The organism is Streptomyces sp. NPDC005878, assembly GCF_040629815.1.
In the GTDB taxonomy this organism is placed as follows: domain Bacteria; phylum Actinomycetota; class Actinomycetes; order Streptomycetales; family Streptomycetaceae; genus Streptomyces.
The window spans coordinates 1-43,243 of sequence record NZ_JBEXWK010000035.1 but is presented as its reverse complement, the minus strand read 5'-3'; the positions used below and the strand labels follow the sequence as shown (position 1 = coordinate 43,243).

Below are 43,243 nucleotides of genomic sequence, written 5' to 3'. Positions count from 1 at the left end.
CACTCCGGGCCGATCAGGGGCGCGGGGAACTGCGCGACCAGCCACCCACCACCCGCAGGCGAACCCCCGGCCACCCCCCCCGCGTCCCCCGAACGCCACAACCGTCGCGACCCCCAGCCCCACCCATGTGACGCTGACCGTACCGCTGCCGTCGTCGAGGTCGATCCGGGAGGCTGTCATGGCAGATCTGCAGGACGAGGCCGACACCGCCACCGCCGGGATAGGCGCACCCGACGCCGCCAAGGACGGGACCCGCGAGCCCGACCACCCCACACCCGCAACACCCGCCCCGCACCACCCGGCCCCCACCGAACGGCACCCGGACGCCGAGGCGGCCCCCGGTGACACCGACACCCTCGACCCCGAGCTGCGCGCCCGTATCCACGCGCTCCTGCGCGCCCACCCCGTCGCCGACGGGTACAACACCCTCGCCCAGGTGCTCGTGCACACCCCGTGGCACGACGTCGAGCTCGGGGAGAGTTCGCTCGACACCGACATCCCGCGGCTCCGGCACGGCGGCGTCGGAGCGCAGCTGTGGTCGCTGATGGTCCCGGCCGACTGCCCGGACCCGGTCAGCGCCACGCTGGAACGCGTCGACCGCATCCGTACGCTCGTCGACGCCTGCCCGGAGGGGCTGCGCACGGCGCACGCCGTGGGGGACCTGGCCGACGCCCGCAACCACGGCCGTATCGCCTCCCTCTTCGGGCCGGTCGCCGCCCACGCGCTGGGCGACTCGCTGGGTACGGTCCGGGCGTACCACGCGCTCGGCGTCCGCGCGGTCACCCTGACCGCCACGGCCGCCTGGGCCCGCGCGGGCCTGACCCGCTTCGGCCAGGAGGTCGTACGGGAGCTCAACCGGCTCGGCATGGTCATCGACCTGTCCGGCGCGGCCCCCGAGACCGTCCGCCACACCTACAGCGCGGCCAAGGCCCCGGTGATCTTCACCCGGTCGGCCGCCCGCGCTCTCACCGACCACCCGCTCAACGTCACCGACGAACTCGTCGCGGAGCTCCCCGAGAACGGCGGGGTGTGTCTGGTGAGCTTCGCCCCGGCGCAGGTCGCCCGCGCCGGACGGCCCGCGTCCGTCCAGGACGTCGCCGACCACATCGAGCATCTGCGCGAGGCCGCGGGACCGGAGCACATCGGCCTCTCGGGCGGGTACGGCCTGCCGGAGGACGCCCCGCGCACCATCGGCCTGGAGGACGCCTCCTGCTACCCGGTCCTGCTCGCGGAGCTGATCGACCGGGGCTGGGACGACACCGAGCTGGCCGCGCTGACCTGGGGAAACTTCGCACGGGTCATCCGTGACGTGGACTTCGCGGCCCGCGCCGCCCAGCCCCGCCGCGGACCTTCCACCGCCACCATCGAGGAACTCGACCCACCGCGCCAGGGCTGACGGCGGGACGGCAGCGGGCAGGACCGATACGGGCAGGACCGTAGCGACCAGGACCGGCGCCACCCGGACCGATACGGGCAGGACCGATACGGGCAGGACCGTAGCGACCAGGACCGGCGCCACCAGGACCGGCGCCCCCAGGGCCGAAGGCTCGCCCCTACGCGCGCGGGCGCCCCATCGCCCGGAACGTCCAGCCCGCCTCACGCCACTTCACCGCGTCCAGCGCGTTCCGCCCGTCCAGCACGATCCGGGCGTCGGCCACCTCGCCCAGCGCCGCCGGGTCCAGCTCGCGGAACTCGCGCCACTCGGTGAGGTGGAGCACCACGTCCGCGCCGCGCACCGCGTCCAGCGCCGTGTCCGCGTATCCGAGCGTGGGGAAGAGGCGGCGGGCGTTGTCCATGCCCTTGGGGTCGTAGACGGTGACCTGGCCGCCCTGGAGGTGGATCTGCCCGGCCACGTTCAGGGCGGGCGAGTCGCGTACGTCGTCGGAGTCCGGCTTGAAGGTCGCGCCCAGCACGGCGACCCGCTTGCCCAGGAAGGACCCGCCGCCCAGCGCCTCGCGCGCCATCTCCACCATCTGGCCGCGCCGGCGCATGTTGATGGAGTCGATCTCGCGCAGGAAGGTGAGCGCCTGGTCGGCGCCGAGCTCACCGGCCCGGGCCATGAACGCGCGGATGTCCTTGGGCAGACAGCCACCGCCGAAGCCGATCCCGGCCCGCAGGAACTTCGAGCCGATGCGCTCGTCGTGCCCGATGGCCTCGGCCAGCTTCACCACGTCGCCGTCGGCGGCCTCGCACACCTCGGCCATGGCGTTGATGAAGGAGATCTTGGTGGCGAGGAAGGAGTTCGCGGAGGTCTTCACCAGCTCGGCGGTGGGGAAGTCGGTCACCACGAAGGGGGAGCCCTCGGCGACCGGCGTGCCGTACACCTCGCGCAGCAGCTTCTCGGCGCGCTCGCTCTCCACGCCGACCACGATCCGGTCGGGGTGCAGGGTGTCGTTCACGGCGAAGCCCTCGCGCAGGAACTCCGGGTTCCAGGCCAGCTCCACGCCCTCGGGCAGCGTCGCGGCCAGCCGGGCGGCGGACCCGACCGGCACGGTCGACTTGCCCACCACCAGCGCGCCCTCGCGCAGGTGCGGGGCGAGCGAGGCGAAGGCGGAGTCGACGTAGGACATGTCGCACGCGTACTCGCCGTGCTTCTGCGGGGTGTTCACGCAGACGAAGTGCACATCGCCGAAGGCGCCGGCCTCCTCCCAGGAGGTGGTGAAGCGCAGCCGCCCGCTGGAGCCCTCGATCCCGGCGACGTGCCGGGCGAGCAGCTCCTCCAGGCCCGGCTCGTACATCGGCACGCGCCCCTGCGCCAGCAGCGCGATCTTTTCCGGGACCACGTCCAGGCCCAGCACCTCGAACCCCAGCTCCGCCATGGCCGCGGCGTGGGTGGCCCCGAGGTATCCGGTGCCGATCACAGTGATCTTGAGGGCCATGCGGTACTCCTGGAAGGTACGGGCTTGAGGGCGCTGCCCGAGCATAGTCGGGCCCCTGCGCGGCCTGCGATCCGCCTTGATCACGGCCTCCGTCCGCCTGTCGTCAAACTCACGTATGCCGCAGGCCGTACACCCCACTAAAATTGAGGTTACTTAACGGTAGTTAGCGCCCTTGGGGAGTGAGTCACCTTGGCCGGAACGGCTGATTTCGACCTGTACCGCCCGTCCGAAGAACACGACATGCTCCGCGACGCGATCCGCTCGCTCTCCGAGGCGAAGATCGCGCCGTTCGCGGCCGAGGTCGACGAGGAGGCCCGCTTCCCGCAGGAGGCGCTGGACGCCCTGGTCGCCAACGACCTGCACGCCGTGCACGTCCCCGAGGAGTACGGCGGCGCCGGCGCCGACGCGCTCGCCACCGTCATCGTGATCGAGGAGGTGGCCCGCGTCTGCGCCTCCTCCTCCCTCATCCCGGCCGTGAACAAGCTCGGCTCGCTCCCGGTGATCCTCTCCGGCTCCGAGGAGCTGAAGAAGAAGTACCTGGGCCCGCTGGCCAAGGGCGACGCGATGTTCTCGTACTGCCTCTCGGAGCCGGACGCGGGCTCGGACGCCGCGGGCATGAAGACCCGCGCGGTGCGCGACGGGGACTTCTGGGTGCTCAACGGCGTGAAGCGCTGGATCACCAACGCGGGCGTCTCGGACTACTACACGGTGATGGCCGTCACCGACCCGGAGAAGCGCTCGAAGGGCATCTCCGCCTTCGTGGTCGAGAAGTCCGACCCGGGCGTCTCCTTCGGCGCCCCGGAGAAGAAGCTCGGCATCAAGGGCTCCCCGACGCGCGAGGTCTACCTCGACAACGTCCGCATCCCCGCCGACCGCATGATCGGCGCGGAGGGCACCGGCTTCGCCACCGCGATGAAGACCCTGGACCACACCCGCATCACCATCGCGGCCCAGGCTCTCGGCATCGCGCAGGGCGCCCTCGACTACGCCAAGGGCTACGTCCAGGAGCGCAAGCAGTTCGGCAAGCCGATCGCCGAGTTCCAGGGCATCCAGTTCATGCTCGCCGACATGGCGATGAAGATCTCGGCCGCCCGCGCCCTGACCTACCAGGCCGCCGCGGCGTCCGAGCGCGGCGACGCGGACCTGACGTACCTGGGCGCGGCGGCGAAGTGCTTCGCCTCCGACGTCGCCATGGAAGCCACCACGGACGCGGTCCAGCTCCTCGGCGGCTACGGCTACACCCGCGACTACCCGGTGGAGCGCATGATGCGCGACGCCAAGATCACCCAGATCTACGAGGGCACCAACCAGGTCCAGCGCATCGTGATGGCGCGCAACCTGCCGTAGTGGTCGAGCGCCTCGGGCCCGTATCCGTGCGTCACGGATACGGGCCCGAGGCGTGCTCCGGGAGGGGGGCTCAGCCCTCGGTGCGGCGGCGGCGCGTGGTGAGGACCGTGGCCGCGCCTGCCAGTACCGCCGCCCCGCCCGCGAGCGCGAGCTTCGGGGTGGCGGAGGAGGAGCCGGTGGCGGCGAGCCGGCCGGTGGTGGCGGTGGTCAGCGGGGTGGTCGAGGTGCCGCCCAGCGGCTTGGTGTCCGAGGTCTTCTTCTTCTCCGTGTCGGCCTTGGTGCCGGCCGCGAGGATCTCGAAGGGGTACTGGGTCATCGGCGGCTCCGTGCCGTCGCAGGACTTCTCCGCCTTGAGGGCCGACACGAAGGCGAAGCCCTGACCCGCCGGGGTCTTCGCGTCCAGGGTGAGCCGGAGCTTCATGTCGGCGTGTGCGCCGGCCGCCAGGTTCTCGAACGTACCCGCGCGGTTCCGGCTGTCGACGTCCTTCCAGCCCCGGGACGTGGCGGTGGACCACTGGAGGCGCAGCAGGTCGCGTGAGACCTTGTGGTGGCTCTTGTCGGCGGCCCAGGAGTAGGTGAACGCCCGGAGCCTGTCGAGGGTCTTGTCCGTACCGTTGGTGATCCGCAGCGAGAAGTCGGTGCTGGTTCCCGCGGTGATCCGGGACGGCAGGCCCGTGAGGGCGGCGGTGACGAGCAGGTTGCCGGGGTCGCAGACCGGGTCCTCGGCCGCCTTCTCGGCGTCGGCGAGCGCCTTCTCCGCGGCCTCCTTCGCCGCCAGGGCCTTCGCGACCTCCATCTGCGCCGCGTAGAGCCGCTGCCCCGCCCGGACCCGCGCGTCGCTCCAGGCGTCGGCGGCCTTCTCGGCCAGGGCGTCGGCCGCGGCCTTGTCGGCGGTGGCCTTCTCGACGTCCTTCCTGGCCTCGTCGATCTTCTTCTGTACGGCGTCCCGCTCGTCCTTGGACGCCCCGGCGGGCAGCGTCTGCAGCTCGAACTCGGCGTCGGAGAGCGCCTTGTCGGCGATCTGCTTGCGGGCGGTCGCGTCGCCGGCCTTCTTCTGCGTCTCGATGCGCGCCGCGTTGAGCGGATCGGTGGGCGTGCCCAGCGCGTCCAGGGCCGCCCTGGCCGCCTTCTCGGCGGCGACCGCGTCCTCGTACACCTTCTTCGCCGCCGCGACGGCCTTCTCCAGCTCCGCGAGCGTCGGCTTCTTCTGCGTCTGCGGCTGCGGCTGGGTCTGCGCGGCCGGCTCGGCGTCGGCGAGCGCGGGGCCCGCCGACAGGATCACCACGGGCGCGGTCACAGCGGCGGCGACGGCCGTCGCCAGAGCACGGCGAATGTTCACTACAGCCCTTCGGAGTACGGGAGAATCCACGAACGCCGGTGATCGTATGACCGGAACAAGGGCCGCAGTAGAGGTTTCTTTACGCCAAAAGCCCCGCCCGGCCCGCCAGTTGGACGGGCAAAGCGGGGCAAGGGCGGGCAGTTGTGCACTGCCCTGTGGTTTCTCTGTGAGTCTTGTCGCCCCGGCGGTTTCCGTTGACCCTGATGGTGCGTCAGCGGAACGTCTTCAGCGAGGCGTCGTCACCGCGACGCCGTCACCGCGACGCCGTCACCGTGACCTTCTGGTCGTTGCTCAGCTCGTTCACCAGCTGCTTGACCTTCCCGCTGTCCCACAGCAGGGACGACTGCGGGCCGTTGCCGGAGATCGGCATGTTCATCGAGGTGCCACCGCCCCCGGTGACGCCCTTCATCGCCCAGAACATGTCCGCCAGGTCGAACAGGCTCATGTCCTTGTCGACGATCAGCGTGTCCAGGCCCGCCCCCATCACCGGGTACAGCTTGAACGGGTTGAGCACGGTCGACGGGGTCGCCGTCTGGCTCGCAAGCGCCGACAGGAAGCGCTGCTGGTTCTTGGTGCGCTCCAGGTCGCCCGCCGCGTAGCCGTGGCGGTTGCGGACGAACGCCAGGGCCTGCTGGCCGTCGAGGGTCTGCTTGCCCTTCTTGAAGTCGGCGCCCGAGTCCCGGTCCTTGATGTCCTGCGGGATGTCGATCTCCACGCCGCCGACCGCGTCCACGATGTCCGCGAAGCCGGCGAAGCCGATCTCGGCGTAGTGGTCGATGTGCAGCCCGGTGTTGGCCTCGATGGTGCGCACCAGCAGCTCGGGGCCGTCCATCGCGTACGCCGCGTTCAGCTTGTTGTGGCCCTTGGCCGGGAACAGCTTGCCGGACTGGGAGCCCTTGAAGCTGGGGATCCGCACCCAGGAGTCGCGCGGCAGCGAGATCATGGTGTTCCCGTTGTCACCGGTGTGCAGGATCATCATCGAGTCGGTCCGCTTGCCCTCGGCGGAACCGGTGTGCAGCTTCTTCTTCTCGTCCTTGGACAGTCCGTCGCGGGAGTCCGAGCCGACGATGAGGTAGTTGGTGCCCTTGCCGCCGCCGGGGCGCTCGATGACCTTGGAGAGGTCCACCTCGCGGCGCACCTTGCCGTCGGCCCAGAAGTACGTGCCGACGCCGACGCCGACCACGGTCACCACCAGGACCAGCGAGCCGACCATGATCCGGCGCCGCCAGTTCGGCCGCGGGCGCGCGGGCGAGCTCGCCGCGCCCGGTCCGCCGCCGGGACCCCGGCCGCCGGGCCCGCCCGGGCCGCGGCCGGACGGGGAGCCGTAGACCTGGCCGTCGCTGTAGCCGCTGTCGTACGAACCGGGTGCGGGCACACCGTTGCCGTACTGCTGCTGTCCGTAGCCGTCGCCGTCGTCGTACGAGGGCTGCTGCGGCGGGACCGGGCGCTGCGGGCGCGCGGGCGCGGAGCCCGCGGGGCGCTGCACATGGCGCATCACGCGCGGGCCCTCCGGCTGCGCGGCGGAGCTGCCGCGGCCGTAGCGCTCGCCGCGGTCGTCGTCGGACCATCCGTCGTTCATGCCGTCAAGCATGCACGGGTCCCCCGCGTGTCTGACAGGGTGGGTGGGGATCTGGGCCCGGGCTGTTGCACAGCTGATGCAATGTCCGTGCGAGGAGCGCACACCCGGGCGCGCCTAAGCTGGGCGGTATGACTGATCTTCCGGGCAAGCCGACCTCGGCGTCCCGTACCACCCTGAGCCACATCATGACCGCCCATGACACCAACCTCCTGGGCACGGTCCACGGCGGTGTGATCATGAAACTGGTGGACGACGCGGCGGGTGCGGTGGCCGGTCGCCACTCCGGCGGCCCGGCGGTCACGGCGTCGATGGACGAGATGGCGTTCCTGCTGCCGGTGCGGGTCGGCGACCTGGTGCATGTGAAGGCGCAGGTCAACTGGACCGGCCGGTCCTCCATGGAGGTCGGGGTACGGGTGCTGGCCGAGCGGTGGAACGAGTCCACCCCCGCCCAGCAGGTCGGCTCGGCGTATCTGGTGTTCGCCGCGGTCGACTCGGACGGGAAGCCGCGGGCGGTGCCGCCGGTCCTGCCGGAGACGGAGCGGGACGAGCGCCGCTACCAGGAGGCGCAGATCCGCCGCACCCACCGGCTGGCGCGGCGCCGCGCGATCCTGGAGCTCCGGGAGAAGCGGGCGGCGGAGGGCCTGGACGACTGAGCGCGGGAGGCGGTGGCCCCCGGCCGCCGCGTGCCGCGCCGCGTCATGGGCACACCGCCTGGTCGCCCGTCACCGTGTCGAACTCTCCCGCGCCCGTCGCCTCCGCCCGCACCGGGCGTACCGCCGTGAAGTCCGTGCCCGCCGTCACCTGAAGGGTGGCGCCGAGGCCCTTGACCGGGCGCAGCTCGCTGCCGGGCAGGGCCGCCGCAAGGGACCGCGCCGAGCGGTCCCAGCGCGGGTCGTACTCGACGATCGTGCGGTGGACCTCGCCCGCGCCGGCCGCCAGCGGCTTCCCGGTGGTGCGGAAGCCCGTCGCGCGCAGGGCGTCGTCGACGCGGCGGCCGAGGCCGTCGGTGCGGGTGCCGTTGTAGACCTGGACGTGGATCCGGTCCGGCGCCACCTCGACCGTCGTCCCGGGCGGCCGGCCCTTGGCGTCCTGGGTGCGTGGCACGGGCCGTGCCAGCGGCCGGTCCTCGCGCAGCTCGGCGAAGAGTTTGCGGGACTTCACCGGATCCCATTTCACCGTGGAGCCGATTCCCTTCACGGGGAAGCTCATCTGCCCGATCGGCACGGTCGTGAACTCCGACGACGCGGGGGAGAAGTCCCGCATCGTCCGCCCCAGCGAGAGGATCTCCTCCGCGCCGAAGCCCTGGTCGGCCCGGACCGAGGACAGCAGCGTCGAGGCGACCTGCCGGAAGCGCACCGGGTTCATCAGTACGCCCGACCCCGTCGCCTCGTGGATCAGCGCCGCCATGAACTTCTGCTGGCGCTGCATCCGGCCCAGGTCGGCCGAGCCGTCGGTGTGCCGGGAGCGTACGTACTGGAGCGCCTGGCCGCCGTCGAGGCGGTGGGTGCCCGCGGGCAGGTCGAGTCCGGAGTAGGAGTCCTTCAGCGGCCTCGCCGCGCAGATCCGCACCCCGCCGAGCACGTCCACCGTCTTCATGAAGCTGGTGAAGTCGACCTCCAGATAGTGGTCCATCTTGAGGCCGGTCATGTGCTCCACCGTGCGCACCGTCAGCGCGGGCCCGCCCTCCGCGTACGCCGCGTTGATCTTCACGGGGTGCTGGTTGTGGTGTTGGCCGGTGTTCTGGTCGGTGTGCTCGGGGACCTCCGCGTAGCTGTCGCGCGGGATGCTCACCACGCTCGCCCGGTTACGGTCCGAGGAGACGTGCACGATCATCATCGTGTCGGTGCAGTGGCAGGGCGCACCGCCCAGGCGGTACTTCTCCTTCTCCTCCGGCGTGACCTTGTCCCGGCCGTCCGTGCCCACCAGCAGGATGTTGGTGCCGTGCCCCGCCTGCGGCCGGTTCTTCATGTCCTTGAACGGGTCGACCCGCCCGATCCCGCCGTCGAGCCCCGTCACCACGGCATGGCCCACCCCGCCCGCGCCCAGCACGAGGACCGAGAGCGTCGTCGCCATCCGCATGCCCCAGCGAGGCCGCTCGTCCTGCTGTCTGGCGCGGGGCGGGTCGGTACGGGGGGAGCGGGAGCGGGGCGGCGTGGGCACGGGGACCTCCGCGGGCGAAAAGGGGACAGGTGGCACGGTAGGCCCATACGATCTGCGACATCGGGCGCCGCCCCGGCCGCGCGCAACGGTGTCCCCCGTTCGCGGTAACGTGACCCACGATGAACGCCACGCACCCCGCTGTTTCCGTGATCATGCCGGTCCTCAATGAGGAGCGGCATCTGCGCAACTCGGTCCGCCACATCCTGGAACAGGAGTACGACGGCGAGCTGGAGGTGGTGATCGCCCTCGGCCCGTCCACGGACCGCACGGACGAGATCGCCGCCGAGCTGGTCCGGGAGACCGCCTCCGACGGACGAGCCCGCGTCCACACCGTCCCCAATCCCACCGGCCGTACCCCGGCGGCACTGAACGCCGCCATCAAGGCCTCCCGCCACCCGATCGTGGTGCGCGTCGACGGCCACGGCATGCTCTCCCCGAACTACATCGCCACCGCCGTCCGCCTCCTGGAGGAGACCGGCGCGCAGAACGTCGGCGGCATCATGCACGCCGAGGGCGAGAACGCCTGGGAGGACGCGGTCGCGGCCGCCATGACCTCGAAGATCGGCGTCGGCAACGCGGCCTTCCACACCGGTGGCGCCGCGGGCCCGGCCGAGACGGTCTACCTGGGCGTCTTCCGGCGCGAGGCCCTGGAGCAACAGGGCGGCTACAACGAGGAGTTCATCCGCGCCCAGGACTGGGAGCTGAACTTCCGCATCCGCGAGGCGGGCGGCCTCATCTGGTTCTCGCCCGAGCTGAAGGTGCAGTACCGCCCGCGCCCGAGCGTGCGCGCCCTGGCCAAGCAGTACAAGGACTACGGCCGCTGGCGCCATGTCGTCGCCCGCTACCACGAGGGCTCCATCAACCTGCGCTACCTCGCCCCGCCGACCGCCGTCTGCGCGATCGCGGCGGGCCTCGTGGTGGGCGCGGTGCTCACCCCGGTGGGCTTCGTGATCCCGGCCGGCTACCTCGCCGCGATCACGGCGGGCTCCCTCCCGGCGGGCAGGGGGCTGTCCCTCAAGGCCCGCCTCCAGATCCCCGTCGCGCTCGCCACCATGCACATGTCCTGGGGCTACGGCTTCCTGACCAGCCCCAAGGCGCTGGCGAGGAAGGTCATCGCCAGCCGCCGCCCGGCCGTCAGGGTCTGACGCCGGCCGTACGCGACAAGAGAAGGGGGCGCCCGGTGCCGTGAAGCACCGGGCGCCCCCTTCCGCGTACGCGCGGCTAGAAGCGGTAGGGCCAGTAGATGTCCATGCAGTCCGTCTTGTTGGCGCCGTTGACGTTCTCCGTGCCCTTCAGCGGGTCACTGTCCTCGGCGGCCTTCTTCGGGTACGTGGCGCCGGTGCGCCAGTCGGCGCCGACCGTCAGGGTCAGCGTGGAGACGTCGGTGGCCACCTTCACCGCACTGGACGGCAGCTCCATCGCGGCCGCCACCGACAGCGCGTCGGCCTTGCCCTGGGCGCCCGCGCTCTTGGGGTAGGTCAGCGTGGTGGTCGCGGCCGAGCCGCGGACGTCGGAGGCCTTCGCCTTGAAGAAGCCCTTGTTCTTCAGGGTGTCGGTGACCGTGCCCGCCCGCTTCTGGGTGGGCGGGGCGCCGTTGACACCGGTGCCGTTGACGACCGAGACCGCGAGCGAGCCCGCCGGGGTGGCCGCCGGGCCCTTGCTCTCCGGCTTGGCCGGGCCGTCGTCCTTCTTGTCGAGCGGCTTGTCCTCGCGGAGCATCGACCACAGCGTCTCGGCCGCGCCGGGCGCCGGCAGCACGTGCTCCTTGTTCTTGGGGTCCTGGATACGGGGCATGGTCAGCATGTTCATCCGCTCCATCGGCACGCTCTTGAGCTCCATGCCGAGGTCGTAGAGCTTCTTGACCGTGCCGAGCTCACGCGAGACCTGGAGCGACTTGGTGGCCGTCTCCGCCAGGTTCATGATCCGCCCGGTGTCGGTGAAAGCATTCTGCTTCTTCAGCTCGCGCATCACCGAGTTCAGGTACATGTGCTGGGCCTTGGAGCGGCCCAGGTCGCTCTCGAAGGCGTGCCGGGTGCGCAGCCACTGGAGGGCCTGCTCGCCCTTGACCTTGTGGGTGCCCGCGGTGAGCCGCAGGTGCGAACCGCCGGACACCCTGGGCTTGGGCCCGTCGTACACGTTCTGCTTGACGCACACGTCGGCGCCGCCGACCGCGTCGGCCATCGCCACCACGCCCGCGAAGTCGACCATCATCCAGTGGTCGATGTAGACACCGGTGAGCTTCTCCCAGGTGTCCAGGACACAGCCCGCGCCGCCCCGGGCCAGCGCCATGTTGATGAGGTTGTTGGTGGCCGGGACCGTCTTCTTGGTCTTCGGGTCCACGCACGCCGGGATGTCGACCCGGGTGTCGCGCGGGATGGAGACCACCGAGGCGCTCTTGCGGTCCGCGGAGACGTGCATCAGCATCTGTACGTCGGCCAGCGGGGGGCTGCCGACGCTGGCCCGGTGGCCGCCGAGCTTGAGGTTGGCGGCGGAGTTGCGGTCGTCGGAGCCGATCAGCAGGACGTTGAGCGGGGTCTGGCCGTCGGCGTTGGCCGCGGTCTTCTTGGCGTTGGAGCCGCCCGCGCTGCGGTCGCCCTTGCGGATGTTGCCGTTGAGGTGCTCGTAGTACAGGTAACCGGCGCCGGCCGTGCCGAGTATGAGCAGGGCGAGCGTCGAGGCCACCCAGCGCAGTACGCGTCTCTTGCCCTTCTTCTTCACCCGCTTGCGCGGACCGCCGCGCCGGTGCCCGCTGCCGTCGGCGGCAGCGCCCTTCTCGGGTGCGCCCGTGCCGTCGTCCGCGCCGTCGCCCGTGCCGTCGCCGGACGAGCGTGGAGCCGGCGGCCGGTCGCCGCCCCCCTCCTCGCCGTACAGCGACTCGTCCCAGCCGAGCTGATCGGCGTTCCGCTCACGACGCGGCCGTGTTCCCTCCCCGCGCACGCTGTTCTGCCCCACCCCACTACCCCCTGTCTCAGGTGGTCTCCGCACCCGATCGGGGCCGAAAACCTTTCATTACTTGGCACACGCCGGTCGCGTACGCATCAGTTGCGTACGCGTGTGTCACTTGGCGCACACCGACTTGTCCGCTTCGACCTTCTGGATGCCTTCGGGCGCCTTGGCCGGAGCGACGATCGGCACACCGGCGCCCTTGAAGTCCGCGCCGAGGGTGAGCACCATCGGCGTCTTCCCGACCGCGTCCTGGGTCCCGGGCTTCAGCGCGGTCGCGGGCAGACCCATCAGATCAGCGAGCTTACGTGCCTGGTCGGCCTGGTTGGGCGCGTAGGCCAGCGTGGTGGTCGCGAGCTTCGCCGGGGCGTTGCCGCCGTTGTCCGACTTCAGCACGCCCTTGCTGTTCTGGAGCCACAGCAGCGTCTGGGAGGCGGAGCCCGCCACCGCGCCGCCGTTGAGCACCCGCACCCGCACGGCGGACGCCTGGGCCCGGGCGCCCTTGAGGAGCGCCGCCTGGGCGTCCTTGGCCTCGCTCTCCTTCTTCTTCACCTCGGTGAAGGACACGTCCGCGCGCATCATGCTGAACACCTGCGGCGCCTTGACCGGGTCGATGACCACCGTCTTGTGCACCTTGCCGTCAGCCGGATTGTCGACGACCGGAACGGTCGTGAAGGTGACGTTCTTGAGATCGACCTTGCTGAGGTCCTGCGCGAGGCTGGTCAGCTTCTTGATCGACCCTATTCCCGAGTCGACCGTGAGCGCCTTGGTCGCCGCGTTCGCCAGCCCGTACATCTTGGTCGGACTGCTCAGCGTCGAGTCGGACTTCATCTGCCGCATCATCGAACTGAGGAACTGCTGCTGCTGCTTGATCCGGTCCAGGTCGCTCTCGTTGCCGAAACTGTGCCGCGTCCGGACGAACGCGAGGGCCTGCTCGCCCTGGATCTTGGAGACACCGGCGGGCAGCTTCAGATGCGACTTGGGGTCGTTCACCGGCTTGGTCAGGCACACCTTCACCCCGCCGACCGCCGTCGACAGCTGCTTGACCGCGTTGAAGTCGGCCATCATGAAGTGGTCGACGCTCAGCCCGGTGAGCTCCTTGACCGTCCGCATGGTGCAGCCCGGGTCGCGGCCCTCCTGGCCGAGGCTGGTGTTGAAGCGCACCATCGACTCGGCCCGGACCGTCTTGGTGGAGCCGTCCTTCTGCTTGGTCGGGCACTCGGGGATGTTGGTGACCAGGTCGCGCGGGATGGACAGCGCGGTCGCGTTCGTCCGGTCCTTGGAGACGTGGAAGAGGATGTTGGTGTCGGCGTGGCCCTCGCTGCCCTTGTCGCCGTACCCCTCGTTGCCCTTGCCGGTGCGCTTGTCCGTACCGATGATCAGGATGTTCACCGGTCCGTCGGAGGTGGCGTGCTTGCTGCCCGCGTCACCGACGTCCACGGTGTTCAGGTTGTTGTTGAAGTGCTGGTAGAGCAGGTACGCGCCGGTCGAGCCCGCGACGAGGACGAACCCCAGCACGCCGCCCGTCCACACCAGCACCTTCTTCTTGCGGGAGGCCTTGGGCTTGCGCTTGCGCCGGCCCGCGGCGGCCGCGGGCGCGTCCTGGGCGCCCGGGGCGCGGCGGTTGTCGCGCTGGCCGGGGACCTCGCGGCGGCGGGGGCCGCCTCTGCCGGGGGCGGTGGTCCTGCGCGCGGGAGCGTCTGCCGAGGGGGACGACTGCGGTCCGGAGGGAGTCAGTCGCAATTCGTAATTGCCCGTCTCCGGGTTGAGCACCCACTGGTCTGCCGGGTCGACTTCCTCTGCCCGCCCACGGCTCTGCGCATCCACGGTTGCCTTAGTCCTCCGTCGGTGCCACTCGAGTCACTTCCCCCAAAGCGCTCAGTCATTCGATCCTGCGGTGTCCGGCCCCGGGGGCCACAAGCACCGGGTCGCGTCACACTATCTGCCCAGTTGAGCGAAGAGCGACGGCCGTGACAAATTCCACGCCCCTTACAACCGGGCAATCCACCCAATCCGCATCGCGGCTTCTTATCCGTTGGCACACGCTTTACTCGCACATGCCCACCGCGGCATTCGAACCCGAGTACGTCGGGGTCGGCGTGGGGGAAGCCGGGTCGTCGGGCTTGTCGTCCGAGCCCCGGCCGTCGGCCCCCTCGGGCGATCCCGTCCGCCCATTCCCGTCCTCCTTCTCCTTCTCCGCGGAGCCCGCGGGCGCCACATGGAGCGGCTGGTCGTCCCTGAGCTGCTGGAACAGCAGCCGCGCGTCCGGCTGGACCAGCTCGTCGCGGTTGATGTCGTTCACGTACGGCCGTCGCGGCACGGTGAGGAACTGCACCTTGTCGGTCGGGATGCCGCGCATCCCGCGCACCAGGTCGTACAGGTCCCGCAGCGAATTCAGCCCCGGGTCGGTGGTCAGCGACTTCGTCATCGCGTCCAGGACCGGATAGAGCCGGGTCGGATTGAGCAGGACGCCGTTGCTCTGCGCCTTGCGCACCAGCGAGCCGAGGAACTGCTGCTGGCGGTCCATGCGCTCGGTGTCGCTGCCGTCACCGAAGCCGTGCCGGGCGCGGACGAACCCCAGCGCCTGCTCGCCGTGGAGCGTCTGGCGGCCCGCGGGGAGCCGCAGGTGCGCCTGCCGGTCGTCGACGGGCTCCTTGAGGCAGACCTCGACGCCGTCGACCGCGTCCACCATGTCCTTGAAGCCGCTGAAGTCGACGATCATGTGGTGGTCGACGCGGATCCCGGTGAGCTTCTCCACGGTACGGATGGTGCAGGCGGCGCCGCCGAACTCGAAGGCCCAGTTGAACTGCGCCAGTTGGGGCCGGGAGCGGGTGCCGTCCTGCTTGAGGCAGTCGGGTACGTCCGTCATCAGGTCGCGCGGCAGCGAGACGGCGGTCGCGGACTTCCGGTCCGCCGCCAGGTGCAGCAGGATCGTGGTGTCCGAGCGCTGGCTCCCGCCGTCGTCACGGCCGTACGCGCTGTTGCTGCCCGCGCGCGAGTCCGACCCGATGAGCAGCAGGTTCTGCGCGTTGCCGGTCCCGGGCGGGGGGCGCTCCTTCTCGTAGCGCTCCAGCTCGGCGGCGGCCGTGGTGTCGGTGCGGATGTTGTGGTCGAGCTTGTTGTAGATCCACCACCCGGCACCGGCGGCGGCCAGCACGATGAACGAGACGCCGAGAGCGGTCCAACGCAGCCAGTGGTGACGGGGGTTGGGGGCGGTGGGGGTGGTGGGGGTCTCGGGTGCGTCGGGTGTTCCGGGTTCGCCGGGTGCGCCGGGTGCGTCGGGTGTTCCGGGTTCGCCGGGTGCGGCGGGTGCGTCGGGTGTTCCGGATACGCCGGTTGCGCCGGGGGGCGTTTCCGGTCCGGCCGGTTCGGCGCTCTGTGCCGCCTCCGCCTGCTCGGTCGGGTCGCCCTGTCCGGCCGCGTCGGGCGCGGCGGCCTTCTCCGCGCCGGGCGCCTTCTCCGCGTCGGTCGGCTGTTCCGCGGCGGTGGACTTCTCCGCGCGGGTCGGCTGTTCCGCGTCCGTCGACTTCTCCGCGCCGGTCGGCGTCTCTGCGCCGGTCGGCTTCTGCCCTTCGGCCGGGGCCTGCGGGGACGCGGGGGGTCCGGCCGGCTCCGGGGGTGTCGGCGTGTCCGGTCGTGGCTCGTCCTCGGCCCGGTTGTCGGGCTCGCGGGGCGGGCTGTCGGTCACGTCGGCGTCCATCCTTCACGGGGTCGGCGGCGTACGAAAAGCCGCCGGGGCACCCCGGTAGACGGTCGTCGCGCGCGCTTGGTTGTGTGGCGTACCGCCGATCATCCACCGGAGTTGAGCCCGGGACCCCGGGGACTCGGCCCGCTGTGGGCCACAAGGGTGGCGCCGGGGCGATGGTCGTACCGGGTGCGCGCGACGAAGATGCGACAGGTGTCCGAGGGCCGTTCTGGCGGTCGCGGGCGAGCCGGGGGCGGTCGTACCGCCGCCCCGGGCGCCCGTCGTACGGGCGGCCCGCGAGCCCGTCGCGCGGTCGAGCGCACCGTCGGGTGGTGCCGCCGAAGGGCACCACTCGGTCACGCGTCCGGTCAGGCCGACCGGTAACACCGCCCGGCCGACCGGTCGCACCGCCTGGTCGTACCGGCCGGCCACACCACCCGGTCAGACCGGCCGGTCGCACGGCCCGGTCGTGCCGATCGACCACATCACCCGGTCGTACCGACCGGTCTCACCACCCCGTCACACCATCCCGTCCCACCTCCCCGTCACACCGCCCGGTGCGTGACCCGCTCGCTCTCCACGCGCTTCTCCAGCCCGCCGTCGGCCAGTTGGTCCAGGTTGCGGCAGAGCACCACCGACGCGCCGGAGGCCAGCGGGGCGTACAGCCCGCGTGCCAGACCCTCCCAGCTGTCGTACGGGAGAGCCGAAAGGAGCCGCGAACCGGGCTCCAGGCCCAGGGTCCCGGCCTCCGCGCGGGCGCGCTCGACCAGCTCGGCCGCGCTCAGCTCGACGCCGTCCACGGCGAGCGCGGGGCCCGCCGGGTCGACCGGCGCGTACGGCGCGAACCGGTCACCCTGGCTCGGCACCTCGACCGCGTAGTCCTGGAACCCGGCGGGGACCTGCGGGAAGCGGCCGCCGAGCGGGCGCAGCGCGAGCGCCACCCGCTCCCCGGAACAGGCGCGGGCCGCGTCCAGCGCGTCCGGCCCCGCCACCACGAGGTCCGCGCCCGCCGGGTCGCCGCCGACCTCGGCGACCACGCCGACCGAGTGACAGGCGAGCAGCCAGACGGCGCTCTGCCAGTGCGCGGGCAGCAGCAGCGCGAGGCGGTCGCCGGGCGCGGCGGCGAGATCGCCCTGGAGCAGATTGGCGGTCTTGGCCACCCAATTGGCGAAGGTGGCCACCGAGAGTTCCACGCGTTCGCCGGTGGCGTCGTCGTAGAAGGTGACCAGGGGGCGGGCCGGGTCCGCGGCGAGCGCGGATCGCAGCAGGTCGGCGGGGGTGCGGTCGCTGGCGTTCACGCGGCAAGCGTACGGGTGGGGGCAGGGGGCGCGCCCGGGGAGAGGACCGTCCGCGTCCACCGGTCGGCCGACGGTCCGTCAGTTCCAGGCGGTTTCCCGGATGGACAGACTTGTACCCTTATGTCCACGATCGTCAGCATGCGTGCACTCCTTGCATCCTCGATCTCGGTCGCGTGCGCCACCGCGCTCGCCCTGCCGCTCGCCGCGTCCGCCGACGCGGCGGCCCGACCGACGACCACCGCCGTGTCCTCGCCCGCCGCGTCCACGTCTGCCGCTTCCGTGTCCACGTCTGCCGCTTCCGCGTCTGCGTCTGCCGCTTCCACGCTTGCCGTCTCCACGTCTGCCGCTTCCCCGACTCGCCCCTCTTCGGCGTCCGCCTCCTCGTCCTCCGCCGCGGAACCGGCCGGCTCCACCCAGTCGCTGCCGCTCGCCCCGCTGGGCACGACCGACCGGACGCTGGGCGCCGCCCGCGCCCAGGGGCTGCCCGAGCGCGGCACCGGACCCTTCTCGCTGCTCGGCGTGGTCTGGGACGACGCCAGGGACGAACTCCACGGCACCGTCCAGGTACGCACCCGGGCCGCGGGCTCCCGTACCTGGTCCGGCTGGCAGGACCTCGACACCCACAACCAGGAGCACGCCCCCGACCCCGGCAGCCCCGAGGACGACGCCGCGCGCGTCCACGGCTCCACGGCGCCGCTGTGGGTGGGCCATTCGGACGGAGTGCAGGTGCGCGTACGGCCGGAGGCGTCCGGGGCGGGCCGGACGACGCCGGGCAGGCTGCCCCGCGGCCTCCACGTCGACCTCATCGACCCCGGCGAGGACCCGGACGGGGTGGGCGCGGCGGACGAGGCGGGGCAGGAGGACGGCCCCGGGCGCGAGCGCGCGCTGGCCCCGGCCGCCGGGGCGCCGGAGGCGGCGGCCCGCCCGTACATCGGGCCGCGCCCGCGCATCGTCACCCGCCGGGGCTGGGGCGCCGACGAGAGCCTGCGCGAGCGCGGCTACGTCTACACCGGCAAGGTCAAGGCCGCCTTCGTGCACCACACGGCCTCCGGGAACAACTACCGCTGCTCGCAGGCGCCGTCCGTGCTGCGGAGCATCTACCGCTACCACGTGCTCAGCAGCGGCTGGCGCGACATCGGCTACAACTTCGCCGTCGACAAGTGCGGCAACATCTACGAGGGCCGGGCCGGAGGCGTGGCCAAGCCCGTCCTCGGGGCGCACACGCTCGGCTTCAACACCAACTCCATGGGCGTCGCGGTCATCGGGACGTACACCTCCACCAACCCGACCGCCGACGCCCTCGACGCGATCGCCCGTCTGACGGCCTGGAAGCTCGGTCTGTACGGGGTGAATCCCACCGGCACCACGCATCTCACGTCGGGCGGCGGGAACCTCTACCGCAAGGGACGAAGCGTCAGGCTCAACGCCATCTCCGGGCACCGGGACGGCTTCGCCACGGAGTGCCCCGGGGCGCGCCTGTACAAGAAGCTCGGCAAGGCCCGGACGTCGTCGGCCCGGCTCCAGGGCCGGCGCTGACCGCGGCGCGGCCGGGCGGGGGCGTACCGCCGGCCGCGATCCGTCTGCATAAACTGGCCGGCCGTAGTTCGAACGAACGATTCCGCCCGGCCCCAGCAGGAAGCAGAGACGACAGGTGACTGAAGCGATCCTCCTGGTCGGCGGCAAGGGCACCAGGCTGCGCCCGCTCACAGTGCACACGCCCAAGCCGATGATCCCGGCGGCGGGCGTTCCGTTCCTCACCCACCAGCTCGCCCGGGCGCGGGCGGCGGGCGTGGAGCACATCGTGCTGGCGACGTCCTATCTGGCCGAGGTCTTCGAGCCGTACTTCGGCGACGGCTCCGCGCTGGGGCTGCACCTGGAGTACGTGACCGAGGTGGAGCCGCTGGGCACCGGCGGCGCCATCAGGAACGTGGCGTCGCGGCTGCGCTCGGGGCCGGACGAGCCGGTGCTGATCTTCAACGGCGACATCCTCACCGGTCTGGACATCGGGGCCCTGGTCGAGACGCACTCCTCGTCCGGGGCGGACGTCTCCCTCCATCTGACGCGGGTGGCCGACCCCCGGGCGTTCGGTCTCGTCCCCACGGACGCGGACGGGCGGGTCCAGGCGTTCCTGGAGAAGCCGCAGACGCCGGAGGAGATCGTCACCGACCAGATCAACGCGGGGGCGTACGTCTTCCGCCGCTCGGTGATCGACGCGATCCCGGCGGGCCGGCCGGTCTCGGTGGAGCGCGAGACGTTCCCCGGCCTGCTGGCGGCGGGAGCGCACCTCCAGGGCATGGTCGACTCCACCTACTGGCTGGACCTGGGCACCCCGCAGGCTTTCATCCGCGGCTCCGCCGACCTGGTCCTGGGCCGCGCGCCGTCCCCCGCGGTGCCGGGCCGCTGCGGCGACCGCCTCGTCCTGCCCGGCGCCTCGGTGGCCCCGGACGCGAAGCTCACCGGCGGGACGGTGGTCGGCGAGCGCGCGGTGATCGGCGCGGGCGCCCGCGTCACCGGCAGCACGATCCTGGCGGACGCGGTGGTCGAGCCGGGCGCGGTGCTCAAGGACTCCCTGGTGGGAGCGGGGGCGGTGGTGGGCGAGCGCTGCGTACTGACGGACACGGTGATCGGCGACGGCGCCCACGTGGGCCCCGACAACGAACTCCGGGACGGAGTACGGGTGTGGTGCGGGGCGAGGATCCCCGGGGCGGCACTCCGGTTCTCCTCGGACGAGTAGGACGCGGGGGGCCGGGGGCCTGGCCCGGAGTTTGCTGTGCGCCCGGGCTGCCGTGCGCCCGGGCTGCCGTGTGGCCGGGCTGCCGTGTGGCCGGGCTGCCGTGTGGCCGGGCGGGCCCGCGGCCCGGTCCCCGGCGGGGCCTTGCGGTCGAGTCACCGTGCGGCCCGGTGGAGCCTGGTCGCGCAGTTCCCCGCGCCCCTAACGGGGCCTGCGGCCGCCTGGCCCCGGGGCGGGTTCTTGCGGTCGAGTTGCTGTGCGGCCTGGTGGGGGCCGGTCGCGCAGTTCCCCGCGCCCCTGAGGGGGCCTGCGGCCGCCTGGCCCCCGGGCGGGTTCTTGCGGTCGAGTTGCTGTGCGGCCTGGTGGGGGCTGCTCGCGCAGTTCCCCGCGCCCCTGAAGGGGCCTGCGGCCCCTCGGGTGAGGGCTGAGCCCGACCGAACCACCGCCGCCCGAGCGCCACAAAACCCAGCACCCACAGCTGCCTGAAGGGGCGCGGGGAACTGCGCGAGCAACCACGACGGACCCGCAGACGAAGTCCGGGCTTGAGAGGGGCGCGGGGAACTGCGCGAGCAACCGACCACGGCCTGCGGACGAAGTCCGGTCCCTGAAGGGGCGCGGGGAACTGCGCGACCAGTCGTCCAGCATCCGCAGACGAACGGCGTCCAGTGGCGAACCCCTAAGGCGCCCCACCCGGCCGCCCGCCCAGGGCTTACGGGAAGGGGCGGGGTGGGGAAAAGAACCCAGTAGTCTCAGAAGCGTGGCAGGCCGCTTCACCCCCCGTACCCCCACCCGCACCACCGTGCGAGGCGGCCACATCCCCCTACCCGCCACCAGCACCACCAGCACCCCCACAGCCCCCCGCCCCAACCCCCACCGCCACTACACTCCCCCAGCCCCCCTGGACCTCTCCCTGGTCCTCGGCCCCCTCCGAAGAGGCCCGGCCGACCCCACCTTCCGCGCCACCCCCGACGGCTCCGTCTGGCGCACCTCCCGTACCCCGGAAGGCCCCGGCACCCTCCGCGTCGCGCTGCGCGCCGGCCGCGCCGAGGCCGAGGCGTGGGGCCCGGGCGCCGAGTGGCTGCTCGACAACCTCCCCGCGCTCCTCGGCGACGCGGACGACCCCACCGGTTTCGCCCCCCGGCACCGCCTCCTCGCCGAGTCCGCCCGCCGCCGCCCGGGCCTGCGCCTGACCCGGACCGGGCTGGTCCTGGAGTCGCTGATCCCGTCGATCCTGGAGCAGAAGGTCACCACGGACGAGGCCTACCGCGCCTGGCGGCTGCTGGTGTGCAAGTTCGGCGAGCCCGCCCCCGGCCCGGCCCCCGGCCGGATGTACGTGATGCCCGACGCCAGGACCTGGGCCCTCATCCCGTCCTGGGAGTGGCACCGCGCGGGCGTGGACGCCAAGCGCTCATCGACGGTCCTGCGGGCCGTACGCGTGGCCCGCCGACTGGAGGAGGCGCTCGCCCTGGACCAGGAGGCGGCCGCGGCGCGGCTCCACCTCGTCCCGGGCATCGGCCCCTGGACCAGCGCCGAGACCCTTCAGCGCGCGATGGGCGCCACCGACCTGGTCAGCGTCGGTGACTACCACCTGCCGAGCATCGTCGGCTACGCCCTGGCGGGCGACCGCACCGCCGACGACGCCGCGATGCTGGAGCTCCTCGCCCCGTACGCCGGCCAGCGCCACCGCGCCACCCGCCTGATCCTCCTCAGCGGCCGCACCCCGCCGCGCCGCGCGCCCCGGATGACCCCGGGCAACATCGGCGCCCTGTAGGCGTCAGCTGGACGCAAGCCCCGATCCACGGGGGGGGGACTCCACGGGGCAAAGCACTCGTCGAGCCCAGCGCTCGACAAGGCCGAGCGCTCACCAGCTCCACGTGCTCCCCGCACCTCAAAGCACCTCAACGCACCTCAACAAACCCCTCCGCCCCCCGCCCCGCCCGCTCCTTCGGCGCCTCGGCCGCCCGTCCGACCGCCACCGCGCCCATCGGGTCCCAGTGCGCGGGCAGGTCGAGGACCTCCCGTACGACCTCGCGGCAGAACATCGTGGACGACACCCACGCCGAGCCCAGCCGCTCGGCCGCCAGCGCCACCAGGAAGTTCTGTACGCCCGCGCCCATGGCGACCACGAACATCTCGCGCTCGGCCGCGTCCCGCCGCGCGTCGCCGTACGTGTGCGAGCCGTCCATCACCAGGCACGGCACCACCAGGTACGGCGTGTCCCGCAGCACCTGCCCGCGGCGCACCCGCCGGGCGATGAACTCCTCGGACTTGCCGTCGCCCCGCAGGTCCGCGATCCACGCGTCCCGCATCGCGTCCAGCAGCCGGGTGCGCGACCGCTCGGACTCCAGCAGCACGAACCGCCAGGGCGTGGTGTGGTGCGGCGCGGGCGCCGTGACGGCCGCGGCCACCGCGCGGCGCACCGCGCCGGGGTCCACGGGCTCGTCGGTGAACGACCGGACCGTACGCCGCTGGGTCACCGCCGTCCGTATCGCCTCCGAGGTGCCGAGGCGGAACATGTCGTCGGCCGGGTCCCGCACCAGCGCCCGGGCGCCGACCACGCCGCCCGTCCCGTTCGCGTCGCCCCCGTCGCCCGCACCGCTCGCGTTGTCGCCCCGTACGACCAGGTGCGCGAGGCCGCTGACCACCGCGACCGGGAACCCGGACGCCTTGCCCTTGACCAGGTCGCCCGCGCCGGCCAGCTCGTCGGCGCTGGCCACCACGGTCGCGCTCAGCTCGTTGCCGTATGTGTCCGTGCCCCCGCGCAGGTCGTCGAGGACGCGCACGCCCGCCGCGCCGATCGCCACATCGGTGAGCCCCGCGCGCCACGGTCGCCCGAAGGTGTCCGTCACCAGGACGCCCACCTCGACGCCGAGCGCCGCCCGTATCCCGGACCGGATCGCCTCGGCCGAGGCGTCGGGGTCCTCGGGCAGCAGCAGCACGGTCCCGGCGGGGGTGTTGGAGGCGTCGACCCCGGCCGCGGCCATGACGAGGCCCTGCCGGTTCTCCACGATGCGCAGGGCGCCGCGCCGGGCCACCACCCGTACCGTCTCGGCGTCGATCGCCGCCTCCCGGTCCGCCGCCTCGACGATCCGGCCCTCCGCCTTGGAGACGATCTTCGACGTGACCAGCAGGACGTCCCCGTCCACGAGGTCGGGCGCCGCGGCCGCGATGAGCCGCGCGAGATCGTCACCGGCCCGCACCTCCGGTATCCCGCCCACGGCCCGTACGCGGTACGAGGGCGGCGCGGCGGCCGCCTCGGGAGCGGCGGGGGCGGCGGCCTCGGCCGTCATGCGCGCACCTCCTCCGCCAGCGTCAGCGCCTCGCGCGCCATCGCGGCCGTCGCCTCCAGGTCCGTCATCATCAGCGGGACCGCGCGGCAGCGGATGCCCGCCGCCTCGACCCGCTCCACGGCAGCGGCGTCGGCGGTGTCGACCAGCCAGCCGTCGAGCAGCCCCGACCCGTAGTGCTCGGCGACCGCCTCGGCCGTCGACTCCACGCCGACGGCGGCCAGCACCTTGTCCGCCATGCCCCGCACCGGCGCGCCCCCGACGATCGGAGAGAGCCCGACCACCGGAACACCCGCCTCCGCGATCGCCTCGCGGATGCCGGGCACGGCCAGGATGGTGCCGACGCTGACGACCGGGTTGGACGGCGGGAAGAGGATCAGGTCGGCGGCGGCGATGGCCTCCAGGACGCCCGGCGCGGGCTTGGCCTGCTCCGCCCCGACCGGCACCACCGCGGTGGCGTCGAGGGACGCCCGCAGCTTCACCCAGTACTCCTGGAAGTGGATGACCTTCCGCTCCCCGTCGCTCTCGACGGCCACATGCGTCTCGACGCGGTCGTCGGACATCGGGATCAGCCGCACGCCCGGCTGCCAGCGCGCGCAGAGCGCCTCCGTCACCGCGCTCAGCGGATAACCCGCGCCGAGCATCTGCGTACGGACGATGTGGGTGGCGAAGTCGCGGTCGCCCAGGCCGAACCACTCGGGCCCCACCCCGTACGCCGCGAGCTCCTCCTTGACGTGGAAGGACTCGTCGGTCCTGCCCCAGCCCTGCTCCTCGTTGATGCCACCGCCCAGGGTGTACATCACCGTGTCGAGGTCGGGGCAGACCTTCAGGCCGAACAGATGGATGTCGTCACCGGTGTTGCCGATCACCGTGATGTCCGCGTCCGGCGCGGCCTGCTTGAGGCCGCGAAGGAAACGGGCACCGCCGATGCCGCCGGCCAGAACCACAATGCGCATGGACAGCAGTCTGTCAGGCGGTCACGACATCGTGGGCGGCGGCTGTGGACAGAGCGGACTGGCTCGCGTGCATCGGCATGTCGGTCAGGCCCGGGTAGTACACGTGCAGGCTCACGGCCGGTTCCAGCGAGTCGTTGACGACCTCGTGGACATAGCCGGGCGCGAACACGCGCTGCGCGCCGGCGGCGAGCCTGCGGGTGCCGCGCTCGGTGCGCTCGCTCAACTCGCCCTGGAGCACGGTCAGGACGCCCGAGGACGCGCCGTGGTCGTGCAGTCCGCTGCGCTGCCCGGGCACCCAGGACAGCAGCCACACCTCGTAACCGGGCCCGGTGCGCAGCCGGCGGTACCAGCGGCTGGTGGCGTCGTACTGGACGAGCGGGGCCCACTGGGCGCGGTCGGCGGCGATCGAGCGGGCCAGACCGACGAAGTCGGCGACGGTCGCGGGGTGCTCACGGGCGGGCTGGAGGAGGTGCAGGACCTCGAAGAGGTCGCCGGCGATCTGGAGGTCGCTGTCGCTGTTCATGGGTGCGGTGGTTCCTCGGCAGGGACTCGGTGACGAGTGCGGGGTGTCGCGAAGGCGTGGGCGCGCGGATGCGCGAGGGCCCGGAGGGCCGGAGAGAACGCGGAGAGGGCTGGAGCGCTACGGCATCAACAGCTGGAACAGCAACAGCGCGCCTGGACAGCGCTGCGGAACCCACGGAGGTGGGTCGCGAAGAGCGCTGTGGTCGCTGGCATGCGTCCAAGGTGACCAAGAAGAGCGGAGCTGTCAACTCAATACCCGATTTGGCCGCAATGTTTCACCTCATCCGGTTACGGCGCCCGGAGAAAGGTTTGTGCACGGGCACGGCCGGAGATGTGGCGCTGCAACCGCATCGGCAAACACCGCGGCGCCTTCGTGACCGGACTGTGATCCCAATCGCTTCCGTCGTTCGGACGCAACAAGATCGATTTTGGACTCGTCTTCTCTGGGCAGGTGAGGGGAGTGCGATTGGGCCAATGGCATGTGTCATGGTTTTTGCCGATTTGAACACTTTCCGTATAGGCTTGGTTCCGCAGAGTGAATACGGGGCCCAATAGCAGATCTCGGCTTGACTGGCCCGGATCCACACACTTGTAATTTCACTCGTGTCGTTCGGCCGAAATCGGTAACGGCAGCATCACGGGGCAGCAAAGACAGACGAGGGGTGCACATGACCGAGGTGTTCCAGGAGCTGCTGGTCGACGATGTGGACGAGGAACTCGGCTGGCAGGAGCGCGCGCTGTGCGCCCAGACCGACCCCGAGTCCTTCTTCCCCGAGAAGGGCGGCTCCACCAGAGAGGCGAAGAAGGTCTGCCTCGCCTGCGAAGTCCGCTCCGAGTGCCTCGAATACGCCCTCGCGAACGACGAACGGTTCGGCATCTGGGGCGGACTGTCCGAGCGGGAACGCCGCCGCCTGAAGAAGGCGGCGGTCTAGTTTTTTCGGGGCCTTTGCCCCCTCAGGTCCCCGTCCGGGACCCCTCCGGCTCCACCCGGCCTCCGCAGGCGGCGGACTGCCGTGTTCCCCAGCCATTAGTGTGGGGCGCTGCCAGTCAGCACAGCAGCCTCCGGGGCCCCCAACCCCCGGACCCCGGCCGGAGGGGCCCGTACCTCGATGTCCGTGCACAGCCAGTCGACGGCCCCGTACTCCGAGGCCGCGGCATCACCGCTCGTTTCCGCCCACGCACCCGAGTTCCCGCGACACGTCGTCACCGCAGTGCTCGTCTCGCACGACGGCGCGCGCTGGTTGCCCGACGCCCTCGCCGGACTGCTCGGCCAGGAACGCCCCGTACAGAGCGCGTACGCGGCCGACACCGGCAGCGCCGACGACTCCGCCCGTCTGGTCACCGAGGCGCTGGGCGACGAACGCGTCCTGCACCTCGCGCGCCGCACCGGCTTCGGCGCCGCCGTCGACGAGGCCGTCCGCACCGCCCCGGTGCTCGGCCCCGACGAACTCCCGTACCTGAAGCGGCCCAGCGGCTGGGACCCCGTCTCGCGCAGCTGGCGCGACGACAGCTACGACCTGCCCGAACTGCCGCACGGCGAGCCCGTGCAGTGGCTCTGGCTGCTGCACGACGACTGCGCCCCCGCGCCCGACGCCCTCGCCGAACTGCTGCGCGTCGCCGACTCCGACGCCCACGCCGCGATCGTCGGCCCCAAGCTCCGCGGCTGGTACGACCGCAAGCAACTGCTCGAAGTGGGCGTCTCCATCGCCCGCAGCGGCCGCCGCTGGACCGGTCTTGACCGGCGCGAACAGGACCAGGGCCAGCACGACCAGGTCCGCCCGGTGCTGTCCGTCTCCTCCGCCGGCATGCTGATTCGCCGTGACGTGTGGGAGGAGCTCGGCGGCTTCGACCGCCGGCTGCCGCTGATGCGCGACGACGTCGACCTGTGCTGGCGCGCGCACGCCGCCGGCCACTCCGTCCTCGTCGCCCCCGAAGCCGTCGTCCGGCACGCCGAGGCCGCGGCCCGCGAGCGCCGCACCGTCGACTGCGCGGGCCGCTCCGCCGTCGACCCGCACCGGGTCGACAAGGCGGGCGCCGTCTACACGATGCTCGTCAACTCCCGCCCCGCCGCGCTGCCCTACGTCTTCCTGCGCATCGTCGTCGGCACCGTCCTGCGCACCGTCGCCTATCTGCTCGGCAAGGCGCCCGGCCAGGCCGTCGACGAGATCATGGGCCTGTCCGCGACCCTGCTGCGGCCCGGCCGCATCCTCGCCGGGCGCAAGAGACGCGGCAAGGCCGCGGTGGAGGCGAGCGAACTGCGCCCGCTCTTCCCGCCGCCCGGCGCCACCGTCCGCGCCACCGTCGAGCAGGTCGCCACCAGCTTCGGCGCGGGCACCGAGGACACCGGCGGCTCCCGGCACGGCGCCGTCGAGTCCGGCCCCGGCGGCGACGACGCCGACTTCCTGGAGATCGAGCAGTTCGCGCGGCTGAAGAAGATCGCCCGCAAGCCCGCGCCCGTCCTGTTCGCCCTGCTCCTGCTGATCTCGCTGGTCGCCTGCCGCGAACTGCTCGGCGGCGGCGCCCTCTCCGGCGGCGCCCTGCTGCCCTCGCCCTCGGGCGTCGGCGACCTGTGGGGCCGCTACGCGGACGCCTGGCACCCCGTCGGCACCGGCGGCACCCAGACCGCCCCGCCCTACCTCGCGGCCATCGCCGCCCTCGCCGCCCTCTGCTTCGGCTCCACCGGTTTCGCCCTGACCCTGCTGCTGGTCTGCTCGGTCCCGCTGGCCGGCCTCACCGCCTACTTCGCCTCCCGCCCGCTCACCGAGTCGCGCCTGCTGCGCGCCTGGGCGGCCGTCGCCTACGCCCTCCTGCCTGCCGCCACCGGCGCCCTCGCCACCGGCCGACTCGGCACCGCCGTCCTCGCCGTCCTCCTGCCGCCGGTCGCGCGCGCGGGCGTCACCGCCGCCGGACTGCGCGCCGAGGGCCGCGGCTCCTGGCGGGCCACCTGGACGTACGCGCTGCTGCTCACCGCCGCCATGGCGTTCACCCCCGTCGTCTGGCCGCTCGCCGTGCTGCTCGACCTCGCGGTCCTGGCGCTGCGCCGCGACGACCTCACCGCCTACGGCCTGCGCTTCCTCGCCGCCGTCGGCACCCCCCTGCTGATCCTCGCCCCCTGGTCGCTGACCCTGCTCACCGGCCCGTCCGGCTTCCTGCGCGAGGCCGGCCTGGAGTACGGCAAGGGCGCGGCTTCCGCGCTCGACCTGCTCGGTGCGAGCCCCGGCGGCCCCAAGACGGTCGGCGGCCTCCTCCTCGTCGGCTTCGTGCTCGCCGCGCTCGCCGCACTGCTGCGCGGGGAGCGGGAGTTCGCGATCCGCACCGCCTGGGCCGTCGCCCTCACCGGCTTCCTCTTCGCGGCGCTCTCCAACAACGACGGCTGGGCGGGCCCGGCCGCCCTCGTCTACGGCCTGGCCCTGATCGCCGCCGCCGTGCTCGGGGCCGAGGGCGCCAAGGAGCGTGTCGCCGCCCACGGCTTCGGCTGGCGCCAGCCGGTCGCCGCGCTGATCGCCCTGGCCGCCGCCCTCGCCCCGCTGATCGCCGCGGGCGGCTGGATGCTGCGCGGCGCCGACGGACCGCTGGAGCGCCGCGACCCGGTGCAGGTGCCCGCCTTCGTCGCGGAGGAGAGCGGCACCCGCGACCAGGCCCGCACCCTCGTCCTCGGCGGCGCCTCGCCCGCCAAGGTCTCCTACACCCTGGTCCGCGGCTCCGGCGGCCGCCTCGGCGACGCCGAACTCGCCGCCTCCGGCGGCAGCGACCCGCGCCTGGACAAGGTCGTCGCCAACCTGGTCGCGGGATCAGGCGCCGACCAGTCCTCCCAGCTCAGCGGCTTCGCCGTGCGCTATGTGCTGGTACGCGACGGAGCCCCCCGCGCCTTCGGGCGGGTCCTGGACACCACCCCCGGCCTCAGCCGGCTCAGCCAGCTCGACGGCAGCGCCCTGTGGCGGGTCGACCGGCAGGTCGCCCGCGCGGTCATCATGCCGCCCGCCGCCACCGCCACCACCGCCGCGGGTTCGGCGCAGCCGGGCACCGCCGAGCCGGTGGCCGTCGCCGCCGACCCGGTCGACGTCCACACCAAAATCCCGGCCGGCGCCGACGGCCGCGTCCTGCGCATCGCCGACCGGGCCGCACCCGGCTGGACGGCGACCCTCGACGGCAAGCCGCTGAAGAAGACCACCGTCGACGGCTGGGCCCAGGGCTTCCAGCTGCCCGCCTCCGGCGGCCGCCTGGACATCACCTACGACGCCCCCTTCACCCACACCGCGTGGATCTGGGCCCAGTCGCTGCTCTCCCTGGTGCTCGTCGTCCTCGCCCTGCCGGGCCGGCGCCGCCGGATCGACGACGACCTGCCGGAGGAGGAGCAGCCGGTGCTGCCCCCCGCGCGCGACGGCGAGGGGCGCCGCGCCCGCCGCCTGCGCGCCCAGGCGGAGGCCGAGGCGACCGGTGCCGACCCGACGGCCGAGGCCGACGGCCCGGCCGGCCAGGACTTCCCGCCCCCGCCCACCTCGGCGCCCACGGCCCCCGGGACCGACCCGTACGCGAGCACCCCCTACGCCGAGGTGCCGCAGCAGCAGTCCTACGGGCAGTGGGACGAGCCGGCGTACACCAACGCCGAGTACCCGCAGCAGCAGTACGACCCGTACCAGCAGCAGTACCAGCAGTACGACCCGTACCAGCAGCAGCAGTACCCGCCGCAGGAGCCCGCGTACGACCCCTACGGCTATGGCTACGGCGGGGAGCAGGCCCCGGGCCAGGGGCAGGGCGAGGGCGGCCGCATCCCCGGCCAGAGCCCTGACGGCCAGGGCCACGACACCGAGCAGCCGCACCGCCCCGACGGGAGCAACCAGTGAACCGCAGCACCCTCTCCCTGATCGCGGCCGCCGTCGCCCTCGCCGCCGTCACCGGCTTCGCGGCCGTCACCGCGCCGGGCGGCGACGCGGCCACGGCGGACGCGAAGGGCCCGGCCCGGTTGCCCGTGGAGCGCTCCAGCCTGCTCTGCCCGGCGCCCAGCCTCTCCGACCTGGCGGAGACCACGTACACCACGTACACCCCCAAGGGCGGCGAGGCGGGCGCCAAGGCGGGCACGGCCGGCGGCGCCGTGCTGAAGCCCGCCGTCACGCCCCTCACCGACGGCACGCCCGCCAAGGCCCCCGTCAAGGCGGACAAGGACAAGAAGGGCAAGAAGGGGAAGACCCCGGAGAAGCCCGACCCCAGCAAGGCGGTCGTCACCCTCAAGGAGCCCGGCAAGCCCGCGTCGGCCACCGCGGACGGCGCGGACGCACCCGCGCTCGCCGGGTCCGCCGACGGCCCGCTCGCGCCGGGGTGGGCGGCGCAGCAGACCACGGTGGTTTCGGCGGGCGACGCGCGCGCGGTGCTCGGCACCCGCTGCACCGAGCCCGACACCGACTTCTGGTTCCCCGGTGCCTCCACCGCCAAGACCCGTCAGGACTACGTCCATCTGACCAACCCGGACGACGGCGCGGCGGTCGCCGACATCGAGCTGTTCGGCAAGGACGGCCCCATCAAGTCGGAGGTGGGGGAGGGGATCACGGTCCCCGCGAAATCCAGCGTCCCTGTTCTGTTGTCAACGTTGACCTCGGCGGCGGCCGATGACCTGACCGTTCATGTCACGACCCGCTCCGGGCGGGTGGGCGCGGTCGTGCAGGCATCGGACGCGAAGGCGGGCGCGGACTGGCTGCCCGCGTCGGCCGACCCGGCGGCGAGCCAGGTCCTCCCGGGCATCCCGGGCGACGCCACCGACGTACGCCTGGTGGTGTACGCCAAGGGCGCCGACGACGCCGATCTCAAGGTGAGGCTGGCCGGTGCGAGCGGCAGCTTCTCCCCTGCTGGTCTGGACACCGTCCACGTGAAGTCGGGGATGACGGCGTCCTTCGATCTGAAGAACGTCACGAGGGGCGAGGTGGGTTCCCTGTTCCTCACCCCGTCTTCGGATGGCGCGAAAACGCCCATCGCGGCGGCGCTGCGGGTCGTACGCGGCACGGGCGACAAGCAGGAGACCGCATACATTCCGGCCACCGCGCCGGTCGGCGACCGGTCCACGGTCACCGACAACCGGGCCAAGGGCTCGACGCTGGCCCTCACCGCGCCGACCGCCGCCGCCACCGTCAAGGTCACCGCGTCGCCCGGCACCGAGGGCGGCGAGCCGCAGACCAAGACGTACACCGTGAAACCCGGCACCACGCTGGCGGTGGAGCCGCCCGTCCCGTCCGGGCTCAAGGGCTCGTACGCGCTCACCGTCGAGACCCAGCCGGGCAGCGGCCCCGTCTACGCCTCCCGCACCCTGGCGCTGCCGCAGGACGGCATCCCGATGTTCACCGTCCAGACGCTCCCCGACGACAAGGGGACGGTGGCGGTCCCGGCGGCGAAGCAGGATCTGTCGGTCCTGGACGACTGAGCAGGCCCCGCCCCCCCGCCCGGGAGAGACTCTTTCGGGTGCGGTTCAGTCCTGCCCGTAGCGCGGGTCGACCGACTCCGGTGCGAGGCCGAGGAGTTCGGCGACCTGCTCGACCACGACCTCGTGGACGAGCAGGGCCCGCTCGTCGCGGCTCTTGGTGCGGATCTCTACGGGCCGCCGGTAGACCACGATCCGTGCGGGTGATCCCTTGGAGGCGGGCAGCGCGCGCCCCAGCGGCACGGCCTCGTCGCTCCACCCGTCCTCGTCGGACTCGGGCAGCGGCACGTCGGAGACGAGGAAGTCGACGTCGGCCAGTTGCGGCCAGCGCCGCTCCAGCCGCTCCACCGAGTCCCGCACCAGATCGCGGAAGCTCTCCGCGCGGCTCGCCGAGAGCGGCACCTGCGGCGGGGCCACCGGGCCGCGCATGCCCCTGCCGTGCCGGTCGCGGCGGCGGGGCCGCGGGCCGGACGGTACGGAGTCGGGTCCGGCGCCGGTGCCGGAACGGGAAGTGTCCATCACTGACGCAGCGTAGCCCTCCGGGGCGTCGCGCGATCGCGGCAGCGTTCCCTTCCACGGCATGTCGCGCGATGACCGTTTCTCTCTCGCTTGAGAGCGATTACCGGCCCATACGGGACAGCGGATTTCACGTCGTTTGACCGGAAGATTCTCAAGTACGGAACGTAAATGGCCCCGTCACGCACCGTGCGGCCCTCTTCCCGTGCAGGTCAGCCCAGTTGCTCCCGGGGCCGCTGTGCCCGAGCTCACACCGCGACACGGTGGAGTGACCCGGTGGAGAGTCGTCGCGGCCCGCTCAAGAGTGCGGTACCGTCCAACGTCGTGAGCCCTGTACGTCGCTGTTCGCGCACCGCGTGCGGCCGCCCTGCCGTCGCGACACTGACGTACGTCTACGCGGACTCGACCGCAGTCCTCGGTCCGCTCGCCACCTACGCCGAGCCCCACTGCTACGACCTGTGCGCCGAGCACAGCGAGCGCCTCACCGCGCCCCGCGGCTGGGAGGTCGTCCGCCTCACCGACGCCTCCGCCCCGGCCCGCCCCAGCGGTGACGACCTGGAAGCGCTTGCCAACGCGGTACGGGAAGCGGCCCGCCCCCACGAGCGCGCCGCCGAGGCCGGCGGCGCCCGCGCGGCCGACCCCATGGAGGTCGCCCGCCGCGGCCACCTCCGCGTACTGCGCTCGCCCGAGCCCTGAGACCTGACGGTCTACGGACCCGAGGAACGGACGCGCTCGACGGGCTGCCCTGTTCGGCGGCCCGCGGCACTCGTCGACCGCCGGCTGGAATGCCGGCACACGGAACGGCGGGACACGGAATGTCGGCACGCGCGCGTTGCACGAGCCGCACTCGTGGGCATCCGCGTTGCAGAACGACGGCTGCGGAGTTCTCCACAGGCACCGCAGCCCCGACACCCCCAGCCGGTAGCCTCGGACCAGGGGGCCGCATGTCTCCTCAGGTGATTTCAGAAGGGTTGGGCCGTGGCTGTTGATCTGTCGCAGATCGTGAAGGCGTACGACGTCCGCGGGGTGGTGCCGGATCAGTGGGACGAGTCCCTGGCCGAGCTGTTCGGAGCGGCCTTCGTCCGGGTGGTGGGCGCCGACGCGATCGTGGTCGGACACGACATGCGCCCCTCGTCGCCGGGCCTGTCGGCGGCGTTCGCCCGCGGCGCCGCCGCCCAGGGCGCGGACGTCACCCTGATCGGCCTGTGCTCCACGGACCAGCTGTACTACGCGTCCGGCCGACTCGACCTGCCGGGCGCCATGTTCACCGCGTCCCACAACCCGGCCCAGTACAACGGCATCAAGCTCTGCCGCGCGGGCGCCGCCCCGGTCGGCCAGGACACCGGGCTCGCCGACATCCGCGCCCTCGTGGAGAGCTGGTCGGAGTCGGGCGCTCCGGAACCGGCCGCGACCACCGGCACGATCGACGAGCGCGACACGCTCGCCGACTACGCCGCGCACCTCAAGTCCCTCGTCGACGTCTCCGGCATCCGCCCCCTCAAGGTCGTCGTGGACGCGGGCAACGGCATGGGGGGCCACACCGTCCCGACCGTCTTCGCCGGTCTGCCGCTGACGCTGGTGCCGATGTACTTCGAGCTCGACGGCACCTTCCCCAACCACGAGGCCAACCCCCTCGACCCCGCCAACATCGTCGACCTCCAGGAGCGCGTCCGCGCCGAGGGCGCCGACCTGGGCATCGCCTTCGACGGGGACGCCGACCGCTGCTTCGTGGTGGACGAGCGCGGCGAGGGCGTCTCGCCGTCCGCCGTGACCGCGCTGGTGGCCGCCCGCGAGCTGGCCAAGCACCCCGGCGGAACGGTCATCCACAACCTGATCACCTCCTGGTCCGTCCCGGAGGTCGTCCGTGAGAACGGCGGCACCCCGGTCCGCACCCGCGTCGGCCACTCGTTCATCAAGCAGGAGATGGCCCGTACGGGCGCGATCTTCGGCGGCGAGCACTCCGCGCACTACTACTTCAAGGACTTCTGGAACGCCGACACCGGCATGCTGGCGGCCCTGCACGTCCTGGCCGCCCTCGGCACCCAGGAGGCCCCGCTCTCCCGGCTCCTGGCGGAGTACGACCGCTACACGGGCTCCGGCGAGATCAACTCCACGGTGACCGACCAGACCGCCCGCACGGAGGCCGTCCGCGAGGCCTTCGGGAGCCGCCAGGGGGTCACCGTGGACGAGCTGGACGGTCTGACGGTCTCCACGGCCGACTGGTGGTTCAACCTGCGCCCCTCGAACACCGAGCCCCTCCTGCGGCTGAACGTGGAGGCGCGCGACGAGCCGACGATGGCGAAGGTGCGCGACGAGGTCCTGGCGCTGGTACGGGCGTAGCGCCGCGACGGACCGCCGGGACGGGCCGCCGGAGCCCGGGATCCCGGGCCCCGGCGGCCCGTCCCGGCCCGTCCGCCACCACCGGTCGGCCCGGCCACCCGGCAAGCTCGCACCGCACCCCGGCGGTAGGGTGACAAGGCCCGGCCCAGGCAACTGAATCCAGGCACCCGATCCACGTACACGACGTACACGACGTACACGCGACGACGAAGACGTTCCGGAAGGACCCCCATGCCGCTCGAAGCCGGCCTCCTCGACATCCTGGCCTGCCCCGCGTGCCACGCCCCGCTCAAGGACGCGACGGCCGAGGAGACGCCCGAGCTGGTCTGCACCGGCGCGGACTGCGGTCTCGCGTACCCCGTCCGCGACGGCATCCCCGTACTCCTCGTGGACGAGGCCCGCCGCCCGGCGTGACCCCGCCCCGCGTGGACCCCGTCCCGCGGACCCCCGACCGGCGCCCCGCCGGAACCGAGTGACCCGGAACCCCGATCGCCCCGGAGGCCGCCGCACATGCTCGATGAGTCGCTGCTCGACGCGCCGGAAGCCCTGGCCCGCGCGGACCGCCGCGGTCTGCTGCGCGGAGCGGCCGACGCCGGCGCCCGCGTCCGCACCGCCGCCCGGCACGCCTCGGAGGCGGGCATCGCGGAGCTCCAGCCCGAGGGGCGCCCCCGGGCCGTGCTCGTCGCGGGCCCCGGCACCGCGGCCGCGGGCGTGGCCGACCTGGTCGCGGCGCTGGCCGGGGCCTCCGCGCCGGTCGCCCGGCTCGTCCCGACCGGGGTGGCCGCCGCGGCGGGCGCCCTGCGCTGGAACCTCCCGGGCTGGGCGGGCTCGGTCGACCTGCTGCTGATCACCACGACGGACGGCAGCGAGCCCGGCCTCGCGCTCCTCGCCGAGCAGGCCTACCGCCGGGGCTGCACGGTCGTGGCCGTCGCCCCCAAGGGCTCCCCGCTCTCCGAGGCCGTCGACGGGGTGCACGGCCTGGTGGTGCCGCTGGCGACGGCCCCGCACGAGCTGTACGAGGACGGAAGCACCCCGGCCGCCTCGCCGAGCGCCCTGTGGGCCCTGCTCACCCCCATCCTCGCCCTGCTCGACCGCCTGGGACTGGTCTCCGCGCCCCCGGAGACGCTGGAGAAGGTCGCCGACCGGCTCGACCGCACCGCGGAACGCTGCGGCCCGGCCATCGCCACGTACAGCAACCCGGCGAAGACCCTCGCGGCGGAACTCGCCGACTCGCTCCCCGTCGTCTGGACGGAGGGCGAGAGCGCCGCCCCGGCGGGCCGCCGCTTCGCGACCGTACTGGCCGAGCTCGCGGGCCGCCCCGCGCTCGCCGGCGAGCTGCCGGAGGCGCTGGCGTCGCACTCCATCCTGCTCGCCGGCTCGCTCGGGGAAGGCGCCGAGCAGGACGACTTCTTCCGCGACCGCGTGGAGGAGCCCGCCACGCTGCACGCCCGCGTCGTCCTGCTGCGCGACCGCCCGGCCGGCGGCCTCTCCGCCGCCCCCGCGGCACGCGAACTCGCCCTGGGCCACGAGGCGCAGATCAGCGAACTGGAGCCGGAGGAGGGCACGGAACTGGAGTGCCTCGCGGAACTCCTCGCCCTCGCGGACTTCACGACTGCCTATCTCGCCCTCGCCTCGACACCGCCCCAGGCGTAGGGCGGTGCCGGTGCGGTACGACGCCGAGGCGACCGATGCCGGACGGCTGCCGGGGCACGCGGACGGCACGCGGCGACCGATCCCGTACACGACCACGCGAAAGTGACCACGCGAACCATGGACCGTCTCGCCAACACCGTGCGCCCCTATGCCTGGGGCTCCACGACGCTGATCCCGGAGCTGCTCGGCACCGACCCGACCGGCGAACCCCAGGCGGAGATGTGGATGGGCGCGCATCCGGGCGCCCCGTCCCGAGTCGACCGGGGTACGGGCGAGGCTCCGCTCTCCGACGTCATCGCGGCGGACCCGACGGCGGAGCTCGGTGACGCGGCGGTCGCCAAGTTCGGCCCCCGTCTTCCTTTCCTTCTCAAGGTGCTGGCGGCAGGCGCCCCCCTTTCGCTTCAGGTGCATCCCGATCTCGCCCAGGCGCAGCGGGGTTACGCGGACGAGGAGAGCGCGGGCGTTCCGCTCGGCGCCCCCCACCGCAACTACAAGGACGCCAACCACAAGCCCGAACTGATCTGTGCCCTGACAACGTTCGAAGGCCTGTGCGGGTTCCGGGCTCCGGAGGAATCCGCGGACCTTCTCGCCGCGCTCGACGTCGACTCCCTCAAGCCGTACGTGGACCTGCTGCGTGCGCACCCCGAGGAGGCCGCGCTGCGCGAGGTCCTCACGGCCGTACTGACCGCCGACCCGCAGGAGATGGCGGCGACGGTGGCCGAGGCGGCCGCGGCCTGCGACCGCCTCGGCGACGACGTCCACCAGGTCTGGGCCACGCTCGCCCACCACTTCCCGGGTGACCCCGGCGTCATCGCGGCCATGCTCCTCAACCACGTCCGGCTCCAGCCCGGTGAGGCCCTGTTCCTCGGCGCCGGCGTCCCGCACGCGTATGTGAGCGGCATGGGCGTGGAGATCATGGCCAACTCGGACAACGTGCTGCGCTGCGGTCTGACCCCCAAGCACGTGGACGTCCCCGAACTCCTGCGGGTCGTCCGCTTCGAGGCGGGCGACCCCGGCGTTCTGCGCCCCGAGGCGTCGGAGAGTGGCGAGGAGGTCTACGAGACCCCGATCGACGAATTCCGCCTGTCCCGCTTCGTACGAGCGGAAGGCGCGGCTCCGACCGACCTGACGGCCGCGACCCCGCAGATCGTCCTGTGCACCTCCGGTGCGCTGGAACTCGGTGACCTGCGCCTCACCCCCGGTCAGGCCGCCTTCGTGCGGGCAGGTGAAAAGGCCGGGCTGTCCGGAGCGGGCACCGCTTTTCGCGCCACTGTCGTGGCCTGATGCAACAATGTGCGGCCGAATGGCGGCACCCGGGCGGCCGCGCCAACGACGAAGGGAACACGTGCACGTATGAGTGCGTCAGGCGGAACCAAGGCGATCGTGGCGGCGCTCGGCGCCAACCTCGCGATCGCGGCAGCCAAGTTCGTGGCGTTCCTCTTCAGCGGCTCGTCGTCGATGCTGGCGGAGAGCGTCCACTCGCTGGCCGACTCCGGCAACCAGGGCCTGCTGCTGGTCGGGGGCAAGAAGGCCCAGCGTGAGGCGACACCGCAGCATCCCTTCGGCTATGGCCGAGAGCGCTACATCTACGCCTTCCTGGTCTCCATCGTCCTGTTCTCGGTGGGTGGCATGTTCGCCGTCTACGAGGGCTACGAGAAGATCAAGAGCCCGCACGAGATCGAGGCCTGGTACTGGCCCGTCGGCGTCCTCGTCTTCGCGATCATCGCCGAGGGCTACTCGTTCCGTACGGCCATCAAGGAGTCGAACGAGACGCGCGGCGCGCTCTCCTGGTCGCAGTTCGTGCGCCGGGCGAAGGCCCCCGAGCTGCCCGTGGTCCTCCTGGAGGACTTCGGCGCGCTCATCGGACTCGTCCTCGCCCTCGGCGGCGTCGGTCTCGCGCTCGCCACCGGCGACGGCGTCTGGGACGGCATCGGCACCCTCTGCATCGGCGTACTGCTCATCCTGATCGCCCTGATCCTCGCGGTGGAGACGAAGTCCCTGCTGCTCGGTGAGGCGGCGGGCATCGAGGAGGTGCAGAAGATCCGTACGGCCATCGTCGACGGCGACACCGTCACCTCCGTCATCCACATGCGGACCCTGCACCTGGGCCCGGAGGAGCTGCTGGTCGCCGCCAAGATCGCGGTCCAGCACGACGACACGGCCGCCGAGATCGCCCGCGCCATCAACGAGGCCGAGGCCCGCATCCGCGAGGCCGTGCCGATCGCCCGCGTCATCTACCTGGAACCGGACATCTACAGCGCGGCGGAAGCCGCCGCCGGCCCGGACCCCGCGGCCACACCCGGCGGTACCGGGCACTGAGCAGGCGGCCCCGGCGGCGGAGCATGCCCCCGGGGGGCTCCCGCCCCCGGATTTCGCCACCTCGCCATCCGGGACGGGCTGGGGCCGGCTGGGCCGATCGGTGTAGATTCGTGACCAGAGCCAGACGTCGCTGCTGATGGCGGTCGGTCGGTACGCCCCGCGCACCGGCCGAGGGAGAGAGGGCCTCCGACGGACTGCGCTGTGAGCGCGACGGGCACCCCCGGGTGCCCCTGGACACGTCCGTGTCCACCCGGACATCGCGATGTCCGCCGGGCACCCCTACCGGTGCGCGCGGCCGTCGCCCTGCCCGGGTGCGCCCGCAGACCTTCCGTACCCACCCTCGACCCACCCATGAGGAGCAGCTCGCATGACGACTGTCGACGCCGGCCAGGACTTCAAGGTCGCCGACCTCTCCCTCGCCGCCTTCGGGCGCAAGGAGATCACCCTCGCCGAGCACGAGATGCCCGGCCTGATGTCGATCCGCAAGGAGTACGCCGCCAGCCAGCCGCTCGCCGGCGCCCGGGTCACCGGCTCCCTGCACATGACGGTGCAGACCGCCGTCCTGATCGAGACGCTCGTCGCCCTCGGCGCCGAGGTCCGCTGGGCCTCCTGCAACATCTTCTCCACCCAGGACCACGCCGCCGCCGCCATCGCGGTCGGCCCCGAGGGCACCCCCGAGGACCCCAAGGGCGTCCCGGTCTTCGCCTGGAAGGGCGAGACCCTGGAGGAGTACTGGTGGTGCACGGAGCAGGCCCTCACGTGGCCGAACTCCCCGACCGGCGGCCCGAACATGATCCTGGACGACGGCGGTGACGCCACGCTCCTGGTCCACAAGGGCGTCGAGTTCGAGAAGGCCGGCGCGGCCCCGGACCCGTCCACCGCGGACAGCGAGGAGTACGCCCACATCCTCACCCTGCTGAACCGCACCCTCACCGAGAACCCGCAGAAGTGGACGCAGCTCGCGTCCGAGATCCGCGGTGTCACGGAGGAGACCACGACCGGTGTCCACCGTCTCTACGAGATGCACCGCGACGGCACCCTCCTCTTCCCGGCGATCAACGTCAACGACGCGGTCACCAAGTCCAAGTTCGACAACAAGTACGGCTGCCGCCACTCCCTGATCGACGGCATCAACCGCGCCACCGACGTCCTCATCGGCGGCAAGACCGCCGTCGTCTGCGGCTACGGCGACGTGGGCAAGGGCTGCGCGGAGTCCCTGCGCGGCCAGGGCGCCCGAGTGATCATCACCGAGATCGACCCGATCTGCGCCCTGCAGGCGGCGATGGACGGCTACCAGGTCACCACGCTCGACGAGGTCGTCGACAAGGCCGACATCTTCGTCACCACCACGGGCAACAAGGACATCATCATGGCCTCCGACATGGCCAAGATGAAGCACCAGGCCATCGTCGGGAACATCGGCCACTTCGACAACGAGATCGACATGGCCGGCCTCGCGAAGATCCCCGGCATCGTCAAGGACGAGGTCAAGCCGCAGGTCCACACCTGGACGTTCCCCGACGGCAAGGTCCTCATCGTCCTCTCCGAAGGCCGCCTGCTGAACCTGGGCAACGCCACCGGCCACCCCTCGTTCGTGATGTCCAACTCGTTCGCGGACCAGACCCTGGCCCAGATCGAGCTGTTCACCAAGCCCGAGGAGTACCCGACCGACGTCTACGTGCTGCCCAAGCACCTCGACGAGAAGGTCGCCCGCCTCCACCTCGACGCGCTCGGCGTGAAGCTGACGACGCTCCGCCCCGAGCAGGCCGCGTACATCGGCGTCGAGGTCGACGGCCCGTACAAGTCGGACCACTACCGCTACTGACCGCACCGCCGGGTCCGTGACGCACGGACCCGGCAGCCGCGGTACCGGCGAGCCTCAAGCGGTACCGACGACGCGGTACGCAGTACGCAGCCCTACGCAGTAAGCAGCACGCAGTGCCGAGAGCAGCGGTACCAGGCAGGCCCCCGGACCCCCGTGCCGGGGGCCTGCCCCGTACCCCGCTCCGTACAACGGTCCACCCCTACGCCCCCGAGGACCACAGGACCCCATGCCCCGCGGCCGGTATTCGCTTCACGACCCGCACGACCACACCCCCCTCGGCGAAGAACACTTCCACTGCGCCCCCGGCCCGTCCGGCTGGCGTTACGTCTCGCAGATCACCACCCCCTCCGGCGACCCCGCCGGCTCCATCGACCTCGCCCTCGACGACCTCGGCCGCCCCATCCGCCTCGAACTCCACGCCGGCAGCTGGCAGGTGCGCGGCGCCGCCCTCGACGGCGTCACCTGGGTCCGCACCGACCCCACCGGCACTCACGCCACCGAAGGCAATGTCCCCGCCCACGCCTTCACCGGCACGTCCCCGGCATTTCTCATTGCCACGTCACGTCTGCTCCGCCTCACCCCCGGTTCCCCCGCGACCCGCGTACGGCTCGTCGCCCTCACCGACCCGGTCCTGGCGCCCCGCACCCTCGACCAGTCCTGGGCCCTGGTGAACAGTGAAGCGCACGCCACTGACAACGGCCCCCTGACCGTGGACGAGTACCAGGTCAGCGCCCTGGACACGGGGGAACAGCACACCGTGCACATCGCCGGTGACGTGGTCCTCGCGGCACCGGGAATCGAGCTCGAATCCCTCGAAAGCCCGCCGTCGGCCTGGGGCCCGTAGAACCCGCCCGGTGATCTTGCGGACGGACGAGGCCCGAGCGCCTCGGGACCCGCCAGGCGTCGACGGGTGGTTCAGGCAGGCGGTACGAAGCCGGTGGCCGAACCGGCACCCGACTCGGGCTCGGGCTGCCGCGCCGGAGCCGAGGGGGCGGTGGTCGGCAACGAGGCGGGCGGCGGGGGCGTGGGCGGCGCGAACAGAGGCGCGGCGGTCGTGGACGGCGTACGAGGAGGCGCGGCCCTCTCCGCCGGCGCCGCGGGGAGGCCCGTCAGGGCGCGCGGCGGGAAACCCGTCGCGCCGTGAGGTGCCCCGAAGGCCCGCAAGGCGTCCCGAGCCTGCCGCTCGGCCATGACCGCCGCCAGATAGGCGGCCGGAGGCACCCCCTCCGGCGCCGGCGCCCCCGTCCGCGCCACCAGGTCATCGGCCAGCCGGACCGCCATCGCCCAGCTCACCTGCGCGTCGAGCTGTCCCATCCGCGTCAGGTACTGCCGTACGGCCAGCCACAGGGCGTCCGGCACCGCCGACAGGTCGAGCCCGGAGAAACGTCCCATCAGCCACGGCGGAGGCGGCGGAAGGGCGGCGGCCCGGCCGGTCGGCACCCGCTCGCGTACGACCAGGGTCCCCGCGAACACGTCCCCGATCCGCCGCCCCCGACCGGAAACCAGCGACGCGATGCACGCGACGACCCCGAAGGTCAGCAGGATCTCCACGACGCCCATCGCTCCGCGCACAAGCGCGTGCCGGAAGCGGATGGGCCCACCGTCGTCGCGCACCACGCGCAGACCGCACGCCAGCTTCCCCAGCGAGCGCCCGTGCGTCAGCGTCTCGACGGCTATGGGCACCCCCACGAGGACGAGCACGAACAGGGCAACGGCTATCGCCGCCTGCGCCGCGTCGTCGAGGGAAGCCGTGGCCAGCAGCAGCGTGAACGAGACGATCAGATAGCCGGTCCAGGCCACGACCATGTCGATGAGCAGCGCGAACGCGCGACTGGGCAGTCGCGCGGGCCGCAGCCCCAGCACAACCGCGTCCCCCGTGACCAGCGCACTCACCGATGACCCACCCTTCGTCGTCGCCATCGGCGACGACCTCCACCGAGGCCGCCGAAGCGGCGACCTTCCCCGACCCTCGGAAACCTCAGTCTGCCAAGCTGGCCCGCAGCGCGCCGCAGTAGGACGGACCGTACGCACCCAGTGCCTGGAGCAGCAGCCGACCATGGACCTTGACGTCTTCGTCACCGCCCACCACCACGAGTGGGACCGACTCGACCACCTACTGCGCCGTGGCCGCCGCCTGACCGGCGCCGAGGCCGACGAAATCGTCGCCCTCTACCAGCGCACTTCCACGCACTTGTCGCAGATACAGTCCTCGGCTCCCGACCCGCAGCTCACCTCCCGTCTCACCCAGCTCGTCGCCCGCGCCCGCGCCACGGTGACCGGCACCCGTCGCGCGTCCTGGCGCGATGCCGCGCGCTTCCTGACCGCCGGGTTCCCGGCAGCCGTCTATCGCGCGCGTAGATGGTGGGTCCCGGCGGCCCTGGTCTCGACGGCGTTGGCCGCGATCATCGGCTGGTGGATCGGCACCCACCCCGAGGTCCAGTCGTCGCTCGCCGCTCCGGAGACGCTGAGGGACATGACCCGGCCGGGCGGCGAGTACGAGACGTACTACTCGAGCCACCCCGCCGCGTCCTTCGCGGCCCAGGTCTGGACGAACAACGCGCAGGCAGCGGCGATGTGCCTGGTCCTGGGGGCGTTCCTGGGCCTGCCGGTCCTGTGGGTCCTCTTCTCCAACATGCTGAACCTGGGCGTGGGCATCGGCCTCATGTCCTCGGCCGGCCGCCTGGACACCTTCCTCGGCCTGATCCTCCCGCACGGCCTCCTCGAACTGACCGCCGTCTTTGTTGCGGCCGGTACGGGACTACGCCTGGGCTGGACCGTCGTCGACCCCGGACCGCGTACCCGGCGTGACGCCCTCGCCGAAGAAGGCCGCGCGGCCCTCGGTATGGCCATCGGCCTGGCCCTGGTCCTGTTCGTCTCCGGCCTGCTCGAAGCCTTCGTCACCCCTTCCGGCCTCCCCACCTGGGCCCGCATCACCATCGGCGTCGTCGCCGAGCTGGCTTTTCTCCTGTACGTGTACGTCCTGGGCAGCCGAGCCGTACGCGAGGGCGAGACGGGTGACGTCGAGGAACCGGACCGCAGCGCGGGCGTTCCGACCGCCGCCTGATGTGCGTACGACCCCTCTGACCTGGTACTGTCCTCTTCGCCCACAAAAACCGTTGACACGGTCAGCGTGGGGAGGTAGATTCAAACGGTTGCGACGGACTGGACAAGTTCGGACGCGCTGGCTAGTATCTCTCTCGCTCTCACCGGAAATGCGATTTCCGAAGAGCCATTCCGATGGATTCCGAATCACGAAGCCGATTAGTTCGGCCGAAATGCTTCTGATAGAGTCGGAAACGCCGGAAAGGGAAACGCGAAAGCGAGAACCTGGAAAGCGAATCCCGCCGACAGGGAAATCGGACGCGAAAGAGTCTGATAGAGTCGGAAACGAAGGAAGCGCCCGGAGGGCCCGGAAACGGGAACGAAGGAAGCGTCCGTACCTTGAGAACTCAACAGCG

At 72.4% G+C, this 43,243-nt stretch carries 32 protein-coding genes; 19 read left to right on the top strand and 13 right to left on the bottom strand.

Annotated elements, in window-relative coordinates:
* Positions 1–178: 178 nt before the first annotated feature.
* Entirely contained in the window at positions 179–1,396 is a 1,218-nt protein-coding gene (locus ABZ404_RS34020; protein ID WP_358837494.1) for a dipeptidase, read from the top strand.
* Between the two features lie 157 nt (positions 1,397–1,553).
* On the opposite strand, the gene ABZ404_RS34015 is transcribed toward ABZ404_RS34020, so the two are convergent.
* Complete coding sequence (locus tag ABZ404_RS34015) at positions 1,554–2,879, bottom strand: UDP-glucose/GDP-mannose dehydrogenase family protein (RefSeq protein ID WP_358837493.1); 1,326 nt, start codon at positions 2,877–2,879, stop codon at positions 1,554–1,556.
* A gap of 189 nt (positions 2,880–3,068) precedes the next feature.
* Between ABZ404_RS34015 and ABZ404_RS34010 the strand changes: the two genes are divergently transcribed.
* Positions 3,069–4,226, top strand: a complete 1,158-nt coding sequence (locus ABZ404_RS34010) for an acyl-CoA dehydrogenase (RefSeq protein WP_358837492.1) — start codon at positions 3,069–3,071, stop codon at positions 4,224–4,226.
* Between the two features lie 70 nt (positions 4,227–4,296).
* Here ABZ404_RS34010 and ABZ404_RS34005 read toward each other — a convergent pair whose 3' ends face one another.
* Both ABZ404_RS34005 and ABZ404_RS34000 read right to left on the bottom strand, forming a co-directional pair.
* Positions 4,297–5,565 (bottom strand): LPXTG cell wall anchor domain-containing protein, encoded by a 1,269-nt coding sequence (locus tag ABZ404_RS34005; protein WP_358837735.1) that lies wholly within the window; start codon positions 5,563–5,565, stop codon positions 4,297–4,299.
* Between the two features lie 253 nt (positions 5,566–5,818).
* Positions 5,819–7,144 (bottom strand): LCP family protein, encoded by a 1,326-nt coding sequence (locus ABZ404_RS34000; RefSeq protein ID WP_358991237.1) that lies wholly within the window; start codon positions 7,142–7,144, stop codon positions 5,819–5,821.
* Between the two features lie 128 nt (positions 7,145–7,272).
* On the opposite strand from ABZ404_RS34000, the gene ABZ404_RS33995 reads away from it, so the two are divergent.
* Positions 7,273–7,797: an acyl-CoA thioesterase gene (locus ABZ404_RS33995; RefSeq protein WP_358832933.1), complete on the top strand. Its 525-nt coding sequence runs from the start codon at positions 7,273–7,275 to the stop codon at positions 7,795–7,797.
* 43 nt (positions 7,798–7,840) lie between these two features.
* Here ABZ404_RS33995 and ABZ404_RS33990 read toward each other — a convergent pair whose 3' ends face one another.
* The gene (locus tag ABZ404_RS33990; protein ID WP_358832935.1) at positions 7,841–9,223 is read right to left on the bottom strand and encodes an LCP family protein; all 1,383 of its coding nucleotides are present in this window, start codon (positions 9,221–9,223) and stop codon (positions 7,841–7,843) included.
* Positions 9,224–9,423: 200 nt separating this feature from the next.
* On the opposite strand from ABZ404_RS33990, the gene ABZ404_RS33985 reads away from it, so the two are divergent.
* A complete protein-coding gene (locus ABZ404_RS33985) occupies positions 9,424–10,449 on the top strand; it encodes a glycosyltransferase family 2 protein (RefSeq protein ID WP_358832932.1) in 1,026 nt (341 codons plus the stop codon).
* A gap of 76 nt (positions 10,450–10,525) precedes the next feature.
* Here the strand turns inward: ABZ404_RS33985 and ABZ404_RS33980 are convergent, their stop codons facing one another.
* The 4 genes from ABZ404_RS33980 to ABZ404_RS33965 all read right to left on the bottom strand — a co-directional run bounded on the left by ABZ404_RS33980 (position 10,526) and on the right by ABZ404_RS33965 (position 17,230).
* Positions 10,526–12,256: an LCP family protein gene (locus ABZ404_RS33980; RefSeq protein ID WP_358832931.1), complete on the bottom strand. Its 1,731-nt coding sequence runs from the start codon at positions 12,254–12,256 to the stop codon at positions 10,526–10,528.
* Between the two features lie 105 nt (positions 12,257–12,361).
* Positions 12,362–14,074 carry an LCP family protein gene (locus ABZ404_RS33975; RefSeq protein WP_358832930.1) on the bottom strand — a complete coding sequence of 571 codons (1,713 nt, stop codon included), beginning with the start codon at positions 14,072–14,074 and terminating at the stop codon, positions 12,362–12,364.
* Positions 14,075–14,294: 220 nt separating this feature from the next.
* Positions 14,295–15,947, bottom strand: coding sequence for an LCP family protein (locus tag ABZ404_RS33970; RefSeq protein ID WP_358832929.1), 1,653 nt, complete (start codon positions 15,945–15,947; stop codon positions 14,295–14,297).
* A 530-nt stretch (positions 15,948–16,477) separates the two neighbouring features.
* Entirely contained in the window at positions 16,478–17,230 is a 753-nt protein-coding gene (locus tag ABZ404_RS33965; protein WP_358832928.1) for a TIGR03089 family protein, read from the bottom strand.
* A 138-nt stretch (positions 17,231–17,368) separates the two neighbouring features.
* On the opposite strand from ABZ404_RS33965, the gene ABZ404_RS33960 reads away from it, so the two are divergent.
* The 3 genes from ABZ404_RS33960 (at position 17,369) to ABZ404_RS33950 (ending at position 21,732) form a co-directional block, all read left to right on the top strand.
* The gene (locus ABZ404_RS33960) at positions 17,369–18,766 is read left to right on the top strand and encodes an N-acetylmuramoyl-L-alanine amidase (RefSeq protein ID WP_358832927.1); all 1,398 of its coding nucleotides are present in this window, start codon (positions 17,369–17,371) and stop codon (positions 18,764–18,766) included.
* A gap of 115 nt (positions 18,767–18,881) precedes the next feature.
* Positions 18,882–19,964, top strand: a complete 1,083-nt coding sequence (locus ABZ404_RS33955) for an NDP-sugar synthase (protein WP_358832926.1) — start codon at positions 18,882–18,884, stop codon at positions 19,962–19,964.
* A gap of 754 nt (positions 19,965–20,718) precedes the next feature.
* Positions 20,719–21,732, top strand: coding sequence for a DNA-3-methyladenine glycosylase 2 family protein (locus ABZ404_RS33950; RefSeq protein WP_358832925.1), 1,014 nt, complete (start codon positions 20,719–20,721; stop codon positions 21,730–21,732).
* A 127-nt stretch (positions 21,733–21,859) separates the two neighbouring features.
* On the opposite strand, the gene ABZ404_RS33945 is transcribed toward ABZ404_RS33950, so the two are convergent.
* The 3 genes from ABZ404_RS33945 to ABZ404_RS33935 are packed head-to-tail and all read right to left on the bottom strand — an operon-like array spanning position 21,860 to position 24,727.
* Complete coding sequence (locus tag ABZ404_RS33945; RefSeq protein WP_358832924.1) at positions 21,860–23,251, bottom strand: coenzyme F420-0:L-glutamate ligase; 1,392 nt, start codon at positions 23,249–23,251, stop codon at positions 21,860–21,862.
* Complete coding sequence (gene cofD / locus ABZ404_RS33940; protein ID WP_358832923.1) at positions 23,248–24,204, bottom strand: 2-phospho-L-lactate transferase; 957 nt, start codon at positions 24,202–24,204, stop codon at positions 23,248–23,250. Before cofD ends, ABZ404_RS33945 begins: the two co-directional genes overlap by 4 nt.
* A gap of 13 nt (positions 24,205–24,217) precedes the next feature.
* The gene (locus ABZ404_RS33935) at positions 24,218–24,727 is read right to left on the bottom strand and encodes a cupin domain-containing protein (RefSeq protein ID WP_358832922.1); all 510 of its coding nucleotides are present in this window, start codon (positions 24,725–24,727) and stop codon (positions 24,218–24,220) included.
* 667 nt (positions 24,728–25,394) lie between these two features.
* Between ABZ404_RS33935 and ABZ404_RS33930 the strand changes: the two genes are divergently transcribed.
* From ABZ404_RS33930 to ABZ404_RS33920, 3 genes are all read left to right on the top strand, one after another.
* Positions 25,395–25,658, top strand: a complete 264-nt coding sequence (locus tag ABZ404_RS33930) for a WhiB family transcriptional regulator (protein WP_067159810.1) — start codon at positions 25,395–25,397, stop codon at positions 25,656–25,658.
* Between the two features lie 177 nt (positions 25,659–25,835).
* Entirely contained in the window at positions 25,836–29,570 is a 3,735-nt protein-coding gene (locus ABZ404_RS33925; protein ID WP_358832921.1) for a glycosyltransferase family 2 protein, read from the top strand.
* Complete coding sequence (locus tag ABZ404_RS33920) at positions 29,567–31,135, top strand: DUF5719 family protein (protein WP_358832920.1); 1,569 nt, start codon at positions 29,567–29,569, stop codon at positions 31,133–31,135. The genes ABZ404_RS33925 and ABZ404_RS33920 overlap by 4 nt, the downstream gene beginning before the upstream one ends.
* Before the next feature lie 45 nt (positions 31,136–31,180).
* On the opposite strand, the gene ABZ404_RS33915 is transcribed toward ABZ404_RS33920, so the two are convergent.
* A complete protein-coding gene (locus ABZ404_RS33915; protein WP_358832919.1) occupies positions 31,181–31,651 on the bottom strand; it encodes a metallopeptidase family protein in 471 nt (156 codons plus the stop codon).
* 273 nt (positions 31,652–31,924) lie between these two features.
* Here ABZ404_RS33915 and ABZ404_RS33910 point away from each other — a divergent pair, with 273 nt between their 5' ends.
* From ABZ404_RS33910 to ABZ404_RS33875, 8 genes are all read left to right on the top strand, one after another.
* Positions 31,925–32,344: a DUF3499 domain-containing protein gene (locus tag ABZ404_RS33910; RefSeq protein ID WP_358832918.1), complete on the top strand. Its 420-nt coding sequence runs from the start codon at positions 31,925–31,927 to the stop codon at positions 32,342–32,344.
* 282 nt (positions 32,345–32,626) lie between these two features.
* Entirely contained in the window at positions 32,627–33,988 is a 1,362-nt protein-coding gene (locus tag ABZ404_RS33905; RefSeq protein WP_358832917.1) for a phosphomannomutase/phosphoglucomutase, read from the top strand.
* A 231-nt stretch (positions 33,989–34,219) separates the two neighbouring features.
* The gene (locus tag ABZ404_RS33900) at positions 34,220–34,402 is read left to right on the top strand and encodes a Trm112 family protein (RefSeq protein WP_067159781.1); all 183 of its coding nucleotides are present in this window, start codon (positions 34,220–34,222) and stop codon (positions 34,400–34,402) included.
* Between the two features lie 96 nt (positions 34,403–34,498).
* Positions 34,499–35,641: an SIS domain-containing protein gene (locus ABZ404_RS33895; protein WP_358832916.1), complete on the top strand. Its 1,143-nt coding sequence runs from the start codon at positions 34,499–34,501 to the stop codon at positions 35,639–35,641.
* 117 nt (positions 35,642–35,758) lie between these two features.
* Positions 35,759–36,925, top strand: coding sequence for a mannose-6-phosphate isomerase, class I (gene manA, locus ABZ404_RS33890; protein WP_358832934.1), 1,167 nt, complete (start codon positions 35,759–35,761; stop codon positions 36,923–36,925).
* Positions 36,926–36,994: 69 nt separating this feature from the next.
* Complete coding sequence (locus tag ABZ404_RS33885; RefSeq protein ID WP_358832915.1) at positions 36,995–37,960, top strand: cation diffusion facilitator family transporter; 966 nt, start codon at positions 36,995–36,997, stop codon at positions 37,958–37,960.
* A gap of 367 nt (positions 37,961–38,327) precedes the next feature.
* A complete protein-coding gene (gene ahcY, locus ABZ404_RS33880; RefSeq protein WP_358832914.1) occupies positions 38,328–39,785 on the top strand; it encodes an adenosylhomocysteinase in 1,458 nt (485 codons plus the stop codon).
* Positions 39,786–40,011: 226 nt separating this feature from the next.
* Positions 40,012–40,629, top strand: a complete 618-nt coding sequence (locus ABZ404_RS33875) for a hypothetical protein (RefSeq protein ID WP_358832913.1) — start codon at positions 40,012–40,014, stop codon at positions 40,627–40,629.
* A gap of 71 nt (positions 40,630–40,700) precedes the next feature.
* Here ABZ404_RS33875 and ABZ404_RS33870 read toward each other — a convergent pair whose 3' ends face one another.
* A complete protein-coding gene (locus ABZ404_RS33870; protein ID WP_358832912.1) occupies positions 40,701–41,678 on the bottom strand; it encodes an RDD family protein in 978 nt (325 codons plus the stop codon).
* Between the two features lie 163 nt (positions 41,679–41,841).
* Between ABZ404_RS33870 and ABZ404_RS33865 the strand changes: the two genes are divergently transcribed.
* Entirely contained in the window at positions 41,842–42,849 is a 1,008-nt protein-coding gene (locus ABZ404_RS33865) for a stage II sporulation protein M (protein WP_358832911.1), read from the top strand.
* Positions 42,850–43,243 lie beyond the last annotated feature (394 nt).

What these genes read in the sequence shown, in the direction of transcription:
- ABZ404_RS34020 (WP_358837494.1), top strand. Translation starts at nt 179, where the DNA reads ATGGCAGATCTGCAGGACGAGGCCGACACCGCCACCGCCGGGATAGGC.
- ABZ404_RS34015 (WP_358837493.1), bottom strand. Translation starts at nt 2,879, where the DNA reads ATGGCCCTCAAGATCACTGTGATCGGCACCGGATACCTCGGGGCCACC.
- ABZ404_RS34000 (WP_358991237.1), bottom strand. Translation starts at nt 7,144, where the DNA reads ATGAACGACGGATGGTCCGACGACGACCGCGGCGAGCGCTACGGCCGC.
- ABZ404_RS33995 (WP_358832933.1), top strand. Translation starts at nt 7,273, where the DNA reads ATGACTGATCTTCCGGGCAAGCCGACCTCGGCGTCCCGTACCACCCTG.
- ABZ404_RS33990 (WP_358832935.1), bottom strand. Translation starts at nt 9,223, where the DNA reads ATGCGGATGGCGACGACGCTCTCGGTCCTCGTGCTGGGCGCGGGCGGG.
- ABZ404_RS33985 (WP_358832932.1), top strand. Translation starts at nt 9,424, where the DNA reads ATGAACGCCACGCACCCCGCTGTTTCCGTGATCATGCCGGTCCTCAAT.
- ABZ404_RS33970 (WP_358832929.1), bottom strand. Translation starts at nt 15,947, where the DNA reads ATGGACGCCGACGTGACCGACAGCCCGCCCCGCGAGCCCGACAACCGG.
- ABZ404_RS33960 (WP_358832927.1), top strand. Translation starts at nt 17,369, where the DNA reads ATGCGTGCACTCCTTGCATCCTCGATCTCGGTCGCGTGCGCCACCGCG.
- ABZ404_RS33945 (WP_358832924.1), bottom strand. Translation starts at nt 23,251, where the DNA reads ATGACGGCCGAGGCCGCCGCCCCCGCCGCTCCCGAGGCGGCCGCCGCG.
- cofD (WP_358832923.1), bottom strand. Translation starts at nt 24,204, where the DNA reads ATGCGCATTGTGGTTCTGGCCGGCGGCATCGGCGGTGCCCGTTTCCTT.
- ABZ404_RS33935 (WP_358832922.1), bottom strand. Translation starts at nt 24,727, where the DNA reads ATGAACAGCGACAGCGACCTCCAGATCGCCGGCGACCTCTTCGAGGTC.
- ABZ404_RS33930 (WP_067159810.1), top strand. Translation starts at nt 25,395, where the DNA reads ATGACCGAGGTGTTCCAGGAGCTGCTGGTCGACGATGTGGACGAGGAA.
- ABZ404_RS33925 (WP_358832921.1), top strand. Translation starts at nt 25,836, where the DNA reads ATGTCCGTGCACAGCCAGTCGACGGCCCCGTACTCCGAGGCCGCGGCA.
- ABZ404_RS33915 (WP_358832919.1), bottom strand. Translation starts at nt 31,651, where the DNA reads ATGGACACTTCCCGTTCCGGCACCGGCGCCGGACCCGACTCCGTACCG.
- ABZ404_RS33900 (WP_067159781.1), top strand. Translation starts at nt 34,220, where the DNA reads ATGCCGCTCGAAGCCGGCCTCCTCGACATCCTGGCCTGCCCCGCGTGC.
- ABZ404_RS33895 (WP_358832916.1), top strand. Translation starts at nt 34,499, where the DNA reads ATGCTCGATGAGTCGCTGCTCGACGCGCCGGAAGCCCTGGCCCGCGCG.
- manA (WP_358832934.1), top strand. Translation starts at nt 35,759, where the DNA reads ATGGACCGTCTCGCCAACACCGTGCGCCCCTATGCCTGGGGCTCCACG.
- ABZ404_RS33885 (WP_358832915.1), top strand. Translation starts at nt 36,995, where the DNA reads ATGAGTGCGTCAGGCGGAACCAAGGCGATCGTGGCGGCGCTCGGCGCC.
- ahcY (WP_358832914.1), top strand. Translation starts at nt 38,328, where the DNA reads ATGACGACTGTCGACGCCGGCCAGGACTTCAAGGTCGCCGACCTCTCC.
- ABZ404_RS33875 (WP_358832913.1), top strand. Translation starts at nt 40,012, where the DNA reads ATGCCCCGCGGCCGGTATTCGCTTCACGACCCGCACGACCACACCCCC.
- ABZ404_RS33865 (WP_358832911.1), top strand. Translation starts at nt 41,842, where the DNA reads ATGGACCTTGACGTCTTCGTCACCGCCCACCACCACGAGTGGGACCGA.